Origin of the sequence: Crossiella sp. CA198 (assembly GCF_052078295.1) — a bacterium.
Classification (GTDB): domain Bacteria; phylum Actinomycetota; class Actinomycetes; order Mycobacteriales; family Pseudonocardiaceae; genus Crossiella.
Genome location: NZ_JBQJIM010000048.1, coordinates 1 through 43,943, shown reverse-complemented (window position 1 = coordinate 43,943; position 43,943 = coordinate 1). Strand labels below are relative to the sequence as shown.

34 protein-coding genes are annotated in these 43,943 nt (G+C 70.8%); 18 read left to right on the top strand and 16 right to left on the bottom strand.

The genetic code is table 11. The features are described from left to right. The first annotated feature begins 359 nt into the window (after window positions 1-359). A complete protein-coding gene (locus ACTOWY_RS43015; RefSeq protein WP_441315360.1) occupies window positions 360-1,397 on the top strand; it encodes a glycosyl hydrolase in 1,038 nt (345 codons plus the stop codon). Here the strand turns inward: ACTOWY_RS43015 and ACTOWY_RS43010 are convergent. After that, window positions 1,394-2,155 (bottom strand): DUF6807 family protein, encoded by a 762-nt coding sequence (locus ACTOWY_RS43010; protein ID WP_441315359.1) that lies wholly within the window; start codon window positions 2,153-2,155, stop codon window positions 1,394-1,396. The two genes, ACTOWY_RS43015 and ACTOWY_RS43010, sit on opposite strands and share 4 nt — an antisense overlap. Before the next feature lie 19 nt (window positions 2,156-2,174). Continuing rightward, window positions 2,175-2,843 carry a lytic polysaccharide monooxygenase auxiliary activity family 9 protein gene (locus tag ACTOWY_RS43005; RefSeq protein ID WP_441315358.1) on the bottom strand — a complete coding sequence of 223 codons (669 nt, stop codon included), beginning with the start codon at window positions 2,841-2,843 and terminating at the stop codon, window positions 2,175-2,177. Between the two features lie 189 nt (window positions 2,844-3,032). Between ACTOWY_RS43005 and ACTOWY_RS43000 the strand changes: the two genes are divergently transcribed. Continuing rightward, entirely contained in the window at window positions 3,033-4,988 is a 1,956-nt protein-coding gene (locus ACTOWY_RS43000; protein WP_441315357.1) for a beta-N-acetylhexosaminidase family protein, read from the top strand. A 10-nt stretch (window positions 4,989-4,998) separates the two neighbouring features. Here the strand turns inward: ACTOWY_RS43000 and ACTOWY_RS42995 are convergent, their stop codons facing one another. The 3 genes from ACTOWY_RS42995 to ACTOWY_RS42985 form a co-directional block, all read right to left on the bottom strand. Then, window positions 4,999-7,065 (bottom strand): glycoside hydrolase family 2 TIM barrel-domain containing protein, encoded by a 2,067-nt coding sequence (locus ACTOWY_RS42995; RefSeq protein ID WP_441315356.1) that lies wholly within the window; start codon window positions 7,063-7,065, stop codon window positions 4,999-5,001. A gap of 8 nt (window positions 7,066-7,073) precedes the next feature. Then, window positions 7,074-8,825, bottom strand: coding sequence for a pectate lyase (locus ACTOWY_RS42990; RefSeq protein ID WP_441315355.1), 1,752 nt, complete (start codon window positions 8,823-8,825; stop codon window positions 7,074-7,076). 93 nt (window positions 8,826-8,918) lie between these two features. Continuing rightward, window positions 8,919-9,878: a pectate lyase family protein gene (locus ACTOWY_RS42985; protein ID WP_441315354.1), complete on the bottom strand. Its 960-nt coding sequence runs from the start codon at window positions 9,876-9,878 to the stop codon at window positions 8,919-8,921. 333 nt (window positions 9,879-10,211) lie between these two features. On the opposite strand from ACTOWY_RS42985, the gene ACTOWY_RS42980 reads away from it, so the two are divergent. From ACTOWY_RS42980 to ACTOWY_RS42960, 5 genes are all read left to right on the top strand, one after another. Next, the gene (locus tag ACTOWY_RS42980) at window positions 10,212-11,222 is read left to right on the top strand and encodes a LacI family DNA-binding transcriptional regulator (protein WP_441315353.1); all 1,011 of its coding nucleotides are present in this window, start codon (window positions 10,212-10,214) and stop codon (window positions 11,220-11,222) included. Window positions 11,223-11,395: 173 nt separating this feature from the next. Then, the gene (locus ACTOWY_RS42975) at window positions 11,396-12,925 is read left to right on the top strand and encodes an amino acid adenylation domain-containing protein (RefSeq protein ID WP_441315352.1); all 1,530 of its coding nucleotides are present in this window, start codon (window positions 11,396-11,398) and stop codon (window positions 12,923-12,925) included. After that, a complete protein-coding gene (locus ACTOWY_RS42970; RefSeq protein WP_441315351.1) occupies window positions 12,922-14,190 on the top strand; it encodes a hypothetical protein in 1,269 nt (422 codons plus the stop codon). Before ACTOWY_RS42975 ends, ACTOWY_RS42970 begins: the two co-directional genes overlap by 4 nt. A gap of 1 nt (window position 14,191) precedes the next feature. Then, window positions 14,192-14,701: a sigma-70 family RNA polymerase sigma factor gene (locus ACTOWY_RS42965; RefSeq protein ID WP_441315350.1), complete on the top strand. Its 510-nt coding sequence runs from the start codon at window positions 14,192-14,194 to the stop codon at window positions 14,699-14,701. Continuing rightward, window positions 14,698-14,994: a hypothetical protein gene (locus tag ACTOWY_RS42960; protein WP_441315349.1), complete on the top strand. Its 297-nt coding sequence runs from the start codon at window positions 14,698-14,700 to the stop codon at window positions 14,992-14,994. Before ACTOWY_RS42965 ends, ACTOWY_RS42960 begins: the two co-directional genes overlap by 4 nt. 42 nt (window positions 14,995-15,036) lie before the next feature. On the opposite strand, the gene ACTOWY_RS42955 is transcribed toward ACTOWY_RS42960, so the two are convergent. Beyond that, window positions 15,037-17,373, bottom strand: coding sequence for a glycoside hydrolase family 3 N-terminal domain-containing protein (locus tag ACTOWY_RS42955; RefSeq protein ID WP_441315348.1), 2,337 nt, complete (start codon window positions 17,371-17,373; stop codon window positions 15,037-15,039). Between the two features lie 162 nt (window positions 17,374-17,535). On the opposite strand from ACTOWY_RS42955, the gene ACTOWY_RS42950 reads away from it, so the two are divergent. Genes ACTOWY_RS42950 through ACTOWY_RS42940 form a run of 3 tightly spaced genes read left to right on the top strand, consistent with a single transcriptional unit; the run spans window position 17,536 to window position 20,488 of the window. Beyond that, on the top strand, window positions 17,536-18,825 hold the full coding sequence (locus ACTOWY_RS42950) for an extracellular solute-binding protein (protein WP_441315347.1): 1,290 nt from the start codon (window positions 17,536-17,538) through the stop codon (window positions 18,823-18,825). Then, complete coding sequence (locus ACTOWY_RS42945) at window positions 18,822-19,673, top strand: carbohydrate ABC transporter permease (RefSeq protein WP_441315346.1); 852 nt, start codon at window positions 18,822-18,824, stop codon at window positions 19,671-19,673. Before ACTOWY_RS42950 ends, ACTOWY_RS42945 begins: the two co-directional genes overlap by 4 nt. After that, window positions 19,670-20,488, top strand: a complete 819-nt coding sequence (locus ACTOWY_RS42940; RefSeq protein ID WP_441315345.1) for a carbohydrate ABC transporter permease — start codon at window positions 19,670-19,672, stop codon at window positions 20,486-20,488. Before ACTOWY_RS42945 ends, ACTOWY_RS42940 begins: the two co-directional genes overlap by 4 nt. Before the next feature lie 15 nt (window positions 20,489-20,503). Here the strand turns inward: ACTOWY_RS42940 and ACTOWY_RS42935 are convergent, their stop codons facing one another. Continuing rightward, entirely contained in the window at window positions 20,504-21,508 is a 1,005-nt protein-coding gene (locus tag ACTOWY_RS42935) for an endo-1,4-beta-xylanase (protein ID WP_441315344.1), read from the bottom strand. A gap of 120 nt (window positions 21,509-21,628) precedes the next feature. Between ACTOWY_RS42935 and ACTOWY_RS42930 the strand changes: the two genes are divergently transcribed. Further along, entirely contained in the window at window positions 21,629-22,639 is a 1,011-nt protein-coding gene (locus ACTOWY_RS42930; protein WP_441315343.1) for a LacI family DNA-binding transcriptional regulator, read from the top strand. 55 nt (window positions 22,640-22,694) lie between these two features. On the opposite strand, the gene ACTOWY_RS42925 is transcribed toward ACTOWY_RS42930, so the two are convergent. Next, complete coding sequence (locus ACTOWY_RS42925; RefSeq protein WP_441315342.1) at window positions 22,695-23,762, bottom strand: lytic polysaccharide monooxygenase auxiliary activity family 9 protein; 1,068 nt, start codon at window positions 23,760-23,762, stop codon at window positions 22,695-22,697. Window positions 23,763-23,881: 119 nt separating this feature from the next. Between ACTOWY_RS42925 and ACTOWY_RS42920 the strand changes: the two genes are divergently transcribed. Further along, window positions 23,882-24,433 carry a hypothetical protein gene (locus ACTOWY_RS42920; RefSeq protein WP_441315341.1) on the top strand — a complete coding sequence of 184 codons (552 nt, stop codon included), beginning with the start codon at window positions 23,882-23,884 and terminating at the stop codon, window positions 24,431-24,433. 185 nt (window positions 24,434-24,618) lie between these two features. On the opposite strand, the gene ACTOWY_RS42915 is transcribed toward ACTOWY_RS42920, so the two are convergent. After that, window positions 24,619-25,644, bottom strand: a complete 1,026-nt coding sequence (locus tag ACTOWY_RS42915) for a LacI family DNA-binding transcriptional regulator (RefSeq protein WP_441315340.1) — start codon at window positions 25,642-25,644, stop codon at window positions 24,619-24,621. A 194-nt stretch (window positions 25,645-25,838) separates the two neighbouring features. On the opposite strand from ACTOWY_RS42915, the gene ACTOWY_RS42910 reads away from it, so the two are divergent. The 6 genes from ACTOWY_RS42910 to ACTOWY_RS42885 all read left to right on the top strand — a co-directional run bounded on the left by ACTOWY_RS42910 (window position 25,839) and on the right by ACTOWY_RS42885 (window position 34,541). Then, the gene (locus tag ACTOWY_RS42910; RefSeq protein WP_441315338.1) at window positions 25,839-28,772 is read left to right on the top strand and encodes a glycoside hydrolase family 48 protein; all 2,934 of its coding nucleotides are present in this window, start codon (window positions 25,839-25,841) and stop codon (window positions 28,770-28,772) included. A 165-nt stretch (window positions 28,773-28,937) separates the two neighbouring features. Continuing rightward, window positions 28,938-30,215 (top strand): ABC transporter substrate-binding protein, encoded by a 1,278-nt coding sequence (locus tag ACTOWY_RS42905; protein WP_441315337.1) that lies wholly within the window; start codon window positions 28,938-28,940, stop codon window positions 30,213-30,215. A gap of 68 nt (window positions 30,216-30,283) precedes the next feature. After that, window positions 30,284-31,192 (top strand): carbohydrate ABC transporter permease, encoded by a 909-nt coding sequence (locus ACTOWY_RS42900; RefSeq protein WP_441315361.1) that lies wholly within the window; start codon window positions 30,284-30,286, stop codon window positions 31,190-31,192. Beyond that, window positions 31,189-32,010, top strand: coding sequence for a carbohydrate ABC transporter permease (locus ACTOWY_RS42895; protein ID WP_441315336.1), 822 nt, complete (start codon window positions 31,189-31,191; stop codon window positions 32,008-32,010). Before ACTOWY_RS42900 ends, ACTOWY_RS42895 begins: the two co-directional genes overlap by 4 nt. A gap of 3 nt (window positions 32,011-32,013) precedes the next feature. After that, window positions 32,014-33,414 carry a GH1 family beta-glucosidase gene (locus ACTOWY_RS42890; RefSeq protein ID WP_441315335.1) on the top strand — a complete coding sequence of 467 codons (1,401 nt, stop codon included), beginning with the start codon at window positions 32,014-32,016 and terminating at the stop codon, window positions 33,412-33,414. Window positions 33,415-33,545: 131 nt separating this feature from the next. Beyond that, a complete protein-coding gene (locus ACTOWY_RS42885; protein WP_441315334.1) occupies window positions 33,546-34,541 on the top strand; it encodes a hypothetical protein in 996 nt (331 codons plus the stop codon). Between the two features lie 228 nt (window positions 34,542-34,769). On the opposite strand, the gene ACTOWY_RS42880 is transcribed toward ACTOWY_RS42885, so the two are convergent. The 7 genes from ACTOWY_RS42880 to ACTOWY_RS42850 all read right to left on the bottom strand — a co-directional run bounded on the left by ACTOWY_RS42880 (window position 34,770) and on the right by ACTOWY_RS42850 (window position 43,817). Continuing rightward, window positions 34,770-36,482, bottom strand: a complete 1,713-nt coding sequence (locus ACTOWY_RS42880) for a glycoside hydrolase family 6 protein (RefSeq protein WP_441315333.1) — start codon at window positions 36,480-36,482, stop codon at window positions 34,770-34,772. Between the two features lie 141 nt (window positions 36,483-36,623). Then, window positions 36,624-37,595: a glycoside hydrolase family 5 protein gene (locus ACTOWY_RS42875; RefSeq protein WP_441315332.1), complete on the bottom strand. Its 972-nt coding sequence runs from the start codon at window positions 37,593-37,595 to the stop codon at window positions 36,624-36,626. A 200-nt stretch (window positions 37,596-37,795) separates the two neighbouring features. Further along, entirely contained in the window at window positions 37,796-38,998 is a 1,203-nt protein-coding gene (gene mmsB / locus ACTOWY_RS42870) for a multiple monosaccharide ABC transporter permease (protein WP_441315331.1), read from the bottom strand. Beyond that, the gene (gene mmsA / locus ACTOWY_RS42865) at window positions 38,995-40,533 is read right to left on the bottom strand and encodes a multiple monosaccharide ABC transporter ATP-binding protein (RefSeq protein WP_441315330.1); all 1,539 of its coding nucleotides are present in this window, start codon (window positions 40,531-40,533) and stop codon (window positions 38,995-38,997) included. The genes mmsB and mmsA overlap by 4 nt, the downstream gene beginning before the upstream one ends. Before the next feature lie 2 nt (window positions 40,534-40,535). Further along, a complete protein-coding gene (gene chvE / locus ACTOWY_RS42860) occupies window positions 40,536-41,621 on the bottom strand; it encodes a multiple monosaccharide ABC transporter substrate-binding protein (RefSeq protein WP_441315329.1) in 1,086 nt (361 codons plus the stop codon). A 16-nt stretch (window positions 41,622-41,637) separates the two neighbouring features. Then, a complete protein-coding gene (gene araA / locus ACTOWY_RS42855; RefSeq protein WP_441315328.1) occupies window positions 41,638-43,146 on the bottom strand; it encodes an L-arabinose isomerase in 1,509 nt (502 codons plus the stop codon). A 17-nt stretch (window positions 43,147-43,163) separates the two neighbouring features. After that, the gene (locus ACTOWY_RS42850) at window positions 43,164-43,817 is read right to left on the bottom strand and encodes an L-ribulose-5-phosphate 4-epimerase (RefSeq protein ID WP_441315327.1); all 654 of its coding nucleotides are present in this window, start codon (window positions 43,815-43,817) and stop codon (window positions 43,164-43,166) included. Between the last annotated feature and the right edge of the window lie 126 nt (window positions 43,818-43,943).

The window sequence follows — 43,943 nt, the reverse complement described above, 5'->3', positions numbered from 1 at the left end:
AGTTGGACAACCTCGGCTTTCAGCTCTGCCGAGTATCTCTGCGCCTTCTTTGCCACGTCTCGTTCCCTCCGGACTCTCCGTCAATTCTACTTGGAGACGTGTCCGGAAAACTCGGGGCACCTCATACCCCGTGTTGGCCGAACTGGTACCACTTGGCCCAACTGGTACGCCCACTTCAGCCAACTCGGCGTACCAGTTGGGCCAACTCGCCGTCCATAACGGCCAACTCGGCGTACGAGAACGGCCAACACGGGGGTAGCGCGTGTTGACCGGGGAACAGACCAATGTTAGCGTTAACACGCGGTGCACAGCCAGCACGCCGCCGGAGGTCAGTCGTGTCGTGGACTATCCGCCCCGGGTTGAATGTCAGGGGTGCCGGTGCGCCGCTGATCGGTCTGGATACCCGGTCCTGGCAAGGGGTGCGCTACTTCAACGGTGCTGGGAGCAGTCTGCTCGCGCTGAGTGGTGCTGACCCGGGCGGCGCCGTGCCCGCGATCGCGCGGGCGGATGCGCCGCTGTTCCGCGATCCGATCCATGGTGGCGCGACCGACCCGGTGGTCCTCTACCATCGCGCCGCCAATGAGTGGTGCGTGCTCTACTCCGCACCCACCTCGCCGCGCGGCTCGACCATCGGCATCGCGACCAGTTCCACCGGCGGGCGCAGCTGGGAGTACCGCGGCGCACCCAAGGGCCTGGACACCGTCCACTCCGGACGCAACAGCTTCTGGGCGCCGGAGGTCATCTGGCACGGCGGGACCTACCACCTCTACGTCAGCCACGTCGCGGGTGCGCGGGCCGCCCGCGCCGGCCGCGGTCACATCCTGCACTACACCTCGCAGGACCTGCTGAACTGGCGCTTCGGCCGCGAGCTGGAACTCTCCGGCGAGGGCTGCGCGGACGCTGCGGTCTGGCCGCTGCCCGACGGCCAGACCTGGCGCATGTGGTACACGGTGCCCGACGGCGGTGTGCACGCGGCCGACTCGACCGACCTGAGCACCTGGCGCCCGGTCAGCCGCTCGGTGTGCTCGCCGGGCCAGGGTGCGCCCAGCGTGTTCCGCTTCGGCGGCCACTACTGGATGATCACCAGCGGCGACCGCGGCCTGCCGGTGTACCGCTCCCACGACCTGCGGACCTGGTTCCCGCAGTCCGAACCACTGTTGGCCCGACCGGGAATCCGCCTGGGGGACAACGCTCCCGGCCACCACGGCTCGGTGCTCACCCAGGGCGAGCGGGCACACATCCTCTACTCCTGCCGGTTCGGCCAGGCCTCCTGCCTGCAACTCGCCCCGCTGGCGGTGGTGGACGGCAGGCTCACCGCCGACCGCGACACACCGTCCGAAGTGGACTGGCGGCCACAGTCCACAGTGGAGCTTCGCGGTGGCCAGCGCGCCACCTAGCGATTCCAGCGGGGAGCCACCCGCTGGGCCAGATAGCGCTGAATGCGTGCCGGATCCCAGTGCCCGTCCGCGATGACCACGTGGTGGGCCAGGTCGACTCGGGCCTCCGGCTCGATCAGCAGCGGCGCCTGGTGGTTGCCGGGGTGCTCGACGAAGACCACGGTGGAGCGCCGCCCGCTTTCCTTGTGCGCACCGGTGAATACCCACCATGGCGCGCGGGTCCCGGTGGTGGTGAACGCGGCGTCGACGTTGAAGGAGCCGGGGCCGGGCCGGAGCGGGCCGCCGCACCGGAGTCGTCGTCCGCTCGTGTTGTACAGCCGGGTTTTCCAGGTGAGCAGCCAGGAACCGTCGGCCGGGTCCACCTGGTCCACCTCGATGGCGCGGTCCTCGGCCAGCCAGCACTGACCCGACCGGGTCCGCCAGTCCAGCCAGTGCCGCAGCTCCGCCTGGCCGCCGTGGCAGCGGACCCGCTCCCAGCGCACGTGCCGCATCGGGCCACCACCGATGGGCGGGGTGCGATCGCCCCAGACGTTCTCGCCGGAGATCTCGGTCATGGTGAACCGCAGGCCGCCGGGGCCGGTGACCAGCTCGCCCGCGGTGGTGCGCAACGGGTGCAGGTACGGTTCGGCCGGGCCGAGCACGTAGTCGGCCAGCGCGATCCGCCCGGCGTGCACCCGCACCCACCGGTCGTCGGCCACCAGCCACGGTTTCCCGGCCGCGGGGCAGGCGCGCACGACCCGGTCAGCGATTTCCCGCATCGCGCGCGCCACCCCCGGTTCAGCCGGTGAAGTTGACGTCGCTGCAGAAGTAGTAGGACTGGTCCAGGTGACTGGCCTGCCAGATGGTGTAGACGAGGTGCCGTCCGGTCCGGCTGCCCGCGTCAACCCCGACCTGGTAGGTGCCATTCGGTGCGATGCGGCCGGTCTGGGCGACCTGCTCCAGGTTGTCCCAGCCCAGTGCCTGGGTCGCGGGGTTGAAGCCCTGTTTGGTGATGTACACCTGCAGGTAGTCCGCGCCGTGGCGGGCCTGGTCGGTGATGGTCAGGGTGAACCGCCGTGGCTTGTTCACCGTCTGCCACGCGCCGACGGTGTCCATCGAGTTGTACCGGCCGCCCTCGGCGTGACCGCCGCTGCACAGCTGCCCGTTCGGGATGTTGCCGCGGTGGTTGCCCTTGAGGTTCTCCCGGTACAGGCCGTTCCAGTTCCACATCGCGTTCGGGTTGGCCCGCCAGGCCTGCCAGCACATCGGGTCCCTGGTGGCCATGGCCGGGTTCTGGAAGTCGCTGCCCCAGCGCTGCCAGCAGCCGTAGTTGCGCGAGGGCGGGTCGGTGGCCGAGCCGTGTGCCTGGGCAACGCCGGTCAGGGCCCCGGCCAGCAGCGCGCCGACCGCGCTCAGCACCACGAGCGCTCTGACGAGCAGGGGGCGGCCGGAACTGTTGTGCGCCATGCTGTCCTCCTCCTTGAGGATCGGGCATCAGGATTTCTGGGAGCGCTCCCAGTTTGGAGGGTAGCCAGTCCGGCCCGGCTTGGGAACCCATAGACCGGACCACTGCCCCCCAACGTTGGTAGCACCGGAAAAGCCCCGGCCACCGGCCATACTGGTGCGAGCCGTCGCCCCCACTTGTCTGGAGATCGCATGCAGCTGCTCGGTCGAACGGTGTCCGTCCTGCTCGCCGCGGCGCTGCCACTGGGCGGGCTGACCGCCCCGGCCCAGGCTGCCCCGGACCTCGCCCCGCTCCCCCAGGTTTCCCCCGCGCCGCAACACATCCAGCGCAGTGGACCGGATCTCCCGGTCGGCAACCGGGTGCGGCTGGTGGTCGACGAGCGCACCGACCCGGCCGCCCGTGCCCTGCTGGAGCGGACCCTGCGCGAGCACGGCGTCCGGCACATCGACACCGCGGGTCGCGCGCCGCTGACCTTCCACCTGGGACCGGCCGATCGGCCGGATGTCGCCGCCGCCCTCGGCTCGACCCCGGTGCCGGGCCGGGCGGAGGGCAGCGCGCTCACCGTCACCGCGCGGCGCGGTTCGGTCGCGCTCGGCGGGGTGGACCCGGCAGGCCAGTACTACGCCGTGCAGACCCTGCGGCAGCTGTTCACCGGCGACCGGCATCGCGCGCGCATCGCGGGCGCCGCGGTCAGCGACTTCCCCGCGATGGCCCTGCGCGGCACCATCGAGGGCTTCTACGGTTCGCCGTGGACGCACCAGGAACGCCTCGACCAGCTCGCCTTCTACGGCCAGGTCAAGGCCAACACCTACATCTACGCGCCCAAGGACGACCCGTACCACCGCGACCGCTGGCGCGAGCCCTACCCGGCCGACCGGCTGGCCCAGCTGGGCGAGCTGGTCAAGGCGGCCGCGGCGCAGCACGTCCGGTTCACCTACGCCCTATCCCCCGGCACCTCGATCTGCTACTCCAGCGCCGGGGACCGCGCCGCGCTCACCACGAAGCTGCGGGCCATGTACGACCTTGGGGTGCGCGCCTTCTCCATCCCGCTGGACGACATCAGCTACACGCGGTGGAACTGCGACGGCGACCGGACGGCCTACGGCGAACCGGGCCGCCGCGCCGCGGGAGTGGCCCAGGCCGGGCTGCTCAACGACCTCCAGCGCGGCTTCCTGGCCGCCCACCCCGGCACGCACCCGCTGCAGATGGTGCCGACCGAGTACGGCGACCTCGCCGACACCGAGTACAAGCAAGTGCTCCGCTCGACCCTGGACCCCGCGGTGCTGGTGATGTGGACCGGCACCGATGTGGTGCCGCCCAGCATCACCGTGGACCAGGCCCGCCGCGCCTCGGAACTGTTCGGCCGCAAGGTCTTCGCCTGGGACAACTACCCGGTCAACGACTTCGGCCAGGCCGCGGGACGGCTACTGCTCGCGCCCTACGACCACCGCGAGCCCGGCCTGTCCGGCCACCTCGCCGGCATCGTGGCCAACCCGATGAACCAGGCCGCCGCGAGCAAGGTCGCGGTGTTCACCATGGCCGACTTCTCCTGGCACGACCACGGCTACGACCGCGACCGCAGCTGGCGGGCGGCCGCGGCGCACCTGGCAGGCGGCGACCCGGCCGGGGTCCGGGCGCTGCTGGACTTCTTCGACCTCAACCACCTCGCCCCGACCTTCGGCCCGCGACCGTGGCAGCCGCAGGCCCCCGCGCTCCAGGCCAGGGTGGACGCGTTCTGGGCAGGCGCTCCCGGCGCGGCGAGCGCGTTGCGCTGGCACGTCCGGCGGATCACCGCGGCGCCCTCGGTGATCAGGGCCACCGTCGCGGACCGGGCGTTCCTGGACGACGCGGCGAACTGGTTGGCCGCCACCGAGTTGTGGGCCGGGGCCATGGGCGCGGGCCTGGACACCCTGGACGCGATCGGCGCCGGCGACCGGCGGGCCGCCGCCGCGGCGCGGGAGCGGCTGGACGCCTTGGCCGCCAAGGCGAACCGGATCCGCTCGGTGCCAGGGGAGAACCGGGTCGAGGGCGTGGTGCGGATCGGCGACGGCGTGCTGGACGTCTTCCTGGACCGGGTGCGCGCCCGGCACGACGAGTTCCTCGGCCTGCCGCCGCTGCGCAACCTCTCGGCCGGATGGCGGGGCTGAGCGGGCGCGCTCACTCCCGCAGCGTCCAGACCGCGGTGTCGGTGTGCGGGCGGCCGTTCTTGAACCCGGAGACCGCCACGGTGTTCGGGCCCGGCCGCAGCAGCACCTCCGGCCACTCGGCCACCCGCCCCGCACCGCTGACCGGTTCGCCGACCTGCCTGCCGTTGACCCGCAGGGTGACCGTCACGGCGTTGGTGTAGGCCCGGACCGTGGTGCGCGCCGCGGTCCGGCTGGTCCACCGCTTGCTGTTGAGGTGCACCACCGGGGTGTCCGTCCAGTTCGCCTGGTACCAGTAGAAGGCGTCCTTGCGGATGCCCCGGTCGTAGGTCACCAGGCCCTTGTCGTTGCGGCCGGGGGTGTCGCCCTCGTCGCGGCCGTCGGAGGCGAAGTCGAACATGGCCCACACGAACGAGCCCCACAGCCAGCGCCGTTGTTTCAGCTGTGACCAGTACGCCTCGTGGTAGGCGGACTGGTACTGCTCGGGATGCCAGCGCGAGGCGGGCACCGGGTTCGGCGGGTTCTCCTGGTGCTGGAACGCGCTGGCGCCCGCGCCGTACTCGCTGAGCGCGAGCGGCCGGGCCGGGTCTGCGGCGCGCAGCTGGTCCGCCCACGGCCCGAGGTCGCCGAACTTGCCGGTGTACCAGCCGAAGTACTTGTTGTAGCCGATTCCGGTGGTGTGCTTGGTGATCCCGGCCTGGTCCGGGACGCAGCAGCTCGCGTACGCCGAGGGCCGGGACGGGTCCTCCGCGCGCACCACCTCGGCCAGCCGGTCCAGCAGGGCGTTGTTCGCCGGGGAGTCGTGCCACAGCTCGTTGCCCAGGCCCCACCACACCACCGAGGGGTGGTTGTAGTTCTGCCGGATCATCTCCCGCAGCTGCGTCTCGATGTTGGCCCGGAAGGCCGGGCTGTCCGTGCTCAGGTTGATCAGCGGAATTTCCGTCCACACCAGGAAACCGTGCCGGTCGGCCAGCTCGTAGACGGTCTCGCCGTGCTGGTAGTGCGCGGTGCGGATGGCGTTGACGCCCATCTCGCGCATGATCCGGAAGTCCTCGGCGTGCTGCGCCGGGGTGACCGCCCAGCCCACGTCCGGCCGGTCCTGGTGCAGGTTCACCCCGTGCACCGGCAGCCGCTCGCCGTTGAGGGTGAACCCGTCGGTGGCCGAGATTTCCGCGGTGCGCAGGCCCAGTGGCTGGCTGACCCGGTCCAGCACCCGGCCGCCGGTGTCCACCACCTCGACGGTGGCCTGGTAGCGGAACGGGTCCGCGCGGCCCTGCCACCGCCGCGGGCGGGCGATGGTGAGCGGCAACGCGAGTTCCACCGCCTGACCGCCGCCCACGGCCCGCACTCCCGACTGCTCCCGTGCCACCACCTCGCCGTGCGCGCCGGTGACCGTGGCGCGCAGCCGCACCCTGGCGGTGGACCGGCTGTCGTTGACCAGTCTGGTGCTCGCCGCCACGGTCGCCGACTCCGGCGTCACACGCTGCTGCCGGAGGTAGAGGCCGGGGCCGCCGTGGTCGAGCAGGTCCAGATGCACCGCGTCGGTCAGCACCAGGCTTACCTCCCGGTAAAGCCCGCCGTGCAGGGTGAAATCGCCGCTCAGCGGTGCCACGTCCGGGTCGGGGGCGTTGCTCACCCTGACCGCGAGCAGGTTGTCCCGGCCGGGGCGCAGCGCCTCGGTGGCGTCGAAGCGGAAGCGCGCGTAGCCGCCCTTGTGCTCGCCGAGCAGGCGGCCGTTGACCCACACCGTGGTGGTGGTGTTGGCGCCGTCGAACTGCAACCACATCCGGCCACCCGTTGGCGCGGGCAGGGTGCGCCGGTACCAGCCAGGGCCGCGGTAGTAGTCGTTGCCGCCGTCCTGGCCGTCCCGCCCGTTCCAGCTGTGCGGCACCGTGACCCGGTCCCAGCCGGAGTCGTCGAAGCCGGGCTCGGCCGCGCCCAGCTTCTCACCGCGGTGGAAGCTCCACCCGCTGTGCAGGCCGAGGACCGAACGGCCGTGCGCGCCGCCGTGCCCGGCCTGGGCGGGGACCGGCGCGGTCAGCGCGAGCGCGGTGACCACCAGCAGCAGGAGCAGCCGCACCGCTGCCCTCATCGCTGCGCCCAGGCGATCAGCCTGGCCATGTTGGCCACGTAGGCGCCGGTGCTGATCACCAGGGGCCGTTCAGCTGGCGGGAACGGCGAGGTGTCGTAGCGGTCGCCGACATGGGTGCTCATGAAGTCCTTGCCGTGGAACGGATCCGCGGGCCCTGGCCCCCGGAACGGGTTGGTCACCGCCTCGGCCGGGGTGAGCCAGTGGTCCTTGCCGGCGAGGTCGCGCGCCAGGGCCGCGGCCTCCGCGTCGGGCACCGTGGGCAGGGCGGGATTGGCGTCCCGGAACAGGTCGGTCAGCTCCAGCTCGCGCACGGAGAAGTGCCGTGGCACCGGGATCGGCGCGCCGGGGGTCAGCGGGGAGCGGACGCGCAGCTCGGCGATCTCCTTGCCACTCAACGAGTTCAGCTCCGCGTAGGTGCGCCGCAGGCCGTCCAGGTCGATGGCCCGGCCCGCGGAGTAGTGGCCGAGGGTGTCCCGGTGGTCATGGTCGGTGTAGTAGGCGCCGTTGCGGATGTTGCTGCCGAAGCGGTGCACGAACAGCGCCCGGTTGGCGCCCAGCTCCACGAACGTCGGGTGCGTGCGCTTGGCCAGCAACGGGTTCTCCGCGAGCTGGCGCTCGGTGAGCGGGCAGCTGGCCAGCCAGTCGATCGCCTCGGGCACCCTGGTCAGGTAGGAGCGGTCGCCGGTGAGCCGGAAGTAGTGGAACAGCTGGCGGATGTTGGTCTGCGTGGTGTGCGTGGCCAGCGCCCTCGGCTCGTAGGACCGAGCGCCCGCCGGGGCGCCTGCCGGGCGGCCGCCCGCGGCCCTGGACAGGTGTTGCAGGGCCCAGCCCGCCTGCGGTCCTGGCTGCTGCATCCGGTGCAGGCAGCGCATCGCGCGGTGCACCGGTCCGAGCAGGTCCGGCCGGTGCAGCGTGCTGGCGCACAGCAGCAGGAACTTGATGTTCTCGCCGAGCACGTCGTCGTTGAAGGTGACGTGCTGGGTGTACTCGCCGTCCTCCATGCCGTGCCGCACGTCAGCGGGCAGCCACGGCGGCCGTTCGGCAGGCCAGTGCGTGCGGGAGACCGAGCCTGCGAAGGAGGGGAACCGCTGGGGCCAGCCGCCGTCGGCCACGCCGCCGCGGAACTGCGCGGCGAGCACGAACCGGATCGCCCGCGCCAGCGCCATCTTGAACCGGGGGTCGCGGCGTTCCAGGTACAGCCGCAGGATCAGCTGTGCCGCGGCCGAGGTGCCCGCGTCGTCGAAGGTGGCGTTGCCGTAGTGGTGCTGGAACTCCTCCAGTCGCCAGCCGTTCCCGCCGACGGTCTCATACCAGTGGCGCAGCGCGGCGGTCCCGGCGAAGTCGTGCACGTAGTTCCAGCCGCCCACCGGCAGCTGCGCGGCCACCAGCGCCAGTCCGGTGCGCTCGGCGGCGCGGTAGAACTCCTCCGCGCCGGTGGCGTGGTAGGCGTCGAGCATGCTGTGCCCGACCGAGGGCGTGCCGGGTGGCTGCACCCAGCACATGCTCCGCCGCGCCTCCAGTTCGCCCCAGGAGGCGGACAGGTCGGGCAGGTAGCTCCACAGGTAGCCGCCGCGGTAGGAGACCTCGCGGTCCAGGAAGACCGCGGCCCGGCCCATCGCGCGCAGCACCGGGCCGCGGTCCAGGCTCGGGGTGGTGGCCGCGTGCGCCGCGCCGCCGCCGAGCAGGGTGAGGGCGGCCGGGGCAAGGGTCAGCCTGGCGAAGGCGCGGCGACTCAGGGGTGTGCTCATGGCTCCTCCGGTGAGTTCTCGGCGGTGGACGCGATGGCGCTCCGGGGACGGCGGGCGAGCGCCGCGCCGGCCCCGGAGCGCCTGGGCAGGCGCTCAGATGCGCCCTGGGCCTGCCCCGTTCCGGACGATCGTCTTCACCTCACTCGCGCGGTCCAGCGGATACGAATAGGGAATGCTCTTCACACTGCCGCCGGTCTGCCCCGAGCCGGAGCTGACCAAATGGTTGTTCCGCGCCACCAGCGTGCCCGCTGGTGAACTGCCCTCACCCAGGTGGAACGGGTCCTTGGTGTTCTCGAAGAAATTGCCTTCGACCAGCACGCCGCCTTCCTTGGTGGCCGCCACGCCGTAACTGGTGACGCCGCCGTAGTAGTTGTTGTAGACGTGCACCGGGTTGCCGAAGCGCACCCTGGGGTGCCGCTGACCGGTGCCGTCGAAGAAGTTGTGGTGGTAGGTCACCCGGAGCTTGCCCCGGTCCTCGCCGCCGTTGTCGTCGCTGTGCCCGAGCAGCATCGTCTTGTCGTGGCTGGAGAACTTGTTCCAGGACACGGTGACCAGGTCGGAGGCGCGCTTGATGTCGACCGCGCCGTCCTTGCCACTGGCGAAGCTGTTGTGGTCGATCCACACCCGGGTGGAGTACTGCACGTTGATCGCGTCGTCGGCCCAGTTCCTGAAGTTCAGGTTGCGCACGATCACGTTGGCGGACCTGGAGATGTTGAGCCCGTGCCCGGTGATGGCGGCGCCGGAGCCGACCCCGATGATGGTCTTGTCCGAGCCGACCGCGGCCATGCCGGACAGGGCGATGGCGCCGGTGACGCGGACCACCGCGGGACCGGTGGCCTTGACCGCGGCGGTGAAGGCGGCCGCGGTGCTGACGGTGACCGGGGTGGCGCCGCCACCGCCGGTGGTGCCGCCGCCCTGGGTGGCCCAGCCCGCCAGGTCGAACGGAGCGGCCGAGGCGGTGGGCGCGGCCGCCGCCACGCCGGTGACGGCCAGCGCGACGACCAGTGCGGCAGACCAGGGAGCCCGCCGGTCGCGTACGGATGTCCGGGACATCTGCTTCCTCTCGTTGAACGGTGGCCGCCGCAGCGGAAAAAGACAGCGGCCACTGCGGTGAATGAGAATCAGCGGCGGTAAATGATAATGACAACAAATGCTGCAACCGGCAGCGTAATGAGGCATTTACCCGCTGTCAACATGCCGATTCGCCGAATTCTCCCGTCACGTATATGACCCATTTCGATTGCCTTCGAATCGAATTGTCGAAATGGCTCCGCCCGGCGGGAAACCGTCTTGCCGGAGGGCCTTCGCAAGACGGTTGGCCCTAGCCGGGCCCCCGGCCCGGCCGTACCGTCCCAGAGCACCAACGGCGGTGACGAGGAGGGCGGGTTGGCCACCATCGCGGACGTGGCCCGGCGGGCCGGCGTCGCCCCGAGCACGGTGTCCTACGTGCTCTCCGGCAAGCGCTCGATCAGCCCGGCCACCAGGGCCAAGGTCGAGGAGAGCGCCCGCGCCCTCGGCTACCTCACCCAGCAGGCGCCACGCGGCGCGGCGCGGCGGACCGGTGTGCTGGGCCTGGTCGCGCCGCTGCGTGCGGGCACCTGCCTGCCGGTGCTGATGCGCTTCGTCAGCGCGGTGACCACCGCCGCGCACCGGCACGGCAACGACGTGCTGCTGCTCACCGCGGACACTGGCGCGGACGGCCTGCGCCAGGCGGTGCAGCGCAGCGGCGTGGACGGCCTGGTGGTGATGGACGTGGAACTGCGCGATGCCAGGGCGCCGGTGCTGCGCGCCATGGACGCCCCCTCGGTGCTGATCGGCTTCCCGGTCGACCCGACCGGACTGACCTGTGTGGACCTGGACTTCACCGCGGCCGGCGCGCGCTGCCTGGACCACCTGGCCGACCTCGGGCACCACTGCGTGGCCCTGCTCGGCTCGCCCCAGCTGGTCTACCACCGCGACACCGGCTACGCGCACCGCACCATGGCCGGCTTCACCGCGGCCGCGATCCGCCGCGGCGTCTCGGTGCTGACCAGGGCGACCGACGAGCAGCTGCCCTCGGTGCGGCGCACGGTGACCGCCCTGCTGCGGGAGCAGCCCCGGCTGACCGCGCTGGTGGTGCACAACGAGGGCGCCCTGCCCTCGGTGCTGACCTGCCTGCGCGAACTCGGCCGCGACGTGCCTGCCGAGGTGTCCGTGGTGGCCATCTGCCCGGACGAGCTGGCCGAGCGGGCCACGCCGCGGCTGACCTCGGTGCACCTGCCTGCCGAGGAGCTGGGTGCCAGGGCCGTGGACCTGCTCGCCGCCCGGCTCGCCGGGGTCCGGCCACCGGCGCTGACCCTGCTGCCGCCGCGGCTGACCGAACGCGCCAGCGCACACCGCCGCCGCCCCGGTTCCTGAGCCACCTTGGAGTCCATTGTGGACTCTGGTGTTCGACTCGCGTTCGACGCCGCGTTCGACCATGGCCGGACCAACTTCCAAGCCTGGCAACGAATTTCTGAGATTTAGTTGAACATTCACCCGACCTGTCTCGTTCAGACGGGGTGACCACCGGCCTGGCGAAAGGATCCGGAGTGACCCCGATCGTCGACTCCCCTGCCCTGCGCGGCCTGCCCCCGCACGAGCGCGTGCTCTTCAACCGCTTCGGGCAGGGGCCGCGCACACCAGTCCCGTTCACCCGCGTCCACCACGCGATCCAGGCGCGGGCCGCGGCCTGTCCGCAGGCTCCGGCGGTGGAGCACCTCGGCGAGTCGGTGACCTACGCCGAACTGGACCGCAGGGCCACCGCGCTGGCCCGGCTGCTCATCGAGCACGGGGTGCGCCCCGGCGCGCACGTCGGGCTGTTCCTGACCAGGTCGGTGGCCATGGTGGTGGGCATGCTCGCGGTGCTCAAAGCCGGTGCGGCCTATGTGCCGCAGGACATCCGGCTCACCCCGCCACCGCACCTGCGGCACATCGCCGCGGTGGCGGACATCGAGGTCGTGCTCACCACCACGGCACACCGGGGACTGGTGCCCTCGGGCCTGGGCACGGTGCTCACGATCGACGACCACCCCACCGCGACCGCGGCACTGCCTGCCCAGTGCGGCGAGACCGCGGTGGTGATCTTCACCTCGGGCACCACCGGCAGACCCAACGGAGTCAGCGTCACGCACGCGAACCTGTGCAACGTCCTGCTCACCGCACCGGGTTCGCTCGGTGTCGGCCCCGGCGACCGGGTGCCGCAGCTGCTCAACATCGCCTTCGACATGGCCGTGTGGGAGGTGCTGGGCACGCTGGCCAACGGCGGCTGCGTACTGGTGCGCGGCGGCGACCCCACCGCGGCGGCCCGCACCGCGACCGCGCTGATCGCCACCCCCGGTGTGCTGTCCACTGTGGACCCGAGGGACTGCCCGCTGGTGCGGGTGGTCGCGGTGGCCGGTGAGCGCTGCCCGCCCGCGCTGGCCCGCGCCTGGTCGCGCACCGCGGTCTTCCACAACGCCTGCGGCCCCACCGAGGTCACCATCGTCAACACCGTGCAGCGCTACGACCCGGTCACCGGCAGGCTGACCATCGGCCGCCCGGTGCCCAACACCACCGTCTACGTGCTCGACGAGGCGCTCAACCCGTGCCGGATCGGCGAGGTCGGCGAGATGTGGGCCGGTGGCGCCTGCGTCACCGGCGGCTACCTCGGCGACACCGACCTCACCGCGCAGCGCTACCGCCCCGACCCGTTCCTGGGCGGTGGCCTGATGTTCCGCACCCGCGACCTGGTCCGCTGGACCGCCGACGGCCAGCTGGAACACCACGGGCGCACCGACGACCAGGTGAAGGTCAAGGGATTCCGGGTCGAGCTGGACGCGGTCACCGCGGCGCTGGAACGCGCGCCTGGCTGCCGAAGGGCCAGCACGGTGCTCTACCAGGGCGGGCTGGTCGGGTTCGTCAGCCCGGCCACCGCCGTGCCGGAGGCGATCCGCCGCGCGGTGGCCGCCCAGCTGCCCTACTACTGCGTGCCCGCGCTGATCGTGCCGGTGGACCGGCTGCCGCTGACCGAACGCGGCAAGGTGGACCGGCGGGCGCTGCTGACCCGGCTGACCGGCCAGCGGGCGGAGACCGTCGCGTGAGCGCCGCCCCGGCACTGGCCCCCGCCCCGGCGAGCTGGCGCGCCCGGCTGCGGCGCAGGCCGTTCACCCACCACAACCGGCTACTGGCCATGGTGCTGCTGGCCAACCTGGTGCTGGCCCTGGCCACCGACTGGCGCGCCGAGCTGGACGTGCTGGTGTGGCTGGTGCTCGGCAACCTGCTGCTGGCCGTGCTGATCCGCCAGCAGCACGTGATCAACCTGCTGTTCCGGCTGGCCACCAGCGCGCCGAAGCACTGGCCGCTGCGGGTGCGGTGGACCCTGGGCAAGGTCTACCACTTCGGCGGCCTGCACGTCGGCGCCGCGATCGCCGGCACGGCCTGGTTCGCCGTGCTGGCCTGGGTGCTCACCACTCGCGGCGGCCCGGCCATGCTGCTGGCCTGCACCTGGGCCATCGCGGTGCTGCTGGTCGCCATGGTGGTGCTCGCGCTGCCGAAGCTGCGCGCCGCCCGGCACGACCTGTTCGAGCGCGGCCACCGCTTCGGCGGCTGGGCGCTGCTCCTGCTCTTCACCGCGCACGCGGCGATGCTGGCGCAGGCCCAAGGCCGGGTCTTCCTCGGCTCCGCGCCGTTCTGGGCCCTGCTGGTGGTGGTGATCAGCGTGGCGCTGCCCTGGCTGCGGCTGCGCCGGGTGCCGGTGCGGATCAGCACGCCGTCCCCGCACGTGGCCCTGGTGGCCTTCGACCACGGTGTCACCCCGTTCGCCGGGTCCTCCACCGCGGTGAGCCGGAACCCGTTGCTGGAGTGGCATTCCTTCGCCAACGTGCCCGCACCCGGCCGCTCCGGCTTCCGGCTCACCATCTCCCGTGCGGGCGACTGGACCGGCGCGCTGGTCGAGGACCGGCCGGCCCACCTGTGGGTCAAGGGCATCCCGACCGCGGGTGTCGGCAACATCGACCGGCTCTTCCGCGGCGTGGTGTGGGTGGCCACCGGCAGCGGGATCGGCCCGTGCCTGCCGCATCTGCTCGCCGGGGACACCCCGGCCCGCCTGGTGTGGTCGACCAGGAACCCGGTGCGCACCTACGGCGAGGCGCTGGTGGCCGAGATCGGGTCCGTGCAGCCGGATGCGGTCATCTGGGACACCGACCGCGACGGCAAGCCCGACCTGGTCGAGCTGGCGCTGCGTGCGCACCGGGAGTCCGGCGCGGAAGCCGTCATCTGCATCTCCAATCGGAAGACCACCTGGCACCTGGTCGAGTCCCTTGAGGCACAAGGGATTCCGGCCTACGGCGCGATCTGGGACTCCTGAGATGAGCAGCACGGCGGCGGAGCTGCTCCGCCTGGTGCACGACCGGCACGCGCCCGCGCTGTGGCGCTTCGCGCTGCGGCTGACCGGCGACGAACAGCTCTCCCAGGACGTCGTCCAGGAAAGCCTGCTGCGGCTGTGGGGCAGCCCCTCGGTGCTGGACCAGGGCGAGTCGGCGGCGCGGGCCTGGCTGTTCCGGGTGGCGCGCAACGTGGTCATCGACGAACGCCGCAGCGCGCGCTCCCGGCGGGAGGTGGGCGCGGCCAGGGTGCCCGACCCACCGCGCCCCGACCAGACCGACTCGGTGCTGGACGCCTGGGTGATCACCGAGGTGCTGACCCAGCTGACCACCGAGCACCGCACGGTCATCATCCGCGCGTTCTACCTCGGGCACTCGGTGGCCGAACTCGCCGCGGACCTGGCGGTGCCGCAGGGCACCGTGCGCTCCCGCCTGCACTACGGCCTGCGCGCGCTGCGCCACGCCCTCCTGGCGAAGGGGCTGACCAGCCGGTGACGCCACCAGCCGACCCGTACCGGGACTGGGACGCCGCCTACCTGCTGGGCGCGCTGTCGCACACCGAGCGCCGGGACTACGAAGAACACCTCCACGCCTGCCGGCCGTGCGCCCGCGCGGTCGCCGGGTTCGCCGGGCTGCCCGGCCTGCTCGCCACGGTGGCCAGGCAGCAGGCGGCCGAACTGCTCGACCAGGCGGGCCCCGCGCCGCCGGAGGCTCGCCGGCGTGTTGGCCGTTGTCGTACACAGTGTTGGCCGAACTGGTACGCCACTCGGCCAACACACCGCCCATAACGGCCAACACACCGTACGACAACGGCCAACACGCGTGGAGGGTCAGTCCGGCAGGCCGGTGGCGTTCTGGTCATCCAGCCACACCGGGGTCAGCAGCACCCGGTCCGGGCCGGGGTACCGGGGTTCGCCGGTGACCCGCACCGTGTGCTGCCACCGGATGTCGGTGCTGGAGGAGCCCAGCAGCAGGTGCAGCTCGCCGGGTTCGACCACCCGGCGGCCGTCGCGGCCGGTGAAGGAGGTCCGGTCGGCGTGCAGCCGGAAACGGACCCGCGCCGACTCGCCGGGGTCCAGGTGCACGCGGACGAACCCGGCCAGCTGGCGCACCGGCCGGGTCACCGAGGCCACCGGGTCGTGCAGGTACAGCTGGACGACCTCCGCGCCGGGCAAGGCGCCGGTATTGCGCACCCGGCAGGACACCTCGATCTCGCCATCACTGGGCAGTTCGGCCGGCGCGTGGCCGTCCAGGTAGGCGAAGCTGGTGTAGGACAGGCCGTGGCCGAACGGGAACCGCGGAGTCGGGTCCACCGAGCTGACCGGCCCCGGTCCGCCGAGCCGGGGGTGCAGGTAGGTCGCGGGCTGCCCGCCGGGGCCGTGCGGGACCTGCGCTGGCAGCTTGCCCGAGGGGTTCACCCGGCCGCTGAGCACGCCCGCGACCGCACCCGCGCCCTCCTGTCCAGGGAAGAAGGCCTGCACCACGGCCGCGGCCCGCTCGGCGTCCCCGCCGAGGGCGTAGGGGCGGCCGGTGAGCAGGACCAGCACCACCGGCGTCCCGGTGTCCAGCACCGCGGCCAGCAGCTCGGCCTGCACCCCGGGCAGGGCCAGGTCGGTGGCGTCGCAGCCCTCGCCGGAGGTGCCGCGGCCGAACAGGCCGGAGCGGTCGCCCAGGACCAGCACGCACACCTCGGCGGCGTCGGCGAGCGCGGCCGCGGCCGGGATGCCGGAGCGGTCCGCGCCGGTGACCGCACAGCCTGGGGCGTAACGGATCCCGGTGTCCGGGAACTCGGTGCGCAGCGCGGCCAGCAGGGTGGGCACCTCGATGCCCAGCGGGACCTCGGGGTGCTGGGTGCCGACGTGGCTGGGGAAGGAGTAGCAGCCCAGCAGGGCGAGCACCTCCGCCGCGCACGGCCCGATGACCGCCAGCGTCGCTGGCTCGCGCAGCGGCAGCAGGCCGGAGTCGTTGGCCAGCAACACGATCGAGCGCTCGGCCAGGGTGCGGGCCAGCGTGCGCAGCTCCGGCGGGTCCAGGTCCACCGGCCGGTCCTGGCACAGCGCGGGCGGCTCGGGGTCCCAGTCCTCATCCAGCAGGCCCAGCTCGCATTTCTGCCGCAGCACCCTGGTCACCGCGCGGTCGACCAGCTGCTCCGGCACCACGCCGGAGCGCACCAGCCCGGCCAGCGGCTCGCCGTAGCAGCGCACGCTCGGCAGCTCCACGTCCACCCCCGCGGTCAGCGCGAGCGCCGCCGCCTCGCCGGGGGAACCGGCCACGCCGTGCGCGGTCTCCAGGAAGGAGACGCCGAAGTAGTCGGCCACCAGCACGCCCTGGAAGCCCCAGGTCTCCCGCAGCAGCCCGGTCAGCAGCGCCGGATCGGCCGCCGGGGGCAGGCCGTCTACCTCGGCGTAGGAGTGCATCACCGAACGCGCCCCGCCCACCCGCAGGGCCAGCTCGAACGGCGGCAGCACCACATCGGCGAACTCACGCGGCCCCATGCCCACCGGGGCGTGGTTGCGGCCGGCGCGGGAGGCGGAGTACCCGGCGAAGTGCTTGAGGGTGGCCACGATCCCGGCCGACTCCAGGCCGCCGGTGTAGGCCGCGCCGAGCACGCCGACCAGGTACGGGTCCTCCCCCAGCGTCTCCTCGGTCCGGCCCCAGCGCGGATCGCGCAGCACGTCCAGCACCGGGGCCAGGCCCTGGTGCACGCCGACCCCGGCCAGCGAGCGGCCCACCGCCTCGGCCATCCCCCGCACCGTGCCGGGGTCGAAGGCGGCCGCCCAGGCCAGCGGCGCCGGGAACACGGTGGCCCGCCAGGCGGTGAAGCCGGAGAGGCACTCCTCGTGCGCCATCGCCGGGATGCCCAGCCGGGTGTTCGCGACCAGGCGGCGCTGGGTCTGGGCCAGCGCCCTGGCCGCGTGCGCCGGATCGACGGGGGCGGTGCCGAAGACGCGGGTCAGCTGGCCCAGCCCGGACTTGGTCAGCTCGTCCCACGGAGGAAGGGACTCGGCGAACTCGTGCTGGGCCGGGGCGACCTCGGCCGCCACCTCGGACACCCCCACCCACACGCCGACGAGCTGGGCCAGCTTCTCCGCCAGGGTCATCTCGGTGAGCAGCGCGGCCACCCGCTCCTGCACCGGACGCCCTGGGATCCCCCAGACGCGATCCATGACCCCGATAGTATCGGCCAGTCTTCGAAACACAACCCGCCGCGAATGAGCAGCCACATGGGCCCCTGTTTGGCCTATAGCCACTCTTGACACCGGCAGAGCAGCGTCCCTAGGGTCGGCCGCACTCGCGATATTTCCGAAACATTTCGGAAAGGTGGCTTCATGTTACGGCGTTCCCGACCGCGTGTTCTCCGCCTCTGCGCGCTCGCCCTGGCCGCGGGCGCGCTCGCCGCCTGCGGCACCTCCGGCCCGGCGGGCCAGGCGGGGATCACGGTGTGGGCCTTGCAGGACAACGTGCTCAACCCGATCGAAGCGCAGTCGGTGGACCGCTTCACCCGTGCGGGCGGCGCCGCCAAGCTGGAGACCTTCGGCAACGACCCGTACAAGCAGAAGCTGCGGGTCGCCCTCGGCTCGCCGAACCCGCCCTCGGCGTTTTTCAACTGGGGCGGCGGCAGCCTCAAGGAGTACGTCGACGCCGGCAAGGTCGCCGACCTGACCCCGCTGCTGTCCGAGCATCCCGGCCTCGGCGAGGCGTTCCTGCCGAACGTGCTGGACGCGGCCCGCCTGGACGGCAAGCTCTACGGCCTGCCGATGCGCGGCATGCAGCCGGTGGTCCTGTTCTACAACAAGGAGGTCTTCGCCGCCGTCGGTGCGCGGCCCCCTGGCACCTGGGACGAGTTGCTGGCGCTGGTGGAGACCTTCAAGGCCAGGAACGTGCAGCCGATCGCGCTGGCCGGGTCGCAGGCCTGGACCGAGCTGATGTGGGCGGAGTACCTGCTCGACCGGATCGGCGGTCCCGAGGTTTTCCGCGCGGTGAAAGGCAATCCCGAGGGCTGGCGGCATCCGGCCGTGCTGGAGTCGCTGACCCGGCTCAAGGACCTCATCGACCGCGGCGGCTTCGGCCGGGACTTCGCCGGGGTGGGCTACGACCTCGGCGGCGCCTCCACCATCCTGGCCCAGGGCAAGGCCGCGATGCACCTGATGGGCTCCTGGGAGTACGTCAACCAGCTCGGCCAGAGCCCGGAGTTCGTCAAGCGGGACGCGCTCGGCTGGGTCCCCTTCCCGGCGCTGCCCGGTGGCAAGGGCGATCCGCGCGACCTGGTCGGCAACCCGGCCAACTTCTACTCGGTGGCCGCCGGATCGTCCACAGTGGACCAGGCGAAGAAGTTCGTGGCCACCCAGCTGCACGATCCCGCCTACGTGCAGGCGCTCATCGACGCCGGGGACGTGCCCGCGGTGAGCGGACTGGCGGAGAAGCTGGCCAAGGCCCCCAACGCCGCCTACACCGGCTGGCTCTACGACCAGGTGCGCGCCGCCCCGCACTTCCAGCTGTCCTGGGACCAGGACCTGCCAGCCGAGCAAGCCACCTTCCTGCTCACCCAGCTCCAGGAGTTCTTCCTGGGCAAGCTCTCCCCGCGCCAGTTCGCCGACGCGCTGGCCAGCCGCGGATGACCCAGCGGCCGTCGGCGCTCTACGCCCTGCCCGCGCTGGCCTTCTTCACCCTATTCGCGGTGCTGCCGATGGTGCTGGTCTTCGGCCTGAGCTTCACCGCCTGGGATGGCCTGGGCACACCGCGGGTCACCGGCGCGGACAACTGGGTCCGGCTCTACAGCGACGGCGAAGCGCACGCCGCGCTCGGCCGGACCCTGCTGATCATGGCGCTGTGCTGGCTGGTGCAGACCCCGCTGGCGCTGCTGACCGGGGTCTGGGCGGCGGGCAGGCAGCGCGGCAGGGCGGTGCTCAGCGCGCTGTTCTTCCTGCCGCTGCTGCTCTCCACCGCCGCGATCGCCCTGCTCTGGCAGGCGTTGCTGGACCCCAGCTTCGGCCTCACCGCCGGGGTGCTGGCCCCGCTGGGCGACCCTGAGCTGGCGCTCTACACCGTGGTGCTGGTGATCACCTGGCAGTACGTGCCCTTCCACACCCTGCTCTACCAGGGCGCGGCGCGGGCGGTGCCGCCCTCGCTGTACGAGGCCGCGGTGCTGGACGGGGCCGGGCGGCTGGCCCGCTTCCGGCACATCACGCTGCCCCAGCTGCGGCACAACGTGATCAGCTCCTCGGTGCTGATGCTGGTCGGCTCGCTGACCACCTTCGACACCGTGCTGATCCTCACCGGCGGCGGACCGGGCACCGCGACCCGGATCCTGCCGCTGCACATGTACATCACCGGATTCACCGGCTTCGAGCTGGGTTACGCCAGCACGATCGGCGTGCTGCTCATGGTGCTGGGCGCCGCGCTGTCGCTGATCGTGTTGCGGGCCACCGGTTTCCGCGCCATGTCCAGTCAACAGGAGGGCGCATGAGGACCACGCCGAACCGCATCGGCGGCGCCTTCGCCGGACTCTGGCTGCTGGTGGTGCTGCTGCCGCTGTACTACCTGCTGGCCGCGAGCCTGCGCGGGCGGGCCGACTACCTGACCGGCCATCCCCTTGCCCTGCCGGCGAATCCGACCCTGGCGAACTACCTCACCGTGCTGGCGGGCGGGTTCGGCCGGTACCTGCTCAACAACGTGGTGGTCACCGTGGCCACCGTGCTCATCGTGCTGCTGCTGGCCGTGCCCGCGGCCTACGCGGCCACCAGGAGCACCAGCCCGTGGGTGCGGCGCGGGTTCAGCCTGCTGCTGGCCGGACTGGCGATTCCCGCGCAGGCCACCATCATCCCGGTCTACCTGCTGATCACCCGGCTGCACCTCTACGACAGCCTCACCGGGATCATCCTGCCCACCGCGGCCTTCGCGCTGCCGGTGGCCACCCTGGTGCTGACCACCAGCCTGCGCGATGTGCCGCGCGAGCTGTACGAGGCGCAGGCCATCGACGGGGCCGGGCCGCTGCGCACGCTGGTCGATCTGGTGCTGCCACTGGCCAGGCCTGCCATCGTCACCGTGGCCATCTACACCGCGCTCAGCGCCTGGAACGGTTTCCTGTTCCCGCTGGTGCTCACCCAGTCCGCGGCGAACCGGGTGCTCACCCTGGGACTGTGGAACTTCCAGGGCCAGTTCGGGGTGAACGTGCCCGGCCTGCTGGCCGCGGTGACGCTGTCCGTGCTGCCGATCTTCGTGGTCTACCTGATCGGACGGCGGTTCCTGCTGACCGGCCTCACCGCCGGGTTCGGCAAGTGAGGCCGGCCCGCCGGGTCAGGGGTTGATCGCGCGGTAGGCCGGTTTTGACCGCAGGGAGCGGTCGAACAGGCAGGCGTCCCCGGTGCCGGGGAAGGTGCCCGGCACCCAGGAGTGCCGGTCGGTGAAGCCCCAGGTGGTGAACTCCACGCAGCGGCTCACCGCGTGGCAGCCGTCCCACAGCTGCTTGTAGTAGCTGGCCTGGGCGGCCAGCTTGCCGCCGTCACTGGGCAGCTGGATGCGCACGTCGGCCTCGGTGATCGCCACGTCCAGGCCGAGCGCGGCCAGCCGCCGCAGGTTGTCCTGGTAGCCGCCGGGGAAGCCGTACTGGGTGGCCAGATGCGCCTGGATGCCCACCCCGTCGATCGGCACGCCCTGCTGCTTGAGCTGCCGCGCCAGCGCGTACATCGCGTTGGCCTTGGCGCTGTTGCCCTCGGTGTTGTAGTCGTTGATGTAGAGCTTGGCCGCCGGGTCGAGCTGGCGGGCCAGCCGGAAGGCGTCGGCGATCCAGTTCTCGCCCAGCTTGGTCTGGAAGATCGAGGAGCGGCGCCTGCCGTCCTCCTCGAACACCTCGTTCACCACGTCCCAGGCCCGGATCTTGCCCTTGTACCGGGTCATCGTGGCGCGGATCCGGCTCTCCACCGCGGCCCGCAGGTCGTTGGCGGAGAGGTTGTTCAGCCAGTTCGGGTACTGGCTGTGCCACACCAGGGTGTGCCCGCGCACGGTCTTGCCGTTCTGCTGGGCGTAGTTGACGATCGCGTCCGCGCCGCCCCAGTTGTACTGGCCGCGGCTGGGCTCGGTGACCGCCCACTTCATCTCGTTCTCCGGTGTCACGCTGTCGAACTCGCGGGTCAGGGTCCCGCGGTAGTCCTGCTCATTGGCCAGTGGACCCGCGGCCACCGCGCTGCCGACCCAGCGGTTGGTAATGCCGTGCAGGGGGCCTGCCGCCGAGGCGGGTAGCGCGCCCGCGCCCACACCGGCCACGAGCAGCCCCAGCACCAGCAGTTGTCCGCACAACTTCATTGTCGCTCCAGGGAATGTCGATACTTTCTATGTGGTAACCGACACTTTCGAAGCTAGGCTGGTTCGTGTCGTCCCGGCAATAGGCCCGTTGGGGCAACCCGGTTGTCGTAGACTCCGGCCATGGCACCGGGCAAGGTCACCATCGCGGACATCGCCGCCGAGGCGGGCGTTTCGATCCCGACAGTTTCGAAGGTGATGAACGGCAGGCCCGATGTCGCGCCGGACACCCGCGAACGGGTGGAGTCGATCATCCGCCAGCACGGCTACCAGCGCAGGGGAGATGAGCGGTCCCGCCGCTCCACCCTGGTGGAGCTGATGTTCCACGAGCTGGAGAGCGCCTGGGCGCTGGAGATCATCCGCGGCGCCGAGCAGGTGGCCGCCGAGCAGGGTCTGGCGCTGGTGCTCACCGAGTCCCAGGGCAGGCTGACCCCTGGTCAGCGCTGGGTGGACGGCGTGATCACCCGCAAACCTCTCGCCGTGGTCGCGGTGTTCTCCGATCTCAGCGCCGCCCAGCTGGCCAAGCTGCGGGCCAGGGACATCCCGGTCGTGGTGGTGGACCCGGTCGGCGAGCCGGGCGTGCACACCCCCTCAATCGGCGCGACCAACTGGAACGGCGGCCTGACCGCCACCCGGCACCTGATCGAACTGGGCCATCAGCGCATCGCGGTGATCGGCGGTCCGGAACGGGTGCTGTGCAGCCGGGCCAGGGTGGACGGCTACCGCGCCGCGCTGGAGACCGCCGGGCTGGTGGTGGACCCGGAACTGGTGCGCTACGGCGACTTCCACGTCGAATCCGGCCGGGCGCGGTTCGAGGAGCTGCTCAAGTTGCCCAGGCGGCCCACCGCGGTCTTCGCCGGCAGCGACCTGCAAGCGCTGGGGGTTTACGAGGCCGCGCGCACCGCGGGCCTGCGCATCCCGGAGGACCTGAGCGTGGTCGGCTTCGACGACCTGCCGGTGGCGCAGTGGGTCGGCCCGCCGCTGACCACGGTGCGCCAGCCGTTGCAGGACATGGCCGCCGCGGCCACCCGCCTCGCGGTGGCACTGGCCCGCGGCGCCGAACCCGAGCACCGCAGGGTCGAACTGGCCACCACGCTGATCGTCCGCCGCAGCACCGCCCCGCCCCGGAGCTGACCGAACCGCGACGCGGGTCCCGGTGGAGGAAGGGACCCGCGCCGCGGCGGCGCCATCAGGGACTGGCGCAGGTGAGTGGACTCGCCGGTGTGTGGTCACCGGGCGACTCCACGTTGAACGAGAACGCCGCCTGCCCGCCCGCGGGCACATTCGCGTTCCAGGACGCGTTCTTCGCCGTCACCACCGAATCCGTGACGGTGTGCGTGGCGTCCCACAGGCTGGAGATCCGCTGATCCGCCTGGGCGGTCCAGCGCACGGTCCAGCCCCGCACCGGTGTGCTGCCGGGGTTGCGCACGGTCACCGTCACCTGGGCGCCGCCAGCCCACCTGTTGGTGATCGCGTACTCGGCGGTGCAGGCTCCCGGCTGGCCAGCGGTGGTGCTGGTCGGGCTGGTGGTGCCGGTCGGGCCCGGGTTGCCGCCGATGCCGGTGACCTCACCGTTGCCGCCGTCGAAGACCACGTCGGAGCAGCCGTAGAAGGTCTCCTTGCTGTCCGAGCGCTTCCACACCGAGTAGATGATGTGCTTGCCGCTCTTGCCCTGCGGCAGCCTGCCGTTCCAGCCGTAGTGGCCCTCGACCGTGCCGACCGAACCGGTCAGCGGGGGGTGGTCGACGGTCAGGAACGGCTGCTCCTCGATGTCGTTCCAGGCCAGTGGCCGGGTCGGGCTCCAGCTGTCCTTGGTGATGTAGAGGGAGAACCAGCCGGGGTGGGCAGCCCAGGCGTTGTAAGACCAGCGCATGTTCGCACCGGCGGTCAGGTGGGTGAGCGGCCAGTCGTTCCTGGCCAGGTTCCAGCCGGAGAAGGTGCTGTTGCCGCCGCTGCACAGCTGGCCGTCCGGCACGAAGCCGCGGGTGCGGCCCTCGCCGTCGGAACGCAGCACGCTGAACCAGTTGTACAGCGGGTTGGTGCCGCTCTGCGCCACCGCGGCGGCGCAGGCCGGGTTCTTCGGCTTGATCTCACCGGTGGAGCTGAGGCCGTCCTTCCAGCAGAAGAAGGTCCGGCTGCCCGGCTGCATCATGGCGCCGTGCGCCTGAGCCGGGCGTTGATCAAGTAGGACGAGGACCATCGAACACAGCGCGACGACCACTGCCGCCAACGCCGCGAGCCTGCTTCGCAGTGTCATGGTCAGTTCCTCATGGCAGGGAATCTGGGAGCGCTTCCAGACTCCGGGTAGCAGAACTCCTTGTCAATCAGACAAAGGTTTGGCTACGGTGCTGGGAACGCTCCCAGACAGGAGGCGTCATGCCCGTGCCCAGAATCGCCGCGGCCCTCGCGCTGACCCTTGCCCTGCTCGCCGGTTGCACCGCGGAACCCGTTGCGCCCCTGGCGGATCGCGGCGCCGGCGCGCTCGGCCCGCCGATCACCACGATGCATGCTCTGGTGGACCTGGTCAGCGACAAGACCTCGGGCTGCACCGTCGCCAGACCTGGCACGCCCGAGCAGCTGGGCAGGCTGGTCGGCGCCGAGCTACGCGAGCTGTACGAGCCCTACATCGCGGAGTGGTCCACCTGCGCGGTGCCGCCCTCCTACCCCAAGGTCGGGCTGCTGTTGTTCGCCCCTGGCAAGCAGATCGAGTTCCAGCGCGCCTGGCGGGACGCGATGGCCAAGGGCGCCGTCGGCGAAGGCCCGACCCTGGCCTTCGGCAACGGTTTCGCGGTCACCTCGGGCTTCCTCGGCGTCTACCAGCTGAACCTGTACTACCTGCGCTGCGCCTACGCCGACGACAAGATCCGCCAGATCCCCGCCGACGTCGACAACTGCGTCTTCACCCAGCCCCCCACCCACGCCCACTAACCACCGCGCTGGCCGTTCTCGTACGGTGTGTTGGCCGTTCTCGTACGCGGTGTTGGCCGAACTGGTACGCCCATCGGCCAACACGCCGACCATAACGGCCAACACACCGTCGACAACGGCCAACACCCTGTACGACAACGGCCAACACGGCGTGCCAACACGGCGATGCCGGTGGCGGCTTGCGGCTAGGCGGAGGCTCGGCGGACCAGGGTGACTGGGAGGACCTGCCTGCGGGGTGGCGGGTTCTCTCCCTCGATGAGCCGTTGCAGGGTGAGCACCATCTGGCGGACCTGCTCGCGTGGGTCCTGGTGCACCGTGGTCAGCGGCGGGTTGGTCGCCTCGGCCAGGCCGCGGTGGTCGTCGAAGCCGACCACGGCCACGTCCTGCGGCACCCGTCGTCCCGCGGCGTGCAGCGCGCGCAGGGCGCCCGCGGCCATGGGGTCGTTGGCGGCGAAGACCGCGTCCAGCTTCGGGTTGCGGGCCAGCAGCCTGGCCACCGCCCGTTCCCCGCTCTCGGTGCTGAAGTCGCCTTCCTCGCACAGCCGGGCCGCGGCGCGGTCGTTCAGACCGAGGGTGCTCCGCCAGCCGGCCAGCCGGTCCACCGCCGAGCGCTGGTCCAGCGGTCCGGTGATGGTGCCGATCCGCTTGCGCCCCAGCGACAGCAGGTGTTCCACCGCCAGCTTCGCGCCGCCGGTGTTGTCGAAGTCGACCATGTGCAGGCCGCGGGTGGCGCCACCGGGACTGCCGCCGCCGAAGACCATCGGCAGTTGCAGCAGCCGCAGCGCGGTCGGCAGCGGATCGCCCCGGTGCGCGGCGAAGACCAGCGCGCCGTCGACGTGCCCGCCCTCCAGGAAGCGCACCGTGCCCGGCACGTCCTCGCGGCTGTCCACCAGCATCATCAGCATCTGGCTGCCCATCGCGGACAGCTGCCGGAACGCGCCGCGGACGATCTCGGCGAAGTACGGGTCCTCCAGGACCTTGGTCTCCGGCTCGGAGAGCACCAGCGCGATCGCGTTGGTGCGCCTGGTGACCAGCGAGCGCGCCGCCTGGTTGGGCGAGTAGCCCAGCTCGCGCGCGGCGTCGAGGACCTTCTCCCTGGCCCGCGAGCTGACGTAGGCGTCCTCGTTGAGCGCCCGCGAGGCGGTCGAACGGGACACACCGGCGTAGGCGGCGACGTCTTCCAGCGTCGGCCGCGTGGCACCTCGGGTCACACCCACCACCTCCGATGATCAGCTTAGCCCGCCCGGCGGGGAAGGCGGGACCGAACGGGTGCAATGTCGCCGATGGTCCCCGCCCGTGCGCGGCCGAGGGTTCACAGCCGGTTTCGGCGCGGTTACAGTCCCGTTCTGGGAGCGCTCCCAGAATCCACCGCCCTCACCCCTGTGTGTCCGGAGGAGGACCCTGTATGAGATCCCGTGCGCTATCCCGGCGATGGCGAGCCGGGCCACTGCCCGCCGCACTCGCCACCGCGCTGGCCGGGGCGGTGACGCTCCCGCTGGGCGCGCTGCCCGCGGCGGCCGCCCCCTCGGTGGCCTGCACCGTGGTGTACCAGGTGACCAACGAGTGGAACCCCGGCTTCAGCGCCGCCGCGACCATCCGCAACGAGGGCGAGGCCCTGGACGGCTGGCGGCTCACCTGGACCTTCCCCGACGGCCAGCGGATCACCAACGGCTGGAACGGCGTGTTCACCCAGCAAGGCGCGGTGGTCACCGTGGCCAACCCGGACTGGGGCCGGGTGCTGCCCGCCGGCGGCAGCACCCAGGTCAACTTCAACGCCGAGAAGGGCGCGGCGAACCGGCCGCCGACCGATTTCGCGGTCAACGGGGTCCGCTGCACCGGCGCGAACCAGGCCCCCTCGGTCGCGCTGACCAGCCCGGCCGACGGCAGCACCTTCACCGCACCGGCCAGCATCGCGCTGGCCGCCGACGCCGCCGACACCGACGGCACGGTCAGCAAGGTCGAGTTCTTCGCGGGCACCACCCCCGTCGGCACGGCCACCGCGGCGCCGTGGCGGGTCAACTGGACCGGGGCCGCCGCCGGTGAGTACTCGGTGACCGCCCGCGCCACCGACGACCGCGGCGCCACCACGGTGTCCAACCCGGTCGCGGTACGCGTGCTGGGCGCGCCCGCGGTGCTGGCCACCCCCGGCGCGGTCAGCGTGCGCCAGGGCGACTCGGTCAAGGTCGGGGTCAAGCTGGCCTCCGCGCCTGCCGGGGAGGTCACCGCGACGGTGTCCCGCACCGGCAGCGCGGACCTGACCGCGACCCCGGCCACCCTGCGGTTCACCCCGCAGAACTGGCACACCGCGCAGCAGCTCACCATCGCCGCGGCCGACAACGGCGGCGCACTGGGCGAGGCCAGGTTCACCGTGTCCGCCACCGGGCACACCGCGGCCACCATCACCGCGAAGGAGCTGGGCAAGGACACCTCCAGCTACGCGGCGGCCTTCCTGGCCCAGTACAACAAGATCAAGGACCCGGCGGCGGGCTACTTCCGCCGGTTCGGCGAGCTGCTGGTGCCCTACCACTCGGTGGAGACCCTGGTGGTGGAGGCACCCGACCACGGGCACCAGACCACCTCGGAAGCCTTCAGCTACTACCTGTGGCTGGAGGCCAGCTACGGCCGGGTGACCAAGGACTGGGCGCCACTGACCAAGGCCTGGGAGTCGATGGAGAAGTTCATCATCCCCGGCAGCAAGGACCAGCCGACCAACTCCTTCTACAACCCGGCGAAACCGGCCACCTACGCCCCTGAACACCCGCACCCCAGGGGCTACCCCTCGCAGCTGGACCCCGGCGTCGCGGTGGGCTCTGACCCGCTGGCCGCTGAACTGCGCTCGGCCTACGGCAACAACGACATCTACGGCATGCACTGGCTGCTCGACGTGGACAACACCTACAAGTACGGCTTCTGCGGCGACGGCACCAACACCGCGCCCGCCTACGTCAACACCTTCCAGCGCGGTGAGCAGGAATCGGTGTGGGAGACCGTGACCCACCCCTCCTGCGACACCTTCAAACACGGCGGCCGCAACGGGTTCCTTGACCTGTTCACCAAGGACGCCAACTATTCCAGGCAGTGGCGCTACACCAACGCGCCGGATGCCGACGCGCGCGCGGTGCAGGTGGCCTACTGGGCCAAGACCTGGGCGCAAGCGCAGGGCAAGGGCGCGGAGGTGGCGCCGATCCTGGCCAAGGCGGCCAAGATGGGCGACTACCTGCGCTACGCCATGTTCGACAAGTACTTCAAGAAGATCGGCGACTGCCACGGTCCGGTGAGCTGCCCCGGCGGCACCGGCAAGAACAGCGCGCACTACCTGATGGGCTGGTACTACTCCTGGGGCGGCGCGACCGACACCTCGGCGGGCTGGGCCTGGCGGATCGGCTCCAGCGCACCGCACCAGGGCTACCAGAACCCACTGGCGGCCTGGGCGCTGGCCAACGACCCGGCGCTCAAGCCGAAGTCGGCCACCGGTCAGCAGGACTGGGACACCAGCTACGACCGGCAGCTGGAGTTCCTGCAGTGGCTGCAAGCCGCCAACGGCGGCATCGCCGGTGGCGCCAGCAACAGCTGGGGCGGCTCCTACCAGCCGCCGCCAGCCGGGTCGGCGAAGTTCCACGGTATGGCCTATGACTTCCAGCCGGTGTGGCACGACCCGCCGAGCAACCGGTGGTTCGGCTTCCAGGTCTGGGGCGTGGAACGCATCGCCCAGCTCTACCACGTCACCAAGGACGCCCGCGCCAAGGCGATCCTGGACAAGTGGGTGCCCTGGGCCATCGCCAACACCACCGCGGGCAACGGCTCCTTCCGGGTGCCCAACGATCTGGAGTGGACCGGCAAGCCGGACGACTGGACCGGCACCCCCACCGGCAACCCCGGCCTGACGGTCAAGGTGCTCAACCACAGCCAGGACGTCGGCGTGGCGGCCGCGCTGTCCAAGACGCTGCTCTACTACGCGGCGGCCTCGGGCAACACCGCGGCCCGCACCACCGGTGAGCGGCTGCTCGACGCGCTGCTGGCGCACCAGGACGGCAAGGGCATCGCGGTCCCGGAGACCCGCGCCGACTACAGCCGCTTCGACGACAAGCTCACCACCGCCAACGGCGACGGGCTCTACATCCCGCCGGGCTGGACCGGCACGATGGCCAACGGCGACCGTGTCGACGCCAACTCCACCTTCCTGTCCATCCGGTCCTTCTACAAGAACGACCCCGACTGGCCCAAGGTGCAGGCCTACCTGGACGGCGGGCCGCCGCCGACCCTGACCGTGCACCGGTTCTGGTCGCAGGCGGAGATCGCCACCGCCTTCGCCGCACACAGCGAACTGTTCGGCGGCTGAGCCGGACGGGCGCGAACTGGGAGCGATCCCAGTTCGCGCCCGCCCTGGCAACCCTTCGACAGTCTTTTTCCTTGATCCCCTTGACACTCCGGACATCTCGGGGCAACACTCAACTCGATTTCTGGGAGCGCTCCCAGTTCAGTCCAGAACGGCGAAAGGGTTGACGTGCGCCATCTCTTACCTCGATCACTCGCACTCGGGCTCGCGGTCTCGGCGGTGGCCGCGCTGACCGCCTGCGGTTCCGGCGCCGGCTCGGACGGCAAGCTGGAACTCACCATCGCCACCTTCACCGAGTTCGGGTACGAGGACCTGCTCAAGGAGTACGAGGCGGCGCACCCGAACATCCGCGTCACGCACCGCAAAACCGGGCAGGCCGCGCCGCACCACCAGAACCTCTACACCAAGCTGGGCGCCGGTTCCGGCCTGGCCGACGTGGAGGCGGTGGAGGAGGGCCACCGCGCCAAGGTGATGGAACGCGCGGACAAGTTCGCCAACCTGCGCGAGATCGGACCGGCCGAGGTCACCCCGGACCGCTGGCTGCCCTGGAAGTCCGAGGCGGTCACCACCAAGGACGGTCGCCTGATCGGCTACGGCACCGACATCGGCCCGCTGGCCATGTGCTACCGCAAGGACCTCTTCGCCGAAGCCGGCCTGCCCAGCGACCCGCAGGGGGTCAAGGCGCTGTTCGCCACCTGGGACAGCTTCTTCGCCGCAGGCGAGAAGTTCACCGGCAAGATCAGCGGCAAGGCCTGGTTCGACTCGGCCGCGCAGATCTTCAACGCCATGCAGAACCAGCTGCCCCAGGGCTACTTCACCACCGAGGACAAGCTGGTCATCGAGAGCAACCAGGCCATCAAGGCCAACTGGGACAAGCTCACCGCCGCGGTGGCCAAGGGCCAGTCCGCCAAGCTGACCGCCTTCGGTCCGGAGTGGAACAGCGCCTTCCGCACCGGCGCCTTCGCCACCAAGACCTGCCCGTCCTGGATGCTCGGCGTGGTCGAACAGCACGCGGGCCCGGAGAACAAGGGCAAGTGGGCGGTCACCGACGCCTTCCCCGAGGGCGGCGGCAACTGGGGCGGCTCGTACCTGACCGTGCCCAAGCAGAGCAAGCACCCCAAGGAGGCCGCCGAACTGGCCGCCTGGCTGACCGCGCCCGCGCAGCAGCTCAAGGCCTTCGCCGCCAAGGGAACCTTCCCCAGCCAGGCCGAGGCCCTCAGCAGCGAGCAGCTGTTGAACAGCCACAACAACTACTTCGACGTCAAGGCGGGCGCGTTGTACGCCGCGCAGGCCCGCAAGGTGGCCAAGGCCCAGTACAAGGGCCCCTCCGACGGCGAACTCCAGGACGTCGTCTCGGTCGCCGCGCTGCAGAAGGTCGAGCAGGGCGCCTCCCCGGCGGAGGGCTGGCAGCAACTCGTCGACGGCGCGAAGAAGCTGGCCAAGTGAGTCTGGACCTCCACCCGCAGACCCGCCGTGACCGCGGTGCTCCCGTTCCACCGCGGTCACGGCGTCCCATTCGCGACCGGCTCGGCGAGTGGGACCTCCGGTTCTCGCCCTACCTCTACATCGCGCCGTTCTTCCTGATCTTCGGCCTTACCGGTCTGTATCCGTTGCTCTACACCGCCTACGTGGCCCTGTTCGACTGGGAGCTGGGCGGTGCGGAGCCGACCTTCGTCGGGCTGGACAACTTCACCACCCTGCTCGCCGACGAGCAGTTCTGGACCACGCTGACCAACACGATCAGCATCTTCCTGCTCTCCAGCGGTCCACAGCTGGTGATCGCGGTGCTGCTGGCCGCGCTGCTCAACACCAGGGTCCGCCCGGCCACCGGCTGGCGGGTCGGCGTGCTGCTGCCCTACGCGGCCAGCCTGGTGGCCATCGGCATCATCTTCGCCAACCTGTTCGGCCGCGACTTCGGCCTGGTCAACACCCTGCTGGAATGGTTCGGCCTGGACCGGATCGACTGGCAGGCCAACCGCTTCGCCAGTCACCTGGCCATCGCCTTCATGGTGAACTGGCGGTGGACCGGCTACAACGCGCTGATCGTGCTCGCCGCGATGCAGGCCATCCCCAAGGACGTCTACGAGGCCGCGGTGGTCGACGGGGCCGGCGCGGTGCGCCGGTTCGTCAGCATCACCCTGCCGCTGCTGCGCCCGACCCTGATCTTCGTGGTGATCACCTCGACCATCGGCGGACTACAGATCTTCACCGAGCCCAAGCTGTTCGACACCAGGCCGGGCTCCAACAACGGCGGCTCGTCCAACCAGTTCCAGACCATCACCCTCTACCTGTACCAGTCCGCCTTCGAGAACCAGAACTTCGGCTACGCCTCGGCGATCGCCTGGGTGCTGTTCCTGGTGATCATCGTCTTCGCCGGGATCAACTTCCTGCTGACCCGGCGGCTGGCGGGGGTGGGGCGATGAGCGTGGGCAGACCCAACGCCACGGTGTACGGGCTGTTGCTGGCCTTCGTGCTCGGCTCGGCCTTCCCATTCTACTGGTCCTTCGTGGTGGCCAGCCGGGACAGCGCCACCGTCACCGAGCGGGTGCCGCCGCTGCTGCCCGGCGGCAACTTCTTCGCCAACGCGGCCAAGGTGTTCGACTCGGTGCCGTTCTGGAAGGCCCTGGGCAACAGCATGATCGTGGCGGGCACGGTCACCGTGTCCACCGTGCTGCTGTCCACCCTGGCCGGTTTCGCCTTCGCCAAACTGCGTTTCCGCGGCCGGGGCGTGCTGTTCGTGGCCGTGGTGGCCACCCTGGCGGTGCCCACCCAGCTGGGCATCGTGCCGCTGTACATGCTGATGGCCGAGTTCGGCTGGGCCAACAGCCTGGAGGCGGTGATCGTGCCGAACCTGGTCACCGCGCTCGGGGTGTTCTGGATGCGCCAGTACATCCTGGAGGCGGTGCCCTATGAGCTGATCGAGGCCGCCCGGATGGACGGGTGCAGCCTGATCCGCACCTTCTGGCACGTGTGCCTGCCCGCGGTCCGCCCGGCCGCGGCCTTCCTCGGCATGTTCACCTTCATGACCTCCTGGAACGACTTCCTGTGGCCGTTAGTCGCCCTCGACGCGGGCAACCCCACCATCCAGGTGGCCCTGGAGAAGCTCCAGAGCGGCTTCTACATCGACTATTCGCTCGTGCTGGCCGGCACGACCATGGCGACGGTCCCGGTCCTGCTGATCTTCGTCCTGCTCGGCCGGCAGATCGTCGCCGGCATCATGCAGGGCGCCGTGAAGGGATGACGAGTGCACGTATCTGACCACGCCGTCGAGCTGGCGTTCCCACCGGGATTCCTGTGGGGCGCGGCCACCGCGGCCTTCCAGATCGAGGGATCGACCACTGTGGACGGTCGAACCGACTCGATCTGGGACGCCTTCTGCCGGACCCCCGGCAAGGTGCACAACGGCGACACCGGCGAACCGGCCACCGACCACTACCGGCGGATGCGCGAGGACGTCGCGGTGATGGCCGACCTCGGCCTGCGCGCCTACCGGTTCTCCGTGGCCTGGCCCCGGATCCGCCCGGACGGCGGCCCGGTCAACCCGGTGGGCCTGGACTTCTACCAGCGCCTGGTGGACGAGCTGCTGGCCAGGCAGATCACCCCGTGGATCACCCTCTACCACTGGGACCTGCCGCAGGCGCTGGAGGAACGCGGCGGCTGGGCGAACCGGGACACCGCCTACCGCTTCGGCGAGTACGCCCAGACCGTGGCAGGCGCGCTCGGCGACCGGGTGCCGTTCTGGACCACGCTCAACGAGCCCTACTGCTCCTCCTTCGTCGGCTACGCCTCGGGCAGGCACGCCCCCGGCCGCACCGACCCGCACGCCACCGTGGCCGCCGTGCACCACCTGCACCTGGCGCACGGCCTCGGCCTGCTGGCGATCAGGGACGCCGCCCCCCAGGCCAAGGCGGGCATCACGCTCAACCTGTACCCGGTGCACCCGGCCGACCCCGGTTCCGAAGCCGACGCCGAGGCGGTCCGCAGGGTCGACGGACTACAGAACCGGATCTTCCTCGACCCGGTGCTGCGCGGGCAATACCCCGAGGACGTGCTCGCCGATCTGGCGCCGTACGGGTTGTCGGACCACATCCAGGACGGCGACCTGGACCTGATCGGCGCGCCGCTGGACCTGTTGGGCGTCAACTACTACAGCAGCCTGCACGTCTCCGGCGCCGCCGACGGGCCAGCCGACGGCCCCACCACCTGGATCGGCGCCGAACACGTGCGCTTCCCCAGCAGAGGCCTGCCGCGCACCGACATGAACTGGGAGATCCAGGCCTCCGGACTCACCGAGGTGCTCACCCGGCTGCACACCGAGTACCCGCCGCTGCCGCTCTACATCACCGAGAACGGCTCGGCCTGGCCGGACAAGCCCAACGGCGACGGCCAGATCGAGGACACCGACCGGGTGTCCTACCTGGACGGTCATCTGCGCGCGGCGCACCAGGCCATCCAGGCGGGGACGGACCTGCGCGGGTACTTCAGCTGGTCGCTGCTGGACAACTTCGAGTGGGCCGAGGGCTATGCCAAGCGGTTCGGCCTGGTGCACGTGGACTACCAGACCCAGGTCCGCACCCCGAAGCGCAGCGCGCACTTCTACGCCCAGGTGATCAGGCAGAACGGGCTGACCGCCGAACAACCGTGATTGCTCCAGGTAACTGACCGGCCGCCTGCCCACCGACGTCACCAGCGGGTGAAGGGACGCCGGTGGGCTGGCGGTTGCCGAGCGCCGCTCGCATGGTGGCTGTGGGAGTCCACGAGCGAGCGGAGTCGGTCATGTCGGCGGAGCCGGTATCACGACGGCAGTTCATCCAGGTTGGCGGGGTCAGCGTGGCCGGGATGGTGGTCGGGCTGCCCGCGTCCGCACCCACGGCCGAGGCCAGACCGGGCATCACCCAGTGCGAGGAGTTCGGGACGCTCGTCGGGGGCGAGACCGGCATGGCCAACGGCAAGTCGCGGACTCCCCGGGGCACGCTGAAGGTGTTCGTGGACAACCACACCAGCCAGCCGAGCAAGGACCCGCTCAGCCTGAAGTTCGTCACCCCCTACTTCGTCAACGTCAACCGCACGGGCGGACTGCCACCCGGCGCGAAGATGCTGCTCCAGGACGAGCGGCCGAACGTGCCGGAGATCCTGGAGGTGGTGCTGCCCGCCGGGCTCAAGCCGGGCAGGCACGACGTGTCCATCCCGATCATCCGGGTCGACGGCGGCCCGAGCCTGCTCGGCCACGGCCAGCTGCTGGTCTCCCCGGTGCGCCCGGCCAGGGAGCAGCCCTCCTGCCTGTTGTTCGACGCGACGGACCTCCAGATCAAGACCCCCGGCGCCAGCAACGGCCCCGCGCGCACGGGGCGGGCGGGCAACCAGGTCAACCTGTACCTCAGCTATGAGTTCTGCGCGCTGACCAGGGGCAAGGGCAGGCTGATCACCGTCCGCGCGGGCAACGCCGGACCGAACCCCACCACCGCGGACGCGCTGATCACCTTGCGCACGCCGTTCTACGTCAACGTCGACCGGTCCGGTCAGCTGCCGCCAGAAGCGAAGTTCATCTACCAGAACACCGATCCCACCGTCCCCGAGGTGCTGGGGATCACCGTGCCCAAGGGCCTGCGGCCAGGCGAGGAACGCTCGTTCGCGGTGCCCCTGCTCGCCGCGCCCGGCACCCTGCCGGGATACCGGGCCGGCGGCGCGATGGTGCTAGCCGGAAAGTCCGACGAAGACGTGGACCTACGACCGAACGCGGTCCAATTCGCGATGACCGTGCTGGCCACCTAAACACCCCGCCGTGTTGGCCGTTGTCGTACACAGTGTTGGCCGTTGTCGTACACAGTGTTGGCCGTTGCGGACGGTGTGTTGGCCGAACTGGCACGCCATCCAGGCAACACAGCGCCCACAACGGCCAACACGCCGTCCAGAACGGCCAAGACACCGTACGACAACGGCCAACACGGTGGTGGGGCGGAACGCCGCCCTCGCGACAGTGCGAGGGCGGCGTTCCGGTGATCACAACGCCGGGTGGGCGTTGCGCATGAGTTCCTGCAGCTGTGCGGGGAAGAAGTGCCCGGACAGCGGCGCGTTGCCCAGTGCGCCGGACATGTTGTTGCCGTTGCGGGGGTTGCCGGTGTAGGTCGGGTCGCACATCCGGTCGAAGCCCTTGCCCTCGTTGTTCTGGATGTACTTGCTGGAGCCGTCGGACTCGCCGGGCGGCTTCATCCACACGTAGGCGTCGATACCGGCCGGACCGGGGTTGGCCTTCGGCCGCTCGCCGAGGCCGGCGCCGGACTGGTTGCACCAGTTGCCGAGGTGGATGCGCCGGTCCACACGGGACTGGTTGACGAAGGTGTTCGGGTCGGTCGAGGTGCTCGCCGCGGTCGGGCGGTTAGGGCCGCCCCAGCCGTTGCGCGCGGTGTCGATCAGCATGCCGACGTCCTGGCCGAAGCAGGCCGCGGCGGCCCTGGCGCGGAAGTCCTGGGCGTAGCCCACCTCGTCGACGTAGCGGTTCCAGTCCACCCACTTGGTGCTCTCCCGCAGCGGCCGGCCGCCGACCACGGTGTCGGCCTTGAAGAACGGTTCGGAGAGCGCGCTGAAGTTGGCGGTGTTGACGATGAAGCCGGACACGTCGGCCGGGGTGGCGCCGGAAGCGTTGGCGGCCTGGCACATCAGCTGCACGGTCGGGTTGAGGTTGTCGTCCCAGCCGAGCCAGCCGTGGTGCCCCGCGTCGATGTAGTTGTGCACGTTGGGCACGTCGCCGAGCTTGTTCAGCGCGTAACCGACGCCGGCGACGTAGTTTCCGTTGGCCTTCATGGTGTCGCACTGCGGGACCGCGGTGGGCCTGCCGCTGACGTTGGTGATCAGGTTCGGCAGCGAGTCGACCTCGATCACCGTCGCCACGCGCAGCCTGGTGTAGGCGGGCCTGGCCAGGATCGCGGCGATGGGGTCGATGTACTCGGTGCGGTAGCGCCCGATCTCATCGGCCTTGAGTTCGCCGTTGGAGGCCAGCGCGGAGCAGTCCCGGCCGGGCAGGTTGTAGATCACCAGCTGGAGCACCAGGGGTTTCGCCCCGTTCGCCGCGTCCTGCCGGACCGCCTCGTCGAGGTGGCCGACCAGGCCTCTGGCGCCCGCGGTGCCGTTGATCGCCGCGATGCGGTCCAGCCAGACACCGGTGGGCTGGTTGGCGATGCGGCCGCCACCGGGCTCGGCGCGCACCCTGGCCGCCCAGTCCGGGTTCACGTACATGTCGGCGCCGGTGTAGGGGTTGTTCTCCCGGCTCCCGCCCGGCGGCGGCTCGGTCGGCTCGCCGGTGCAGGCGTTGCCGTTGAGCGTGAAGCTGGCCGGGGCGGGGTTGCCGCCGGAGTAGGTGGCGTTGAAACCGATCTCCACCGAGGTCCCGGAGCCCAGGGCTCCGTTGCCCGTCGCGGTCACGGCAGGGCTGTTGGCGGCCTGGGACCAGTTCGCACTCCAGCCCTGGGAAAGCCGCTGGTTGCCGGGGAAGGCGAAGCCCAGCGTCCAGCTGGAGATCGCGTCACCCAGATTGTTGATCTTGACTCGGGCGGTGAAGCCAGTGCCCCAGTCGTTCACGCTGTAGTCGACCCTGCAGGCGGGTGCGGCGCTGGCCGAGGGGGCGGTGAGCACGGCGCCGAAGGTCGTGGCGGTCAGCACCGCCGCCAGACCCGCGGCCGTGCCGCGTAGGCCGCGGCGCGTTCGTAAGTTCGTCAACAGGGGTGTGAACCTCATTGCGGTTCCTCCGCTCGTCGCTGAGCGATGTCAGGGGCGATTTCTGGGAGCGCTCCCAGTTTCGGATACTAACCCGGGTGCCAACGTGTGTACAGACATTCACCCTGGCGGCTCCCCCGGCGCTCAGCCCGCCCTGCCGAACACCGTGGCCCGTTTCGCGGTCTGCCTGATCCCGTTGGGGCCGTGGAAGATCCGCTGTCCCCAGCTGGTCAGCTGGGCCGGGTCGAAGGCGGTGGCCATGTCCAGATAGCCCACGTCAGCGCTGTTGCCGCTCCACGACCAGCCCAGGTAGCCGATCCGGTTGGCCTGGCTGTAGGCGAGGATCGCGGTCTCATCCGGGTCGCCGTCGGAGTGGAAGTGGCCGAACTCGCCCACCACGATCGGCAGCCGGGCGGCCAGGAACTGGCCGAGGTAGTCCGAGACCTTGGCCGCGGTGTTGTACACCCCGTACATGTGCACGCTGAACACGGTGTTGCGCAACGGGTCCGCGGCGAAGACCGCGCCTGCGCCGTCCCGCATGGTGAAGGACCAGTCCTGGCCCCAGTTCGGCGCGTCCACCATGATCGTGTGCCGCAGTCCTGCCCCGCGCAGCTTGGCGATCGCGCCCAGGGTGTCCGCGCTCCAGCGCTGGTAGCCGGTGTTGCCGTGCGGCTCGTTGCCGATGTTGATGATGACGAAGGACTCCTGGCCGCGCAGCGCCTCCCGGATGCCGAGCCAGTAGTCGGCGGCGCGGTCCAGGGTGATCGCGCCGGACTGCTCGCCGTAACCGGTGGTGTCGTGCACCTCCAGCACGCACACCAGCTTCTGCCGCCTGCACTCCGCGACCACCGTGGTCACCTCGGCGGTGTCGTCGCGGGTCCAGCGGTCACCGCTGCTGAGCACCACCCGCGCCGAGTTGGCACCGAGCGCGGACAGGTGCGCGAGCGAGCTGAACCGCTGCGGGTACCAGGTGTGCGCGTGGTTCACTCCGCGCAGCACGAACTCCACGCCGTTGGCGTCGTACAGTCTGCCCTCGCGCACGGCGAAGCCGGTGGCCGCGTGTGCGGGCCCGGTCAGGAACAGGCAGGCGAGCAGGCTCAGCAGCACCGTGCTCACCAGAGATTTTCGTGATCGCATAGTCCACCTCGCTGGTCCGATCGGGTCTGCCGCCCCGGATTCTCGTTACCCGGCATTCACATCGGGCGGCGGACGCCGTTACAGTCGGCTGGAACTGGAAGCGCTCCCAGAATAGCCGTGCCCCTGCCACTCCAGGAGCATCCTGTTGCGAAAACCAGCCTCGATCACCAAGACCACCGTCAGCGCGCGTGGGACCGGCGTTTGGTCCACACGTCGTAGGCGACCGCTGCCAGCAGCACCAGACCCTTGACCAGCATCACCTGTTCGCTGGGGGCGCCGATCAGCGACATGCCGTTGTTGATCACAGCCATGATCAGGCCGCCGGTGACCGCGCCGACCACCTTGCCGACCCCGCCCTGCACCGCGGCGCCACCGATGAAGGCGGCCGCGATCGCGTCCAGCTCGAAGGAGGCGCCCGCGGTGGGACCGGCCTGGTTGAGCCTGCCCGCGAAGACCACCCCGGCCAGCGCGGCCAGCACACCCATGTTCACGAACACCCAGAAGGTGACCGCGCGGACGTTCACCCCGGACAGGGTGGCCGCCTGCGGGTTGCCGCCGATGGCGTAGATCCGCCGCCCGAACACCGATCGCCCCGCCAGCACCGAATAACCCCACACCAGTGCGGCCAGCAGCACCAGCACCCACGGCAGGTTGCGGAAGCGGGCCAGCTGCACCACCACGGCGAGCACCAGCAGCCCGGCCGCGACCACCTTGGCCACGAACACCGGCGCCGGATCGATCTCCTGCCCGTAGCCCGCGCGTCCGCGCCGGGCCCGCCACTGGGTCAGCGCGATTCCAGCCACCACGGCCAGCCCGGCGAGCAGGCTCAGCAGGTCGGCGCCGCCGAGCGGGCCCAGTCCGATGTTGCCGAGGTAGCCGGGCAGGAAACCGTTGGCCAGCGTGCGGATCGGCTCCGGGAACGGGCCGATGCCCTGGTTGCCCAGCACGTTCAGGGTGAGCGCGCGGAAGACCAGCATGCCGCCCAGGGTGACGATGAAGGCCGGGATGCCGAAGTAGGCGATCCAGTAGCCGTGCCAGGCGCCGATCAGCCCGCCAGCGACGAGCGTCACCAGCACCGCCAGCGGCCACGGCAGGCCCAGCCGCACGGTGAGCACCGCGCACAGCGCCCCGGTGAGCGCCACCACCGAGCCCACGGACAGGTCGATGTGCCCGGCGATGATCACCAGGATCATGCCCACCGCGAGGATCAGCACATAGGAGTTCTGCACGATGATGTTGGAGATGTTCTGCGGCTCCAGCAGGGTGCCGCCGGTCAGCGCGGTGAACAGCAGCACGATCAGCGCGAACGCCACGTAGATGCCGCTCTGCCTGGGGTTGACCGAGAACCGCCGGCGTGACGCGAGTTCTGCCCTGGTGCTCAACGGTTCCGCTCCTGTCCCTGGGTCATGTGCCGCATGAGGCGTTCCTGGGTGGCCTCGGCCCGGCTCAGCTCACCGGTGATCCGGCCCTCGGCCAGCGCGTACACCCGGTCGCACAGGCCAAGCAGCTCGGGCAGTTCCGAGGAGATGACCAGCACAGCCGCCCCGCGTTCGGCCAGTTGGTTGATGATGGTGTAGATCTCGTACTTCGCGCCGACGTCGATGCCGCGGGTGGGCTCGTCCAGGATCAGCACATCCGGCTCGGTGAACATCCATTTGCCCAGCACCACCTTCTGCTGATTGCCGCCGCTGAGCGAACCGGCCGGGGTGAGCACACCGGGCGCTCTGATCCCCAGATCGCGCAGATATCCCTTGGCGACGCCGAACTCCGCACCCTCGCGCACCCAGCCGCGCCGGGCCAGCCTGCCCAGTCCGGCGGCGGAGATGTTGCGCCGGATGTCCTCGATCAGGTTGAGGCCGTAGCGTTTGCGGTCCTCGCTGACGTAGGCGAGGCCGTGCCGGATCGCCTGGCGCACTGAACGCGGCCGGATCTCCTTGCCGTCCTTGAGGATCCGCCCCGAGACCACGGAGCCCCAGGCGCGACCGAAGACGCTCATCGCGAGTTCGGTGCGCCCGGCGCCCATCAGCCCGGCCAGGCCGACGATCTCCCCGCGCCGCACCGACAACGTCACCCCGTGCAGGACCGCCTGGTCCGGGCGGGCCGGGCTGTGCACGGTCCAGTCCTCGATCCGCAGCACCTCCGCGCCGATCCGCGGCTCGCGCGGCGGGAAGCGGTGGGTGAGGTCGCGGCCGACCATGCCCGCGATGATCCGGTCCTCGCTCACCTCTTCCGCATGCACGTCCAGGGTTTCGATGGTGCGGCCGTCCCGGATGATGGTGATCGAGTCGGCGATCGCGGTGATCTCGTTGAGCTTGTGCGAGATGATCACCGAGGTGACGCCCTGCGCACGCAGCTCGCGCAACAGCTCCAGCAGGTGCGCGGAGTCCTCGTCGTTGAGCGCCGCGGTGGGCTCGTCCAGGATGAGCAGCCGCACGTCCTTGGCCAGCGCCTTGGCGATCTCCACCAGCTGTTGTTTGCCGATGCCGATGTCCCGCACCGGGGTCACCGGGTTCTCCCGCAGGCCGACCCTGGCCAGCAGGGCGGCCGCGTCGTGGTTGACCCGGTTCCAGTCGATCCAGCCGCGACTGGCGATCTCGTTGCCCAGGAACAGGTTCTCCGCGATGGACAGCTCGGGGCAGAGTGCCAGCTCCTGGTGCACGATGACGATGCCGCGCGCCTCGCTGTCCCGGATCCCGCTGAGAGCGAGGGATTCGCCGTCGAAGTCGATCTCGCCGGTGTAGGAGCCGTGCGGGTACACCCCGGAGAGCACCTTCATCAGCGTGGACTTGCCCGCACCGTTCTCCCCGCAGATCGCGTGGATCTCCCCGCGCCGCACCGACAACGTGACGCCGTCCAGCGCGGTGACCGGGCCGAAGGTCTTGGTGATGCCCCGCATCCGCAGGATGTGCTCGGTCATCGTTACTTCAGCTGACCCTCGGTGTAGTAGCCGGATTCGACGAGGACCTTGCGGTAGTTGGCCTTGTCCACCGCGACCGGCTCAAGCAGGAAGGAGGGCACCACCTTGACGCCGTTGTGGTAGTCCTTCTCGTTGTTCACTTCGGGCTTGCGGCCCTGCAGCGCCGCGCCAGCCATGTTCGCGGCCACCTTGGCCAGTTCCCTGGTGTCCTTCTGCACGGTGGAGTACTGCTCCCCCGCGATGATCGACTTCACCGAGGCCACCTCGGCGTCCTGCCCGGTGACGACCGGATAGGGTCGGTCCGCCTTGCCGTAGCCGTTGCTCTTCAGCGCGGACAGGATGCCGATGGACAGCCCGTCGTACGGTGAGAGCACACCGTCCACTGTGGACCTGGTGTAGGTCTTGGTGAGGATGTCCTCCATCCGGCGCTGCGCGGTGGCCGGTTCCCAGCGCAGGATCGCCACCGTGCCGAAGTCACGCTGGCCGCTGCGCACGACCAGGGTGCCCGCCTCGATCAGCGGCTGGAGCACGGACATGGCGCCGTTGAAGAAGTACGGGGCGTTGTTGTCATCCGGCGAGCCGCCGAACAGCTCCACCGCGTACGGCCCCGCGCCGCGCGCCTTCAGCCCGGCCAGCAACGAGTTGGCCTGTTCCACGCCGACCCGGAAGTTGTCGAAGGTGGCGTAGTAGTCCACCGCGGGGCTGTTGCGGATCAGCCGGTCGTAGGCGATGACCGGGATCTTCGCGGCCGCGGCCTGCCGCAGCTGCGAGCTGAGCGCGGTGCCGTCGATGGAGGCCACGATCAACGCCTTGGCGCCCTTGGTGATCTGGTTCTCCAGCTGGTTGGCCTGGGTCGGGATGTCGTTCTCCGCGTACTGCAGGTCGACCCGGAAACCCTGCTGCTCCAGGGCTTTGCGGATGTTGTCGCCGTCATGGATCCAGCGTTCGGAGGACTTGGTCGGCATGGTCACACCGACCAGCGCGCCCTCGCCCGCGGCGCCCTGCTGGTCGACGGTCTTCACCGAGGAGCCGCAGGCGGTGAGGGTGGCCAGCAACGCGACCAGGGCCGCGGATCGTGGAAACCTCATTGTTTCTCCCTGATTCTCAGCGCAGGCCCTGCGCGAGCCGGTGGTAGGCCTGGTTCCAGCGCAGCCGGTCGGTGAACTCATCGGTGGTGCTGCGCTCGTCGATGAGCGCCAGCTCGACGTCGAGGATCCGCGCCAGGTCGCGCAGCGGCTCGGCGCCCACGGCCTGGGTGAGCACGGTGTGGTGCGGCCCGCCCGCGGTGAGCCAGCACTCCGCCGAGGTCGACAGCGAGGGCGCCGGCCGCCACACCGCGCGCGCCACCGGCAGGTTCGGCAGCGGCTCGTCCGGCGGCACCACCTGGACCTCGTTGGCGGTCAACCGGAATCGGTCGCCGAGGTCGGCCAGACCGATGACCACCGCGGCGCCCGGCTCGGCGTCGAAGACCAGCCGCACCGGGTCCTCCCGGCCACCGATGCCCAGCGGGTGGATCTCGCAGGAGGGCTGCCGGGCGGCGATGCTCGGGCACACCTCCAGCATGTGCGCGCCGAGGATCTTCGGCTCACCCGGTCCGAAGTGGTAGGTATAGTCCTCCATGAACGAGGTGCCGCGGCCGGTGCCCTCGCCCATCGCCTTCACCGCGGCCAGCAGCGCCGAGGTTTTCCAGTCGCCCTCGCCACCGAAGCCGTAGCCATCGGCCATCAGCCGCTGCACGGCCAGACCCGGTAGCTGGCGCAGTCCGCCGAGGTCCTCGAAGTTCGTGGTGAACGCGCCGAAGCCGCCCTCGGTCAGGAACCGGCGCAGCCCGGACTCGATCCGCGCGGCGTAGCGCAGCGACTCGTGCCGGTCACCGCCGCGGCGCAGTTCCGTTGCCAGGAGGTAGGTGTCGGCGTACTCGGCGACCAGCACGGCGATCTCGTCCTCGGTCACCTCGTCCACCAGCGCGACGAGATCGTTGACGCCGTAGGTGTTCACCGAGACACCCAGCCGCAGCTCCGCCTCGACCTTGTCGCCCTCGGTCACCGCGACATCGCGCATGTTGTCGCCGAACCGGGCCAGGCGCAGGGTGCGCAGCTGCTGGGCGCCGGTGGCGGCGCGCGCCCAGCCGTCGATCCGCCGCGCCACCAGCGGATCGCGGACGTGCCCGGCGACGGTCTTGCGGGTCACCCCGATCCGGGTTTGCACGAAGCCGAACTCGCGGTCACCGTGCGCGGCCTGGTTGAGGTTCATGAAGTCCATGTCGATGCCTGCCCACGGCAGCGACTCGTTGAGCTGGGTGTGCAGGTGCAGCAACGGTTTCCGCAGCAGGTCCAGCCCGGTGATCCACATCTTGGCCGGGGAGAAGGTGTGCATCCAGGCGATCACGCCCACGCAGGACGGATCCCCGTTGGCCTCGTGCAGTGCCTGGCGGATAGCACCCCCGTCGGCGAGCACCGGCCGCCAGACGATCTCCACCGAGATCAGGCCGGATCCGGCGAGCATCCGCTGGATCCGCTGGGACTGCTCGGCGACCCTGGCCAGCGTTTCCGGCCCGTAGAGGTGCTGGCTCCCGGTGAGGAACCAGACCTGGGGCTTGGCCGCGACCGGCATGTTCCCTCCTCGCGGGCTCACTGCCCGTAGACGTTCTGGTAGCGCGTGTACAGGCGGTCGATGTCCTGCTGGGCAAGGGATTCCGGCGTGCCGAGCTGGAGTGCGAAGTGGACGGTGCGGGCCACGTCCTCCAGCAGCACCGCGGCCTTGACCGCCGTCCGGGCGTCCGCGCCGACGGTGAAGGGGCCGTGGTTGCGCATGAGCACGGCAGGCGACCGGCTGGTACGCAAGATGTCCACGATGCCGCGCCCGATCGAGTCGTCGCCGATGAGCGCGAACGGGCCCACCGGGATCTCGCCGCCGAACTCGTCGGCGATCATGGTGAGCACGCACGGGATCGGCACCCCGCGGGCGGCCCATGCGGTGGCGTACGGCGAGTGGGTGTGCACCACGCCGCCGACCTCGGGCAGGTGCCGGTAGACGTAGGCGTGCGCGGCGGTGTCCGAGGACGGGGCCAGCTCCCCCTCCACCAGGTTGCCGCGCAGATCGGTGACGACCATGGTGTCCGGCGTCAGTTCCGGATAGGACACCCCGGATGGTTTGATCACCATCAGGTCGTGGCCGGGCACCCGCGCGGAGATGTTGCCCGCCGTCCAGCTCACCAGCTCGTAGCGGGTCAGTTCCCGGTGCAGTTCGGCGACGGTGCGGCGCAGTTCGGCGGTGGCCGACATCTAAGCGGGTTGCCAGAAGTTGTGTCCGTAACTCGCGGGAGTTGACCTTCCCTCGAACGTGAAGAGCCCCGTCGGGTTGGATTGAGTTACCACACACAACCGACCCGACGAGGCCTCCTTCAGTAT

What these genes read in the sequence shown, in the direction of transcription:
- ACTOWY_RS43010 (WP_441315359.1), bottom strand. Translation starts at nt 2,155, where the DNA reads ATGCGGGAAATCGCTGACCGGGTCGTGCGCGCCTGCCCCGCGGCCGGG.
- ACTOWY_RS43005 (WP_441315358.1), bottom strand. Translation starts at nt 2,843, where the DNA reads ATGGCGCACAACAGTTCCGGCCGCCCCCTGCTCGTCAGAGCGCTCGTG.
- ACTOWY_RS43000 (WP_441315357.1), top strand. Translation starts at nt 3,033, where the DNA reads ATGCAGCTGCTCGGTCGAACGGTGTCCGTCCTGCTCGCCGCGGCGCTG.
- ACTOWY_RS42990 (WP_441315355.1), bottom strand. Translation starts at nt 8,825, where the DNA reads ATGAGCACACCCCTGAGTCGCCGCGCCTTCGCCAGGCTGACCCTTGCC.
- ACTOWY_RS42985 (WP_441315354.1), bottom strand. Translation starts at nt 9,878, where the DNA reads ATGTCCCGGACATCCGTACGCGACCGGCGGGCTCCCTGGTCTGCCGCA.
- ACTOWY_RS42965 (WP_441315350.1), top strand. Translation starts at nt 14,192, where the DNA reads ATGAGCAGCACGGCGGCGGAGCTGCTCCGCCTGGTGCACGACCGGCAC.
- ACTOWY_RS42955 (WP_441315348.1), bottom strand. Translation starts at nt 17,373, where the DNA reads ATGGATCGCGTCTGGGGGATCCCAGGGCGTCCGGTGCAGGAGCGGGTG.
- ACTOWY_RS42950 (WP_441315347.1), top strand. Translation starts at nt 17,536, where the DNA reads ATGTTACGGCGTTCCCGACCGCGTGTTCTCCGCCTCTGCGCGCTCGCC.
- ACTOWY_RS42945 (WP_441315346.1), top strand. Translation starts at nt 18,822, where the DNA reads ATGACCCAGCGGCCGTCGGCGCTCTACGCCCTGCCCGCGCTGGCCTTC.
- ACTOWY_RS42940 (WP_441315345.1), top strand. Translation starts at nt 19,670, where the DNA reads ATGAGGACCACGCCGAACCGCATCGGCGGCGCCTTCGCCGGACTCTGG.
- ACTOWY_RS42935 (WP_441315344.1), bottom strand. Translation starts at nt 21,508, where the DNA reads ATGAAGTTGTGCGGACAACTGCTGGTGCTGGGGCTGCTCGTGGCCGGT.
- ACTOWY_RS42930 (WP_441315343.1), top strand. Translation starts at nt 21,629, where the DNA reads ATGGCACCGGGCAAGGTCACCATCGCGGACATCGCCGCCGAGGCGGGC.
- ACTOWY_RS42925 (WP_441315342.1), bottom strand. Translation starts at nt 23,762, where the DNA reads ATGACACTGCGAAGCAGGCTCGCGGCGTTGGCGGCAGTGGTCGTCGCG.
- ACTOWY_RS42920 (WP_441315341.1), top strand. Translation starts at nt 23,882, where the DNA reads ATGCCCGTGCCCAGAATCGCCGCGGCCCTCGCGCTGACCCTTGCCCTG.
- ACTOWY_RS42910 (WP_441315338.1), top strand. Translation starts at nt 25,839, where the DNA reads ATGAGATCCCGTGCGCTATCCCGGCGATGGCGAGCCGGGCCACTGCCC.
- ACTOWY_RS42895 (WP_441315336.1), top strand. Translation starts at nt 31,189, where the DNA reads ATGAGCGTGGGCAGACCCAACGCCACGGTGTACGGGCTGTTGCTGGCC.
- ACTOWY_RS42885 (WP_441315334.1), top strand. Translation starts at nt 33,546, where the DNA reads ATGTCGGCGGAGCCGGTATCACGACGGCAGTTCATCCAGGTTGGCGGG.
- mmsA (WP_441315330.1), bottom strand. Translation starts at nt 40,533, where the DNA reads ATGACCGAGCACATCCTGCGGATGCGGGGCATCACCAAGACCTTCGGC.
- chvE (WP_441315329.1), bottom strand. Translation starts at nt 41,621, where the DNA reads ATGAGGTTTCCACGATCCGCGGCCCTGGTCGCGTTGCTGGCCACCCTC.
- araA (WP_441315328.1), bottom strand. Translation starts at nt 43,146, where the DNA reads ATGCCGGTCGCGGCCAAGCCCCAGGTCTGGTTCCTCACCGGGAGCCAG.
- ACTOWY_RS42850 (WP_441315327.1), bottom strand. Translation starts at nt 43,817, where the DNA reads ATGTCGGCCACCGCCGAACTGCGCCGCACCGTCGCCGAACTGCACCGG.